At 61.3% G+C, this 41,378-nt stretch carries 33 protein-coding genes, 2 tRNA genes and 1 pseudogene; 17 read left to right on the top strand and 19 right to left on the bottom strand.

Translation table 11 applies throughout. From position 1 onward, the window contains the following. Positions 1 to 2,081: beta strand repeat-containing protein (locus AC0ZT5_RS33920; protein ID WP_488500001.1), on the bottom strand; the 2,081-nt coding region annotated here is incomplete at its 3' end. A gap of 319 nt (positions 2,082 to 2,400) precedes the next feature. Here AC0ZT5_RS33920 and AC0ZT5_RS33915 point away from each other — a divergent pair. Further along, a complete protein-coding gene (locus AC0ZT5_RS33915) occupies positions 2,401 to 3,540 on the top strand; it encodes a helix-turn-helix transcriptional regulator (protein ID WP_488500000.1) in 1,140 nt (379 codons plus the stop codon). Positions 3,541 to 3,679: 139 nt separating this feature from the next. Here the strand turns inward: AC0ZT5_RS33915 and AC0ZT5_RS33910 are convergent, their stop codons facing one another. The 3 genes from AC0ZT5_RS33910 to AC0ZT5_RS33900 all read right to left on the bottom strand — a co-directional run bounded on the left by AC0ZT5_RS33910 (position 3,680) and on the right by AC0ZT5_RS33900 (position 7,900). Beyond that, a complete protein-coding gene (locus tag AC0ZT5_RS33910; protein ID WP_488499999.1) occupies positions 3,680 to 4,906 on the bottom strand; it encodes a glycosyltransferase family 2 protein in 1,227 nt (408 codons plus the stop codon). Next, positions 4,900 to 5,466 carry a polysaccharide biosynthesis C-terminal domain-containing protein gene (locus AC0ZT5_RS33905; protein WP_488499998.1) on the bottom strand — a complete coding sequence of 189 codons (567 nt, stop codon included), beginning with the start codon at positions 5,464 to 5,466 and terminating at the stop codon, positions 4,900 to 4,902. Before AC0ZT5_RS33905 ends, AC0ZT5_RS33910 begins: the two co-directional genes overlap by 7 nt. A gap of 577 nt (positions 5,467 to 6,043) precedes the next feature. Then, positions 6,044 to 7,900 (bottom strand): hypothetical protein, encoded by a 1,857-nt coding sequence (locus AC0ZT5_RS33900; protein WP_488499997.1) that lies wholly within the window; start codon positions 7,898 to 7,900, stop codon positions 6,044 to 6,046. A gap of 633 nt (positions 7,901 to 8,533) precedes the next feature. On the opposite strand from AC0ZT5_RS33900, the gene AC0ZT5_RS33895 reads away from it, so the two are divergent. Together AC0ZT5_RS33895 and AC0ZT5_RS33890 are read left to right on the top strand one after the other, a co-directional pair. Further along, a complete protein-coding gene (locus AC0ZT5_RS33895; RefSeq protein ID WP_488499996.1) occupies positions 8,534 to 8,938 on the top strand; it encodes a hypothetical protein in 405 nt (134 codons plus the stop codon). Positions 8,939 to 9,018: 80 nt separating this feature from the next. After that, complete coding sequence (locus tag AC0ZT5_RS33890) at positions 9,019 to 9,255, top strand: hypothetical protein (RefSeq protein WP_488499995.1); 237 nt, start codon at positions 9,019 to 9,021, stop codon at positions 9,253 to 9,255. A gap of 38 nt (positions 9,256 to 9,293) precedes the next feature. On the opposite strand, the gene AC0ZT5_RS33885 is transcribed toward AC0ZT5_RS33890, so the two are convergent. After that, positions 9,294 to 9,370, bottom strand: a tRNA-Asp gene (locus AC0ZT5_RS33885). A 217-nt stretch (positions 9,371 to 9,587) separates the two neighbouring features. On the opposite strand from AC0ZT5_RS33885, the gene AC0ZT5_RS33880 reads away from it, so the two are divergent. Continuing rightward, positions 9,588 to 9,663 (top strand) — tRNA-Val (locus AC0ZT5_RS33880). A 127-nt stretch (positions 9,664 to 9,790) separates the two neighbouring features. On the opposite strand, the gene AC0ZT5_RS33875 is transcribed toward AC0ZT5_RS33880, so the two are convergent. The 10 genes and pseudogenes from AC0ZT5_RS33875 to AC0ZT5_RS33830 form a co-directional block, all read right to left on the bottom strand. Then, positions 9,791 to 12,067, bottom strand: coding sequence for a beta strand repeat-containing protein (locus AC0ZT5_RS33875; RefSeq protein WP_488499994.1), 2,277 nt, complete (start codon positions 12,065 to 12,067; stop codon positions 9,791 to 9,793). A gap of 200 nt (positions 12,068 to 12,267) precedes the next feature. Further along, positions 12,268 to 12,384, bottom strand: a pseudogene (locus AC0ZT5_RS33870) (SDR family oxidoreductase); the annotation flags it as partial. Between the two features lie 280 nt (positions 12,385 to 12,664). Continuing rightward, complete coding sequence (locus AC0ZT5_RS33865) at positions 12,665 to 15,655, bottom strand: beta strand repeat-containing protein (protein ID WP_488499993.1); 2,991 nt, start codon at positions 15,653 to 15,655, stop codon at positions 12,665 to 12,667. A gap of 200 nt (positions 15,656 to 15,855) precedes the next feature. After that, on the bottom strand, positions 15,856 to 16,626 hold the full coding sequence (locus tag AC0ZT5_RS33860; protein ID WP_488499992.1) for an SDR family oxidoreductase: 771 nt from the start codon (positions 16,624 to 16,626) through the stop codon (positions 15,856 to 15,858). Between the two features lie 13 nt (positions 16,627 to 16,639). Next, complete coding sequence (locus AC0ZT5_RS33855; protein WP_488499991.1) at positions 16,640 to 17,635, bottom strand: ABC transporter permease; 996 nt, start codon at positions 17,633 to 17,635, stop codon at positions 16,640 to 16,642. A 125-nt stretch (positions 17,636 to 17,760) separates the two neighbouring features. Then, positions 17,761 to 18,801: a sugar ABC transporter substrate-binding protein gene (locus tag AC0ZT5_RS33850; protein ID WP_477287907.1), complete on the bottom strand. Its 1,041-nt coding sequence runs from the start codon at positions 18,799 to 18,801 to the stop codon at positions 17,761 to 17,763. Positions 18,802 to 18,840: 39 nt separating this feature from the next. Further along, positions 18,841 to 19,605, bottom strand: coding sequence for an ATP-binding cassette domain-containing protein (locus tag AC0ZT5_RS33845; protein WP_488499990.1), 765 nt, complete (start codon positions 19,603 to 19,605; stop codon positions 18,841 to 18,843). Next, positions 19,602 to 20,768 (bottom strand): ROK family transcriptional regulator, encoded by a 1,167-nt coding sequence (locus AC0ZT5_RS33840; RefSeq protein WP_488499989.1) that lies wholly within the window; start codon positions 20,766 to 20,768, stop codon positions 19,602 to 19,604. Before AC0ZT5_RS33840 ends, AC0ZT5_RS33845 begins: the two co-directional genes overlap by 4 nt. Before the next feature lie 250 nt (positions 20,769 to 21,018). Then, entirely contained in the window at positions 21,019 to 22,323 is a 1,305-nt protein-coding gene (locus AC0ZT5_RS33835) for a M23 family metallopeptidase (protein WP_488499988.1), read from the bottom strand. Positions 22,324 to 22,468: 145 nt separating this feature from the next. Then, the gene (locus AC0ZT5_RS33830) at positions 22,469 to 22,936 is read right to left on the bottom strand and encodes a peroxiredoxin (RefSeq protein WP_488499987.1); all 468 of its coding nucleotides are present in this window, start codon (positions 22,934 to 22,936) and stop codon (positions 22,469 to 22,471) included. A gap of 95 nt (positions 22,937 to 23,031) precedes the next feature. On the opposite strand from AC0ZT5_RS33830, the gene AC0ZT5_RS33825 reads away from it, so the two are divergent. Next, a complete protein-coding gene (locus AC0ZT5_RS33825) occupies positions 23,032 to 26,430 on the top strand; it encodes a hypothetical protein (RefSeq protein ID WP_488499986.1) in 3,399 nt (1,132 codons plus the stop codon). Between the two features lie 6 nt (positions 26,431 to 26,436). Here the strand turns inward: AC0ZT5_RS33825 and tyrS are convergent, their stop codons facing one another. Continuing rightward, positions 26,437 to 27,690 carry a tyrosine--tRNA ligase gene (gene tyrS, locus AC0ZT5_RS33820; protein WP_488499985.1) on the bottom strand — a complete coding sequence of 418 codons (1,254 nt, stop codon included), beginning with the start codon at positions 27,688 to 27,690 and terminating at the stop codon, positions 26,437 to 26,439. 314 nt (positions 27,691 to 28,004) lie between these two features. Here tyrS and AC0ZT5_RS33815 point away from each other — a divergent pair, with 314 nt between their 5' ends. The 4 genes from AC0ZT5_RS33815 (at position 28,005) to AC0ZT5_RS33800 (ending at position 31,633) form a co-directional block, all read left to right on the top strand. Then, the gene (locus AC0ZT5_RS33815; protein WP_488499984.1) at positions 28,005 to 28,739 is read left to right on the top strand and encodes a glycosyltransferase family 2 protein; all 735 of its coding nucleotides are present in this window, start codon (positions 28,005 to 28,007) and stop codon (positions 28,737 to 28,739) included. Then, positions 28,732 to 29,064, top strand: coding sequence for a lipid-A-disaccharide synthase N-terminal domain-containing protein (locus AC0ZT5_RS33810; protein WP_095085369.1), 333 nt, complete (start codon positions 28,732 to 28,734; stop codon positions 29,062 to 29,064). The genes AC0ZT5_RS33815 and AC0ZT5_RS33810 overlap by 8 nt, the downstream gene beginning before the upstream one ends. Positions 29,065 to 29,122: 58 nt before the next feature. Beyond that, positions 29,123 to 30,772: an ArnT family glycosyltransferase gene (locus AC0ZT5_RS33805; protein WP_488499983.1), complete on the top strand. Its 1,650-nt coding sequence runs from the start codon at positions 29,123 to 29,125 to the stop codon at positions 30,770 to 30,772. A gap of 183 nt (positions 30,773 to 30,955) precedes the next feature. Continuing rightward, positions 30,956 to 31,633, top strand: coding sequence for a phosphatase PAP2 family protein (locus AC0ZT5_RS33800; protein WP_488499982.1), 678 nt, complete (start codon positions 30,956 to 30,958; stop codon positions 31,631 to 31,633). A gap of 28 nt (positions 31,634 to 31,661) precedes the next feature. On the opposite strand, the gene AC0ZT5_RS33795 is transcribed toward AC0ZT5_RS33800, so the two are convergent. Together AC0ZT5_RS33795 and AC0ZT5_RS33790 are read right to left on the bottom strand one after the other, a co-directional pair. Beyond that, positions 31,662 to 32,312, bottom strand: a complete 651-nt coding sequence (locus tag AC0ZT5_RS33795; RefSeq protein WP_488499981.1) for an FMN-binding negative transcriptional regulator — start codon at positions 32,310 to 32,312, stop codon at positions 31,662 to 31,664. A 37-nt stretch (positions 32,313 to 32,349) separates the two neighbouring features. Further along, on the bottom strand, positions 32,350 to 33,024 hold the full coding sequence (locus AC0ZT5_RS33790) for an alpha/beta hydrolase (protein ID WP_013532163.1): 675 nt from the start codon (positions 33,022 to 33,024) through the stop codon (positions 32,350 to 32,352). Positions 33,025 to 33,263: 239 nt separating this feature from the next. Here AC0ZT5_RS33790 and AC0ZT5_RS33785 point away from each other — a divergent pair, with 239 nt between their 5' ends. From AC0ZT5_RS33785 to sufA, 7 genes are all read left to right on the top strand, one after another. Next, positions 33,264 to 34,427 carry a cysteine desulfurase family protein gene (locus tag AC0ZT5_RS33785; protein ID WP_488499980.1) on the top strand — a complete coding sequence of 388 codons (1,164 nt, stop codon included), beginning with the start codon at positions 33,264 to 33,266 and terminating at the stop codon, positions 34,425 to 34,427. Positions 34,428 to 34,615: 188 nt separating this feature from the next. After that, entirely contained in the window at positions 34,616 to 36,133 is a 1,518-nt protein-coding gene (sufB, locus tag AC0ZT5_RS33780) for a Fe-S cluster assembly protein SufB (RefSeq protein WP_013532161.1), read from the top strand. Between the two features lie 27 nt (positions 36,134 to 36,160). Next, entirely contained in the window at positions 36,161 to 36,916 is a 756-nt protein-coding gene (gene sufC / locus AC0ZT5_RS33775; RefSeq protein WP_095085379.1) for a Fe-S cluster assembly ATPase SufC, read from the top strand. Positions 36,917 to 36,941: 25 nt separating this feature from the next. Beyond that, the gene (sufD, locus tag AC0ZT5_RS33770) at positions 36,942 to 38,210 is read left to right on the top strand and encodes a Fe-S cluster assembly protein SufD (RefSeq protein WP_488499979.1); all 1,269 of its coding nucleotides are present in this window, start codon (positions 36,942 to 36,944) and stop codon (positions 38,208 to 38,210) included. Between the two features lie 105 nt (positions 38,211 to 38,315). After that, positions 38,316 to 39,557, top strand: a complete 1,242-nt coding sequence (locus AC0ZT5_RS33765; RefSeq protein WP_488499978.1) for a cysteine desulfurase — start codon at positions 38,316 to 38,318, stop codon at positions 39,555 to 39,557. A 5-nt stretch (positions 39,558 to 39,562) separates the two neighbouring features. Then, a complete protein-coding gene (locus AC0ZT5_RS33760; protein WP_488499977.1) occupies positions 39,563 to 39,955 on the top strand; it encodes an SUF system Fe-S cluster assembly protein in 393 nt (130 codons plus the stop codon). Positions 39,956 to 40,064: 109 nt separating this feature from the next. Continuing rightward, positions 40,065 to 40,445, top strand: a complete 381-nt coding sequence (gene sufA / locus AC0ZT5_RS33755) for a Fe-S cluster assembly scaffold SufA (protein ID WP_488499976.1) — start codon at positions 40,065 to 40,067, stop codon at positions 40,443 to 40,445. 36 nt (positions 40,446 to 40,481) lie between these two features. Here sufA and AC0ZT5_RS33750 read toward each other — a convergent pair whose 3' ends face one another. Next, complete coding sequence (locus tag AC0ZT5_RS33750; RefSeq protein WP_488499975.1) at positions 40,482 to 40,979, bottom strand: GFA family protein; 498 nt, start codon at positions 40,977 to 40,979, stop codon at positions 40,482 to 40,484. Between the two features lie 92 nt (positions 40,980 to 41,071). Here AC0ZT5_RS33750 and AC0ZT5_RS33745 point away from each other — a divergent pair. Next, the coding region (locus tag AC0ZT5_RS33745; RefSeq protein ID WP_488499974.1) for a TfoX/Sxy family protein at positions 41,072 to 41,378 on the top strand (307 nt) is incomplete at its 3' end.

The raw sequence follows: 41,378 nt of genomic DNA, 5'->3' as shown, positions 1-41,378 counted from the left end.
TCACTGACGATGTCGCCGGCATTATCGACGTAGTACGAGTCGCTGCCCTGTGCGCCGGTCATGGTATCGGCACCGATGCCGCCATCCAGAATATTGGCAACATCGTTGCCGTAGAGCTGGTCCGTATGGCTCGATCCGGTCAGGTTTTCGATGAGGGTATAGCTGTCGCCGTTGGCGTCGCCGGTATTGACCTTGTGATTTGAGAGGTTCGCAATGACGCCTGCGGCAGCGCTTGCATAAGAGGCCGTATCCGAACCGTCGCCACCATTCAGATTGTCCTCGCCGCCTCCGCCGATCAGCACGTCGTTGCCGAGGTCGCCACTAATGGTATCGGCGTGGGACGACCCGGTAATCGTATTGGCAAGGCCATTGCCAACGATGGCGATTTGGTCAGTGGAATCTGCCCAGTTGGTGAAAGTTGCGTTCGAAAGGCTGAAATTCGACGCTGTCGCATCGAGGTCTATGTGAAGACCGTCGGTGAAGCCCGACCCTATATATGTGCCTCCCAGGGCGGCTGACTGATCGAGCAGATGCAACGTCGTTCCGCCGAAGCTGACGGTGCCGGCATTCGCCAATGCCTGTACCGACGCGCTGTTTCCCGACAGCCCGCCGAGAGCGAAAGTGGCCCCTGCGGAAATGGCCAGTCCGGATGAATCGGCAATCGAACCCGACCCAGACAGCGCCAATGTTCCCGCCGTTATTGTGGTCTGGCCCGTGTAGGTGTTCAGGCCTGACAGAACTTGGGTTCCCGCGCCGCTTTTTATCAGGTTGAGCTCGCCAAATACCGCCGAGCCGTTCGAGATCACGCCTGCAAACTCCCTCACGTCGTCAAGGCTTATACTCGTCGTCAAGGTGGCCGAGGTAACCGTATCGGCCCGGACTTCGCCGCTGCCGGTCAGTCCGGCGATGGTCTGGTCGAAAGTGCTAATATTAAGCGTCGCGCCAGCTTTTACGTCGACGACACTGGTGGCGCTGAAGGCATGGTCGGCTCCCGCCCGCAATGTTCCGATCGCGACAGTAGTCGTGCCGGAGTAAGTATTGGCGCCTGACAATGTCAGGGTCCCGGTGCCGATCTTGTTTAACCCTGTATGGCTCAAGCTATTCGCGAAAACGCCCGAGAAGATGGAGCTGCCGGCCTCATAGACGTTCGCGACAACGTCGGAAAGGCCGTTGTTGGTGATCAAGCCCGCCCCGGTCAGATGGTTCAGTTCCAGATCGAAGCCACTGGCGTCGAGAACCGCTCCGGCCGCGATATTGGTGTTGGCCAGCCCGTTGGTGAAGGACGCGAACGCCTTGCCCGCTCTCAGCGTGCCGCCGTCAATGGCAAGCGAGCCCGCATCATTGGCGGTGATGCTGCTTGAGCCAAAATAAATCGTTCCCTTATCCGTCGCGCTGCCAAAATGCACGGTGGTCCCGGCGCCGCCGAGCGCCGCGAAGGTACCGGTCAACGAAAGTGACGTGCCCGTCTGTGCCCTGATTGATGTTGAAACGCTGGCGAGTTCGATCAGATCGTTGGCAAGCGTCGCGCCGCCTGTGGACCGGAATATGCTGTCGCCGGCGAACGTGATGTCTCCCGTTCCGAACGCGGCGGCGCCAAACGAAACCATGCCTTGATTGATCTGCGTTCCGCCCGACCAGTTGTTGGTCGCATCAGACAGCTTCACGGTGCCGACGCCGGATTTGGTTAGGAGCCCTGTTCCGGTAATCTGCGCCTGGACGTCGAGGGTCGTGTTGCCTCCTGTCGTCGCGATCGACGTTGCCGCATTGAGCTGCAGCGTCAGCGACGACGCCAGAGCGCTTGCCTGTGGATTGCCGGTCGACGTTACGCTGATGAGCGCACCGCCCGCCTTGTTCATGATGAGCGTGCCGTTTTCGAGGCTGTAATTCTCGATGTCGGAACTCGCCAGATTCAAGGTGCCGACCGTGAATGGACCTTGAACCGCCAGGTCAATGTGATGCGTGAGGCTGGCACCGGCGAGACTGCTGAAATCGGCTGTAGCACCGATTGCGTCGGGCACGCCGCCGGTCCAATTTGAAGCGGTGAACCACGCGCCACCTGCAAGACTATTCCAAACCGACATGCTGACCCCCGTCAAAACAGATTCTCAATTGAAGCAGACGTTTTTTCCTGAGTCCTTGCGCCTGGACGCAGTCCTGGAATCCGACGCTACTCAGGGCCAGGGCGCCTTGAATTGACGCGCTCTGGAACCTGCCTTGTGCCGCCCACTAGGCCTGGCGTGTCGCAATGTCGTCACCCGAAAGAATGAGGTCTCAGAAATCCTTCGGCTTGCGTTGAGCTTTCCAGGGCCATGCTGGTATAGGCTGGGCGTGCGGTATCCCTGACTGACAAAAAGGGAAGGCTCTGTTGGGCAGGGGCGAATGTACAGGCTGAGCAACGAGTTGCTTTCGTCGATCATCGGCGACATTTACGATAGCGCACTCAATTCGGAGTTCTGGACCGTCGTCATGGTCCGGCTCACGGAGGCCGTGGACGCCGCCTATTCAACCATCGCGCTGGCTGATCCCGGCGATCAGTATGGCCGTTTCGCGGCCCAATCGCCCTGGGATGCGGAGCAAATGCGGGTTCTGCAGCAGGACTACGGCTTCGAGGACATTCCTGGTCTGAAGGCCGTGGTCGTCGGCGACATCGACACACCGTTATCGACATTGTCGAGCATGACTGAAGCCGAACTTCAGCAGTCACCTTTCTACCGGAACTGGGCTGGCCCACAGGGATTGCGCGAAGGCTGCATCACCAAATTCGTGCACACATCGGATCGGATCGGCCTCGTGAGCTTCACGACACGCGCGAGCAGGGGTGCCGTCACTGCGGAGGAGCAGCGCTTTATGGCGCTGCTTTCTCCTCATTTGCGCCGCGCTTCGCTGATCGGCGACCTGCTCGATCAGGCGCGCGTGACCGCCAGTCTCTATCGCGCGACGCTCGACAATCTTGCAACCGCCGTCGTTCTTACCAGCGCGGATGGCGCGATCCTTTATGCGAACGGCCGTGCCGAGGCGATGCTCTCGACGCAGCAGCCCATCTTTTCCAGAAACGGCATCCTCCAGGCACAAAATCCGATAACGGGCCGCGCCCTGCTGGAAGCGATATCGGGAGCCGCTCATGCCGATGCCTCGCTTGGCGCGCGCGGCATCGGCTTGCCCTTATCCGCGGCCAGCCAGCCCCCAGCGGTTGCCTATGTGTTGCCACTGACCGAGGGGACCGCGCGCGCGGCTTTCCGTCCCGCATGCGCCGCCGTCTTCATCTCGACGACAACCTCGGCCGCGCCGCCCTCAGAGGCGGTGCTGACGACACTGTTCGATCTCACGCCGGCGGAAGTGCGGGTTTTGCTGGCCGTCGGTGGCGGACTGACCACGCAGAAGAGTGCGCTGTCGCTCGGGGTCGGTGAGAACACGATCAAGACCCACCTTGGCCGCATCTATGCCAAGACCAACACGACGCGGCAGGCGGACCTCGTCAAGCTAGTCTCCGATATTGGTGTGCCGCTCAGTCCGGGTGCCGTCCCCTTGGACATCGCATGACGGTTGGCGATAACGCGCCCGCCGCTGCCTCGGGGGCGGGCGCCGCCTTCATCGGTGCTCTGCCAGCCAAGGGGTAATGATCACCTTGGCGGCCGGATCGCCGATGCCGCCAACCAAGCTGAGTTCAAGACTTTGAGCCCTATGATTTTTTCGAACGCAAGCTTGTGGAGATCCTGCGCAAGGGACTGGTGATGCGCCAGCTTGTGGACTGATACAAAGCCGCGATTTGCATTCGGCATGCTTGCAGCGCCTGTTCGATCTCGTCCTTCTCGTTTTTTGTATCCGAAGCGGCGCTCCGTAGCTCGGCGTTGCGTTGGTGAGCCAGATCGAGCTCGGTGCGCAGCCTCGAGATTTCCGGCTGCAACGCAGCTTCCTTGTCGAGCGCATCCGAAGCGGCCCTCTGTAGCGCGGCATTGCCTTGCTGAGCCAACTGCAGCTCATTGTGCAGCCGCGAGATTTCAGACCGCAGCGTCGCCTTCTCGGCCTCGGCGCTTGCCAGCATCGGGCGGGTCGTTTGGACGTCCTCCCAGGCAAGCCGTGCCACCAGATCGCCGACCGCACGGCGCGTCTTTTCGCTCCAGGCCGCGGGGTCGACGCGCATCAGGCGCGCATACTCATATTGTTCGTTGCTGCCGTTTGGTATCCAGACGCGCAAGGCTGAAGGCCACCAGCCTGCTCCGTCCGCGATATCAAGAAACGTGGCCAGTTGCGTCGCCTGAGAGTAACGCGAATTCTTCCATTTGGCGCTGAAATGCAGGACGGTTGGGGCGCGGCAATAGGTGAGGGGATTGCGCGGGTTCTCGCGCATGATTCGCCGCCACAATTGCCAATCCCCGGCCGATGCGACGTTTTCCGGCCAGACATCGCGCAACGGTAGGCAATCAGCCCGATACAAGAAGCAACTGGCAGGTATCGTGTTGCCGACCTCGGTGAACACCCTGAATTCGTCGGCCAGCTCCAGATTGGTCAGGAAGGGTGCCGCGATGCCATCGGTGGAAACCCACAGCGCCTGACTGTACGCAATAGCAGCCCCACCTTTGAGGCCATCCGCCAGGATTTCAAGATGATCCGGAAACAGCAGGTCGTCGTCGGCCGCAAAGCCAATCAGGTCGCCGCGGGCCTCGCGCAGCGCGATATTGCGGTTGGCGTAGCCATAGCTCGGCGCCTTGGGCAGATCGAAGAAGCGGATGCGGGCGTCCTGAAAAGCTTCGACCACCTCGGCCGTGCCGGGCGCGCAGCCGTCGCCGACGACCAGGAGCTCAAGGTCCTCGACGGTCTGATCCAGCACCGACTGGATGGCCAGACCGATGACGTCGACGCGCGAATGCGTCGGCATCAGGATGGAAAAGCGAGGCTTGCTCACCATCCCTTCGCGCTGCCGAAATCATATGGGATGAGATCGGTGTCGATGGGCAGCCGGTACTTGTCGGGATTTGAGTGATCGTACTGGATCGTTGGAAAATTGATGACCACCACTTCGGACGTTCCGATGTTTCGGTCGGCATGCCAGACAAACTTCGGAATATTGACCAGGCGTGGACGGCTGCCGGAGAGGTAAACCTTCGAAATCTTGCCATATGTGCTGGATTCGGGGCGAGGGTCATAAAGCACCAGTTCCAACTCGCCGCTGATCACAAAATAGCGGTCCTCATGCAGCTTGTGCAGGCCCCAGCCCTTCACCAGTCCGGGGCGAATTGTGAAGATGTAGGAGAAGACCAGCGGGTCGGCGTGCCAGCCCCAGCGCGGGTCGTAGACCTCCGTGACGCTGCCGCGGTCATCATTGTGCCGGATGCTGTCGAAAAACGACATTCCGTCTACCAGGGGCGCAATGCTGTGCCGCTGCTCGTCGAGGGTCCGTTGATCCCGCTGAGCCGCGGCAAGAGTGGATTCGAGAATAGTTGGGCGGATCCCGGAATGATCGCTCATGAACAAAGTCCCCGTTATTTTGACCGAGTCGGATCGACCCTAACTCTCACAATTTTCGCAGGATGTCCTGACCGGGCGACCAGCTTCGCGTCGCGACGACGACTTTTTTCGGGCGCAAATGCAAAGTTCTGGGCGCGTGGGGCGGCTAGACTTGCCGTCTGCCTGGATCGGAATCTGGATCGGGCGTCGTCTGCGCCGGTATTTCGAGTAGCCAGCCAGGCCTGCGCCGTGTGGACGGGCTGCAAGAAACCGAGGGTGCCACCCGCGAAGGAACACAACATCCGGGAGGAGGCACCCTGCAAGCCGAGGCGCCACCTTAAAAACTCAGACCGGATAACGATCCAAGCTGCTCTTTCGAGAAAGCATTTTGACAATCAATGTCGACATTTCTCCGAGGCCAAGGGCTTGATACCCTTAGGAGAAATGGCGCGAGTGACGGGGCTCGAACCCGCGACCTCCGGCGTGACAGGCCAGTGAAAAAGCCAATCCGATCAATCTGGTTTCGACAGTCTCGGCCTTCCGAATTCGTTCAGAATGACATCAAGTTGAAATTCGTACGGTGTAGCTGTAGCCGGCTTCATGGCCTTATCAGATCGATTACCCGTTCGAACGCCATCTTGTTCCTGACAGCAGCCCTGAAGGGAATGAACAAAAAACTCAGAAATAGGAACAAGACTGGGGCAAGCACCGTAAGCTGCTCCGTAAACTTGCTGCTCTCGAATTTTGTGGGGTTGAGACGCCGTTCGTTCTTTGCCAGTGATGTGGCAGTGCCAACGAACCGCAGCTTGCCATGGTCGTTGGCAAGGCCTTGAAATGTGCCGATAGCTCTAAACTGGTCAGTCGGTCTTACTTCTTGCGCCTTTCCGTCCACATCAATCGACAAGTTACCTTTGGCTTCAATGAGCGTGGCCACGCCGCCCGGAATGTCGTTCATCGCTGCGTCGTCAATGCCATCTAGGCCGATCCAACCGCTTTCGCCGGAAATGTTCAATTCACTATCCTGTCTCGACAGCAATCCATTTGGTCTTGCGGAGATGGTCACTCTCACACCTACGGACAGAGCTGAGCCAGGCATCTTAAGCATGCCAGTTTGAAACGCCCTGCCTCCGGATAAGATATTACATTCGACCTTCCCTCCTGGCATCGGCGGTGGAGGGACAAAATTGACATGATAGGGTCTGCCGTCAATCTCCACATGAAGTTTTCGCTGAGCGAGCTCAACGATGTTCGCCTCGTCATCTTGCGATTCCAGGAAAGATCTTCCTGCGTAGAAAGAAAGTACGGCTGCGCTGCTACCATATATAAGGTTAGCGCTGCCCCCGATAAATTGCCAAAGATCTTTTGTGCCGGGCTGTTTCCCAACCTCCATTCCAAACGGAGCCGCGGGACCTGTTTCAAGCGATAACTTGGCGGGACCCTTGTCGGTGTCGAAAACCCAGAAATCGGAGGCACCGCCGTCGAAGGAAACTGACAAACGTTTAACGTCACTTACACGGTAGCCTGGTTTGTCGGCTCTGATGCCCGATACCCAGTCACTATCTAGGCACCCCGACAAAATATCGATCTTCAGATCGAACTTCGTTTCAGGGTTGGTAACATGCCAAGCGGCGCTTATTCCTCCGTTTGGATTGTGCCAGTTTACAAGCGGTACATCGAAATTTGTTGGGAACAAACCAAAGGGTGTATCGTCCTTGTTGATCTTTGATGGATTTGTGGCGAAAGCGCCGTTTAAGGGTGCGTCGAGGTAGGCGTCAATTTGGACGGGTAGAGGTCGATAAAAGAAATCAGCAGCATAGAAGACGATGGCGTTTAAGAAGATTCCTAGAGTGACAATCTCAAGTGGTATGAGGACATATTGCAACGCTCTGCTTGGCGGCAGATATTCGATAGTCCATTCTGCGACCTGCGTTATAGATACAATGGCGCACGATATTATAAAGGCTCCAAAAAGATTGGAGAACAACGATTCAACTATTACATACTGGTCGTAGAAGCCGAACCATTGGTAGAGGATAAAATCGTTAATTGTCAGCGCAACGAATCCGGCAACCGATCCGCGTCCAAGCATCTGCAGAGGAGCGCTCGTTCTAAGTGTTCCCGCAGCTATGAAGAATCCGATTGCTAACAGGTTGGGCTGATAGGCCTCGCCCAGCCATTGAGCCAACGTCACAAAAGGCACCACCGTATTGCCATATGCCGCTTCATAAATGGATGCGGAATCCCCATTGAGTACGCTCATTAGAAGAATCTGTAAGCGAGGACCAGGTGCCAAAAGAAGAGTGATAGCTGTACAATATGCTAAGATGACGGCGGCACTTCGAAACGGCCCAAAATTGCGTGGAATGTACGCAAGATTACTGTTCTTCATAAGATCGCTCGATTTCAAATGGTGGCGCAATATTTCAATGATGACTTCGGCTGAAGGAGCCGTCAAGGAATAGTCCTGCCCCGCTGCCGGAGGCGACCTGCGGTATGCAAGCACCTATGTCGCGTTCGCGTTCAGCTTGGGAACCTAGCCTTTTCGACTGGATTCCGAAGGCGTCAGTGTAATACTGGGCAAATGGTGTGTGTTCCTGCCCCATCGCCAGCGGTTCTGCGATGGTGTCGATCGAAGAGGTGACGATAACAATTTTCAGTAAATGGTATTGTGGATAGAATAGTTAGCTACCACTTATCGGTTGTCAGGCCTCTGTAGGAACCGCCTTCGAAAAGCGGACACCCGAAGGACACCCTGATAGCCCGTACTGGGCACGAAGCGAAATCGGTTGGCACTACCAGCCGAAGAATCGCGGCGTCACCCCAGGTTCGGACGGGCGCCGGTAGATGTGGTTCGAAACACAAAAGCCGGTCCGATGCTGCCATGAAGGCCGGGTATAAGTTCTTCGATGGTGCGCTAACCTCAGTCCTCAAACGGATTGCGGCGCCGTGGTCCAGAAAGGGCTTTCCTATGTGGAAACGCACCAATCTGACCATAGTAGTCAAGATTGACGTGTCGCTTTGCCTCTGGGCGATCGCCATGATCATCAAGACGCTGATGTAAGTCAGGGAAAAAGCGTTGAGAGCGATCTTGGCGCTTTTTCTTTTTTGTGCGCTCATTCAACGCGAACTGAAAATAGCCTCTTTAGCGCAGCCAATCCGCCCTGGCGATTGCCCGAGTGTAGGCTCGCTCGACCGCGAGCGCGGCGTCATCCTTGGTCGCGACGGTTCCCCGCGCACCACCTACAGAGCAAGACCAGAACCATGTGCCCGCAGATGGGCCATGCTGCTCTTTCATGATCCGCCCAACGCTCCTGCTCTGGAAATCGCCGCAGAAGTCATAGGGCACAACCTTTCCGCCGATGACGGTTCGATCCCACTGCAGCCACACGCGAGCGCCGCGGTCAACCAAGTGCTGGAAGGCACCCTCCTTTGTCTCGAATGTCTCCAGGATCGTGCTGCTATCCACGACCTGCCAGCCGCGCTGATAGACTAACCGGACTATGAGCCGTTCGCTACCCACGGAACCGCTCGGTAAACCACGTGATCTTCGGGGAAGGGGAGAAGCGCCGGCTGATGGACATGCGACGTTCCGGCGCGGTCGAGGCCAACGCCGGCGGCGCTTCTGTCGAGGCGAATTCCGCCAAGATGGGGAATTCGATCGACGAGAACAAGGCGCTGCAGAAGACCTACATGCCGGTCAATCTGGCCGCCGTTCGTTCCGCCGATGCCAGCCGTCGCAAGGGCAGAAAGCTGTTCGGCCAGGAGCGGAATGAATGCAAAAGTTCAAACTCTCCGGAAAAAGAGAGTTGAAACTTTTCAAGGGGCGGTAGCTAACCCCTTGAAATAAATGGCGCGAGTGACGGGGCTCGAACCCGCGACCTCCGGCGTGACAGGCCGGCACTCTAACCAACTGAGCTACACCCGCGCATTGACGAGCACGTGTCAGCCGTGTTCGTCGTTGGGGCGCTGGATAAGGGGTTCGCCACCGGGTGTCAAGCGTGGCAAGACAGCATAACAGCAAACAGGAGAAGGTTTTTTGACAGCCGGCGTTTTGTTGGCAAAACCGGTCTCCAACCAGGGCGCCCCCAGCTCATTTGACCTTGCGAAGCCGACCTCGACAGCTTAAAGGTCCCGCCCGGAGCGGGCGATTAGCTCAGTTGGTAGAGCGCTTCGTTTACACCGAAGATGTCGGCGGTTCGAGCCCGTCATCGCCCACCAGATTTCTTGAATCAAAAGGCCCTGTGGCGCCATCACTCCCCTGGAGCCAGCAACCGCATAGCCGTCGCTGGCGCCGGGAGCCCGTCACACAGTCCTGACGTGGCGGGCCCCGTCTGGCGTTGCCTCCTCACACCACGACGAAATCGGCGTTGGTCAGCGCCAGATTGGCGGCCAGCGTGGCGAAATGGGTGGAGCCGCCAGCGGCACTGCCATTGCTGTCATAATAGAGCCAGCCGGTGTCGGTCTCGTAGATGATGTGATCGGTGCCGTCGCCGGCAAGGCCGGTGGTGTTCTTGATGAACTGGTCGGCCGTCAGCGTGCCGTTTCCGCCAAGCGCCGCGAAAATGGCGTTGTCGACCTGGATGGTGTCCTCGGCGACCGAGAAGTCGGTGATGCGGTCGACATTGGTCGAGGCATTGAGCGCCGTGGTGAAGACAAAGGTATCGTTGCCGGTGCTGCCGGACAGCGTGTCGTTACCGAGCAGCCCGTTGATGACATTCGCGCCCGAATTGCCGGTGATGACATTGGCGATCGAATTGCCGGTGCCGTTGATGTTGCCGGTGCTTCGCAGCGCCAGGTTCTCCAGTTCCTGACCGGAAAGATTGAAGCTGACATAGGCCTGCACATTGTCGGTGCCCTGGCCGTTGAGCTCGATCACTTTATCACCGGCATTGTCGACGTAGTAGGTGTCGTTGCCGGTGCTGCCGCTCATCGTGTCGGCGCCGGCAAGGCCGTCGATGACGTTGTTGCCCGAATTGCCGGTGATGATGTTGGCGATCGAATTGCCGGTGCCATTGATGGAAGCCCCGCTGCGCAGCGCCAGATTCTCCAGCTCCTGCCCGGAGAGATTGAAGCTGACATAGGCCTGGACATTGTCGATGCCCTGGCCGTTGAGCTCGATGACCTGATCGCCGGCATTGTCGACATAGTAGGTGTCGTTTTCGCCGCCTCCACGCATGATGTCGGCGCCTGTGCCGCCATCCAGAAGATCGGCTCCCCGGCCGCCATTCAACGTGTCGTTTCCGCTTTCGCCGTAAATTGAGTCATTGCCGTAACTCAGGTCGCTTGAACCATCACGCTCATCGCCCCAGAGCGTGTCGTTGCCGTCGTGGCCCATCAGAACATCGTTGCCGCCACGGCCACGCAACTGATTGTCAGCCGCGTTGCCATAAAGCCCGTCGTTGAACGCGGTTCCACGCGCGTTGTTCACGCCTACCAACGTGTCGTAGCCGATGAAGAGGTTGCTCTCGTCCATGTCGTGGGCAAAGCCGCCTTGCAGGTCGACCAGAACCGCGCCGCCCGCTCCGTTGTAGTTGACCCGGCCTCCCTCCGTGCCGGCCAGGAACCTTACAACATCGTTCCCGGCGCCGAGATAGAAATCCATGTAGCCGCCGAATGTGTTGGTATAGGAGGCATCGACGATGAACGTGTCGCCAAAGGCGGTGTCGTCGATGGCATGAATGCCGGATACGCGATCGACACCACCTTGCCCATCTGCGATGGCAAAACCGATGGCATTCGATCCGGCCGCAAGGCCAGCGCGAGCCTGTGCCGTGAGGTTGGCCACGATGGCAGTCGTCGCGCCGGCATAGAGGAGTTCGACATAGTCGATGTCCGTGTTTCCGGAGGTCTGTGCAATGATCCTGTCATTGCCCTGGTCCCCCGACACGGTGGCGGCAACCGCCGTCAAGGTGTCGTTGCCGTTGCCGCCGCTCAAGAAATCGAAATCGTCCACGGTCGCCGACACGCCGCCATTGATAGTATCGGCGCCGTCGTCACCCGCGAGATAGTTGCTGCCGGTTGTGCCGGTGATGGTGTCGGCGAACTGGGTGCCTTCGGCATCCTCGATGCCGGTCAGCGTATCCGTGAAGCCCCAGCCGTCAGTTACAACGCCGGTCGCCAAATTGATCGTGGCACCATGTGTGATGATGCCGCCGCCGTCGACGTCAACTCCATAGTCAAGGCCGCCGTCCCTGTAGGAAACCATATCTTCGCCGGCGCCGCCAATGATGGTATCGGTGCCGCTTCCCGCGAATACCGTGCCGCCGTTTGATCCCAGATGGATGATGTCGTTGCCTGCCCGGGCAAACACCCAAAAGCCGTCATTTCGCATCGTGATGTTGTCTGCGAAGCGGCTGGCGTTCACCGCTTCGACACTGTTGAGCGTGTCGGTGTTGCCGAGGCCGTCGGAGACGACACCAGACTGCATGTTGATGGTCAAACCGCTAGTGTAGGTCTCGTAGAAAACGACATCGATGCCGTCCCCTCCATTCACCTGGTCACTGCCGCCAACCGCCATGCGAATGTAGTCGTCACCGGCCAATGCGTTGATTGTGTCGTTGCCGATCAGGTCTTGAATGTCGGGATTGATATCGTTGCCGACGGTTCCATTGATGACTGCCATTTGGTCCTCCCGCTGTATGGTATTCCCCAAGGGCAACTGTATCCGAAGGTTGCATTAGAGTCATCTCATGCAAAGAACGTAGGGTCACCTTGTTCAACGCCGGCGAAGTGCCTCGCAATTCGAGTTCAACAGTATTGTTGGACAGCCGCGAAGTTTTTCGAGGAAGCTTTACGGCTTCGAAGCGCCGCAGGGCGCAGCGATCACGGCGGCAGGAGCCGGAAGTCGTTGCCCTCGGGCAGCAGCTGGCCGCCGTCGACGACAATGGTCGTACCGGTGATGTAGCTGGCATCGTCGGAGGCGAGGAACAGGAACGGGTTAAGCCGTCATCGCCCACCAGGTTTCTTCAATGAAAGCGTGAGGCGCCGGCGCTTCCCCTAGAGCAATTCCAGGAAAAGTGTGAAACGGTTTTCCCGGGAAAAGCGCCCTGCGCTTTCCCTAGGGAATTGCGTCAAAACAAAGAGTCAGAGCGGTTCGCCGTTTCCGTGAAACGGTGAACTGCTCTGGAGCCAGCAACCGCACAACCCCGCTGGGAACGGGAGCCCGTCACACAGTCCTGATGTGGCAGGCCCCATGTGGCGGGCTGTTTTCGTTGCCTCCCTACACCACGACGAAATCGGCGTTGGTGAGCGCGAGGTTGGCGGCCACCGTGGCGAAATGGATTGAGCCGCCAGCCGCACTGCCGTTGCTGTCATAGGTGAGCCAGCCGGTGTCGGTCTCGTAGATAATGTGATCGTTGCCATCACCGGCAAGGCCGGTGGTGTTCTTGACGAACTGGTCAGCCGTCAGCGTGCCGTTGCCGCCAAGCGCTGCAAAGATCGCATTGTCGACCTGGATAGTGTCGTCGGCGACCGAGAAGTCGGTGATGGTATCGACATTGGTCAAGGCGTCGAGCGCTGTATGGAAATGGAAAATGTCGCTGCCAGTTCCGCCGATCAGTGTATCGTTGCCCAGGTGGCCGTCGAGGATGTCGTTGCCCGCGCCGGCAGTCAGGGTGTTGTCATGCTCGCCGCCATATATCTGATCCGCAAACTGCGTACCGGTGACATTGCGGATAGTGGCTACGGTATCCGTATTCCCAAACGAATCCGTTGCGGTATCGGCTGCCAACCCCAGTTGCGAGCCAACTCCCCAGAGATTGACGAGGATACCATGTATGGCGCCGCTGTTGACGTCGGTACTGTAGTCGACCGTGTCAAGGCCGGAATTGCCATTGATCGTGTCATTTCCACGTCCACCGATCAGCCTGTCGTCGCCTGAATTGCCGTTGATGATATCATTTCCGTCTCCGCCAATGAGCGTGTCGTTCCCGTCCCTGCCGCTTATTGTATCGTTGCCGCCTCCACCGATGAGAACGTTCACGAAACCATCGCCGGTCAATGTGTCGCCACCACTGCCGCCGGTGACATTCTCGATGTTGCGAATAGTATCTTCCGCGATCCCGCCGATCGTGACTTGAGCGTCAACGGACTTGGTTAGACTTACAGCAACAGCAGAGGTTTGGTTGCTGTAGTCGGCCGTATCGAGACCATCTCCGCCATCCATGACATCATGACCGAGGCCTCCTCTGAAGATGTCGTTGCCGCCGAGGCCCAAAAGCGTATTTACACCATTGTTGCCAGTGATGATATTGGCAAGGGAGTTGCCGGTGCCGTCGATGTTCGCCGATCCAGTCAGCGTCAGGTTTTCCAGGTCCTGGCCTGAGAGATCGAAGGAAATCGCGCTGTTGACCGTGTCAGTGCCCTGACCACTGGCCTCGATCACGTGATCGCCGGCATTGTCGACATAGTAGGTGTCGTTGCCGGTGCTGCCACTCATCGTATCGGCGCCGCCCATTCCGTTGATGATGTTGTTGCCACTGTTGCCGGTGATGCTGTTTGCCAGGCTATTGCCTGTGGCGTTGATCGAGGCACCACCGCGCAGCGCGACGTTCTCGATATTGCCCTTGAAGTGGTTGCCATCGCCAAGGTTGATCGAGACATAGCCATTGACGACATCGGGGCCGTCGGCGCCGGCGGTGCTCTCGTCGACGAGATCGCCGGCATTGTCGACATAGTAGGTGTCGTTGCCGATGCCGCCCTGCATCGTGTCGGCACCACCCTTGCCATCCAGTGTGTCGTTGCCTTCAAGGCCGATCAGCGTGTTGACGCCAGCGTTGCCATTGAGAACGTTGGCGAGGGCATTGCCAGTTCCGTTGATGTTTGCCGCGGTGATCAGCGTCAGGTTTTCCAGGTCCTGGCCTGAGAGATCGAAGGAAATCGCGCTGTTGACCGTGTCAGTGCCCTGACCACTGGCCTCGATCACGTGATCGCCGGCATTGTCGACATAGTAGGTGTCGTTGCCGGTGCTGCCACTCATCGTATCGGCGCCGCCCATTCCGTTGATGATGTTGTTGCCACTGTTGCCGGTGATGATGTTTGCCAGGCTATTGCCTGTGGCGTTGATCGAGGCCCCACTGCGCAGCGCGACGTTCTCGATATTGCCCTTGAAGTGGTTGCCATCGCCAAGGTTGATCGAGACATAGCCATTGACGACATCGGTGCCGTTGGCACCGGCGGTGCTCTCGTCGACGAGATCGCCGGCATTGTCGACATAGTAGGTGTCGTTGCCGATGCCGCCCTGCATCGTGTCGGCACCTTCCTTGCCGTCCAGCGTGTCGTTGCCGCCAAGGCCAATCAGGATGTTGACACCCGAATTGCCGGTCAGCGCATTGGCCAGGCTGTTGCCTGTGGCGTTGATCGAAGCCGCACTGCGCAGTGCGACGTTCTCGATATTGCCCTTGAAGTGGTTGCCATCGCTGAGGTTGATCGAGATATAGCCATTGACGATATCGGTGCCGTTGGCGCCGGCCGTGCTCTCATCGACGATATCGCCGGCATTGTCGACGAAGTAGGTGTCGTTGCCGGCCCCGCCTTGCATGGTGTCGGCACCAGCCTTGCCGTCCAGCGTGTCATTGCCCTCGTCGCCGGCAAGATAGTTGCTGCCGCTTGTGCCGGTGATGATGTCGGCGAACTGGGTGCCTTCAGCATACTCGATGCTGGTCAGGGTATCCGTGAAGCCCCAGCCGTCAATTACAACGCCGGTCGTCAAATTGATCGTCGCACCATGGGTGATGATGCCGCCACCATCGACGTCATTTCCATAGTCAAAACCGTCGTCCCTGTAGGAGACCAAATCGTTGCCGGCGCCGCCAATGATGGTGTCGGCGCCGCTTCCCGGCAGTATCATACCGCCGTTTGATCCCAGATGGATGATGTCGTTGCCCGCCCGGGCATACGCCCAAAAGCCGTCATTTCGCATCGTGATGTTGTCTGCGAAGAAGCTGGCGTTCACCGCCTCGACACTGTTGAGCGTATCGGTGTTGCCCAAGCCGTCGGTGACGACACCAGTCTGCATGTTGATGGTCAGGCCGTTTGTGTAAGCCTCGTAGACAATGTCATCCTCCCCGTCCCCTCCATTCACCTGGTCATTGCCGCCAATCGCCATGAAAATTAAGTCGTCACCGGCCAATGCGTTGATGGTGTCGTTGCCGACCAGGTCCTGAACGCCGGGATTGATATCGTTGCCGACGGTTCCGTTGATGACAGCCATTTGGTCCTCCCGTTGTTTGGCATTTCCCCAACGGAAACTGTATCCTACGGTTGCATTAGAGTCATCTGATATAAAGACGTAGGGTCATCCTGTTCGGCACCAGCGAAGTGCCTCGCAATTCGAGTTCAACAGTATTGTTGGACAGCCGCGAAGTTTTCCCAGGAAGCACTACCGCTTCGGAGCGCCGCGGGGCGCAGCGATCAAGGCGGCAGGAGCCGGAAGTCGTTGCCCTCGGGCAGCAATTGTCCGCCATCGACAACAATGGTCGTTCCGGTGATGTAGCTGGCGTCGTCGGAGGCGAGGAACAGGAAAGCATTGGCGACGTCGCGCGGGCTGCCAAGCCGGCCGAGTGGAATGGAGTCTTCCATGTTCTTGATATAGGCCGCGCCACGATGCAACTCGATCGCCTCGGTGAGGATGTTGCCGGGCTCGACGCCGTTGACGGTGATGCCGTAGCCGGAGAATTCGAGTGCCGCGGCACGGATGAAGCCGTTGATGCCGGCCTTGCTGGCTGAATAGTGGCCGTGGCCGGGGCTGGTCACGTGCGGGCCGGTAATGGAGGAGGTGTAGAGCATGCGCCCGTAGTGCTGCGCCTTCATCGGCACCAGGGCGGCGCGGGTGGCATTGAAGGTGCCGCGCAGATTGACCGCCATGACGCGGTCCCAGTCGTCCGCGCTGGTGTTCTCGATCAGCTGCCAGGGATAGATGCCGGCATTCTGCACGACGATGTCGAGGCGGCCGTGGTGTTCGAGCGCCAGCGCCACCGCGGCCTCGGCCTCGGTCATCAAAGAAATGTCGGTGCCGATGAAGGGGACGCCCAGTTCGGCCGCCGTCGCTTGCCCGGCTTCGAGCTCGGTATCGGCGAGCACCAGCTTTGCGCCTTCTTCGGCGAAACGCCGCGCGATGCCCTTGCCGATGCCGCGGGCGCTGCCGACAATCAGCGCCACCTTGCCTTCTAGTCGTGCGGTCATGCGAGCCGTCCTCTCATGCGAGTCTTTGGCGAATGGTTTGCTTGAAAGCGTCGAGCAGCACGGCGGCCAGCACCAGCAGGCCATGGATCACCTGGGTGTAGTTGGCGGGCAGGCCCATCAGGTTGATCGCCGTGTTGATGGCCGAGAGCAGCAGCACGCCGGCATAGACGCCGGGCAGGGTGCCGACACCGCCCTTCAGGCTGACGCCCCCGATGACGACCGCGGCGAAGGCGTTGAACAAAAGGCCGACGCCGAGATTGGCGGTGGCGCCTGATGTGCGGATCGCCAGCAACCAGCCGGCGAGGCCGGCAATGGCGCCGGCCAGCACGAAAGCAATGACCAGATTGCGGTTCACCCGGATGCCGGCGCGGAAGGTCGCGGTCTCGTTGCCGCCGATCATCACGAGATGCCGACCGAACGGCGTCTTGGCCATGATCAGCGAGAAGACGACGAAACAGGCAATCGCGATCCAGGCGGTGAGAGGCAGGCCGACGAGGCGCTGGATGCCGAACCAGCGGATGGCCGGCGCAAGGTCCTGCGCCGAGCGGCCACCCGAAATGACCAGCACAAGGCCGCGCACCCAGATGTAGGACGCCAGCGTGATGATGAAGGCGCTCATCTTCACCCGCACCACCAGATAGCCGTTGAAGGCGCCGATGAGACCGCCGACCGCAACCGCCAGCAGCAGCGACACCGGCACCATCAGCCATTCCGGGTGCAGTCGCACGCCAAGGCCGATGCCTGACGAGCAGAACAGGATGCCGACCGCCATGGCGCTGAGCGCCGCCACGGATTCGACCGACAGGTCCATGTGGCCGGCGATGATGACCAGCGCCAGGCCGATCGACATGACGCCGAGAACGCTCGACGCCTCGACGATGTTGGCGAAGATGCCGAGCTGGAAATAGTTCGGGATGAATATGGAAAACACCACCAGCACGAACAGCAGCATGAACCAGACGAGGTTGTCGAGGACGAACTCCAGGGCATGGCGCGTGCGGGGGTTCATGAACTGATCCGGCTGGCGCATGACCCCGAAATCAAGTCGATTTTCGGGAGGATCATGCACGGTTGGAATTTGCGGAGGATTGGCTCCGGGCCGAGGTAGGCCCGGAGCACTTTCAAGCGACGTGCTTATTCGACCGACTTGACGGTGTCCGATGGCGGCTTCTGGTTGCCCCAGAAGGCCGGGTTATCGACGTTTTCCTTGGTGATGGCGGCACCGGGGATCTTGATGTTGGGGCCCCAGGCTTCCTTGGTCACGGTCGATTTCAAGCCGAGCACGTCATATTCGCCGGGCTTGATCTCTTGCTTCTTGACGACCTTGTCCATGAACATGGCTACGGCCGCGGCCTGCGCGTAGAGCGGCTGCTCGACTTCGACATTGAGCCAGCCCTTGCGGATCAGGTCGAGGCCGACCGGAGCGCCGTTCGAGCTCATCAGCATGACGTCGCCCGGCTTCTTGCCGGCAGCCTCGAGCGAGGCGACGGCAGCCACCGACAGGTGCGCGGCATGGCTGAAGATCAGGTCGATATCGGGGTTTGCAAGTATCTGGTCGTTGACGATGGTCCCGGCTGCGTCCGCCGCCCATTGCATGGCCGGAAGCGAGATGATCTTGACGTCCGGAAACGCCTTCATCTTCTCCTCAAAGCCTTTCTGGATGTCGAGCGTGTAGGGATCGCCGGGGTCGCCGAGCACCTGCAGGACCTTGCCCTTCACCGCGCCGTTCTTGGCTTTCAGCAGCTTCTCAGCCTGGTCCGCGGCGACGTAGCCGATCTCGACCGTTCCGGCGACCGAGGTGAAGTCGGAGGGCGTCGAGGTGATCTGGCGGTCGAACTCGACCACCGGGATGCCGGCCGCGCGCGCCGCCTCGATGGACGGTTTCAGCGCATTGAAATCGACGGCGGCGAGGATGATCGCCGCCGGCTTCAGCGCGATGACGTCATTCATCTGCGATTGCTGCGCGTCGGTCTTGTTGTCGGCGTTCAACGTCTTCACCTCGTAGCCGACCTGCTTCAGGAACAGCTCCAGCGCGCTCACCGAGCCGGTCTGGAACTCGTCGAGCAATGTCGGCACCATGTAGTAGACAGTACCTTTGGACTGGGCGAATGCCGGCATAAGCGTGGCAAAGGCCAGTGCCAGGATACCGAAGACAGCAAGAAGTATTCGCTTCATGTGGTTCGCTCCTGTTGAGCCGGACCCCTCTTTTGTCCCTCAGCCTGCCGGTCCGGCACCGGCAAGCGTCTCCCCGGTGATCATGTTGATCACCGCATCGGGACTTGTTTTGTTGCGTGCAACATCGCCCGCCACGACGCCCTGGCGGATCACCACGATCCGGTCGGCGACCTGGAAGGCCTGCTGCATGATATGGGTGATGATGACGACGCCGATGCCCTGGCTCGCCACCTGGCGGATCATGTCGAGACCGCGCCGCGTCTGCTCGACGCCGAGGGCGGCGAACGGTTCATCGAGCAGCACCAGCTTGCCGCCCCAATGCACGAACCGGTTGAGCTCGATGGCCTGCCGCTGGCCGCCGGAGAGATGCTCGACATTGGCGCGCAGCGAGGAAATGCGCGTGCCGGCGCTGGCCAGTGCCTTTTCGACGACGGCCTCCATGGCGCGCTCGTCGAGCACGGGGATGCCAAGAACCTTCCTGATGATCTCGCGGCCCATGAAAAAGTTGGCGACCACGTCGACATTGGTGCACAGCGACAGGTCCTGGTAGACGGTTTCGATGCCCGCCGCCTTGGCTTCGGCGGGCGACCTGGCAAGGAACTCCTTGCCCTCGAACAGCATGCGCCCCGAGGTCGGCTCCAGCCCGCCGGCGATGATCTTGACCAGTGTCGATTTGCCGGCGCCGTTGTCGCCCAGCAGCGCCACGACCTCGCCCTTGCCGATCGAGAAGCTGATCCCCTTCAGCGCTTCGATCGCGCCATAGTTCTTGGTGACGTTGTCGAGCACCAGCAGGGGTTCGCTCATGCCGCAATCCCTCCGGTTTTCAGAAGATCGCGCCCGCGTTCGCGTTCAGCCGTGAAGATCTGGCCGAAACGCGGCGACAGCACCCCGGAAACCGCAAGGGCGGCTGCGCCGCGCAGCACCGAATGCTGCCCGCCCCGCGCGACCATGACGCGCGGCGTCGTGCGGTCCTTTCGCGCCGAGACGGAGTTGTGCAGGCCTTCGGTTGAACCAGCCAGCCGTTCGAGCAGGTCGGTGGAGGCCAGCCCGCCGAGGATGATGGTCTCGGGGTCGAACAGGTTCTCGATGGTGGCGACGGCGTTGCGAAAGATCGGGGCGACTTCCGCCACCCAATCGGCCTCGCTGCCATTCCAGCGCCGGAGCGCCTCGAGCGAGAGGTATCTTTCGAGACAGCCGCTGTTGCCGCAGGGGCAAGCCTCGCCACCTGGAACGACGGGAATGTGTCCGACCTCGCCGGCATTTCCCCAGGCGCCGCGCAACACGCTGCCGTCATGAACCATGACGCCGCCCAGGCCAACGCCGAAATAAAGATAATAGTATTCGGAAAATTGCGCGCCGAGGCCGTAGAGGCGCTCGCCCATGGCGGCCGCCGCCATGTCGGTTTCAAAGAAGGCCGGCAGTCCGGTCGAAGTCGCCAACCGCTCACGCAGCGCCACATCCTTCCAGCCGGTCATGGTGGTGGGGCCGACAAAGCTCATGGACTCGACGCCGAACGGGCCGGGCAGGGCGAGGCCGACCCCGAGGACGCGCCCTCCCGCCCGCAATCTGGTCAATTCAACCACCATTGCTCCGATCAGGTCGAAGGCGTGGTCGGGCGTCGCGTTCGGGGCTTCGCGGTACGTGCTCTCGATCACGTCGCCGCTCAGATTGATCAAGGCGGCACTGATGCCGAACGGGGTGATGTGGATACCGACTGCATAGCCGCCCTCGGGATTGATGCGCAGGGTCGCCGGGGGCAGGCCGCGGCCCTTCGGCTCTTCGCGCAGCGAAAGGATGTAGCCCTGCTCTTCGAGTTCGCGAACGATGGTCGACACGGTCTGGACGGTGAGCCCGACGCGCCTGGCGATCTCGCCGCGGGCGATTGGTCCCTGCAGGCGGATGGACTCAAGCACGATGCGCCGGTTGTACGGCCGCCCGAACTCCTGATTGGTCCCTCGCAGTGCCATGACGTGCGCCCCTTAGGAGAGCTCAGCTTCGCACCGCTTATTTATTCAGTCAAATGGAATTCAAAAATAAATTCGTGCATCCGGCCCTTCGGGACGAGGGCTTGACCAGTGGATGATTTCAGGGGCGCGAAACCATCGTCCGGTAGTCAGGCGGCATGGATGGCGTTGCCTCGGCTCGCCGGGTTGCTCGCGAAGCGGGGCAGATAGGAGTTCGGAGGTATTGGGCCAATCAGCTCAGGGCCTGCGCGGCTCAGAGATACTGGGCGACCTTCTTGCCGATCGTGAGGAAGCGCAGCGGATCGATGGCTTCGCCATTGTGGCGGACTTCGTAGTGCAGGTGCGGGCCGGTCGAGCGGCCGCTGCTGCCGGTCTTGCCGATGACGGCGCCGACATCCAGTTTCTCGCCCACGGTCACGTCGATTTCGCTGAGATGCCCATAGCGCGTCGCAAAACCATTGCCGTGGTCGACCTCGACCATGCGGCCATAGCCACCGTTCCAGCCTGCCTTGGTGACGACGCCGGGCGCGGTGACCTTTGCGGCCATGCCGATCGGCGCCCTGAAATCCATTCCGGAATGCAGCGCCGCGGTGCCGAGGATCGGGTCGGTGCGCACGCCGAACGGGCTGGTGACGGAATGGCCCGGAGCTGGGTTTGTCAGCGGCAGCTGGCGCGCTTCCTTCTTGAGATGGTCGAGCGTGTCCAGCGCCTCGTCCAGTTCCTTGACCTTGCTGTCGAACATCATCGAACTGTCGAGCGGGATCAGCGGTCCGCCGACGTCGCTCTCGTTCTTGCCGAAATCGCTGTCTACCGGCAGGCCCGCCGCTTCAAGTGCCTGCGTGATCGCGTCGGCGCTCTTGTAGGCGTTGTCGGCGAGCGTGCTGATGCGGGTCAGTTGATCGCTCTCGATGGATTTCAGCGACTGGTTGATCGACACGAACAGTCGGTCGGCACGATCGGCGGCTGAATCGTTGGGCAGCGGATCGGAGCGGGTCGACCACAACGAGAATGGCCGGGTGTCGCCGGCGCCGAGATCGGCGCCCAGGCTGGCGACCGCGTAGGCCTGCGCCGGCGGCTTGATGCTGCCGGTCACCTCGGCGCGTTTGTCCGGCTTGCCGGCCGCCACCGGATCCTCGGCAGGCGCCGCTCCGACTTCGCTCTCTGCGCGTTCGAGCAGCGGGCCGAGGCGGCCATGACGCTGGCTGAGCTGGCTCTGGCGTTCAAGCAGTTCGCTGACCTTGGTTTCCATCAGCTGCTGGTCGAGCAGCTGGCGGCTGGTGATGCGGTCGACCTGGGCGCGAAGCGCCGAAATGCGATCTTCATAGGCCTGCTGCATGCGTGCCTGCCGCGCCGTGGTGGCGCCGATCAGGTCGTCGCGCAGCACAAGATAGGAGGTGGCCAGCAGGTAGCCGATGGCGATGGCCGCCAGCGCCGAGCCGACAAAGGCCGCGAGCCAGGGGCGGATCGTGAAGTGCCTGATCTGATCGCCCCGGGCGATGATGATCGTGTGGGGCTCTTTGCGCCTGCCGAAGACTGCTGACTGACCGGTTGCCTTCACGGGACCAAGCTTTCGTTTACGACACCACGACAGCTTGACTACACATTATTAAGGTTAACAAAGCTTTGCGCTGCGGACTTTTCAGTAACGATTGCCCGTCAGGCGGGCATGGGGTTGCGGGCAGTCGGCCGTGCCGACGAAGATCTCAAAGCGCGCGGACAGCCGCGAGCACCTCTTCGGCATGGCCCTTGACCCGGACCTTGCGCCAGACCCTGGCAATCCGTCCGTCGCGGCCGATCAGGAACGTCGCCCGCTCGACCCCCATGTATTTGCGGCCATACATCGATTTTTCGACCCACACATGGTAGGCCTCGATCACCTTGCGCTCCTCGTCGGCGGCGAGGTCGATGGTGAGGCTGTATTTCGATTTGAACTTGTCGTGCTTTTTGACGTTATCAGGCGACAGGCCGATCACCACCGCGCCGGCCTTCTCGAATTCGGGCTTCAGTTGCGAAAAGCTGATTGCCTCTTGCGTGCAGCTTGTTGTGTCGTCCTGCGGATAGAAATAGAGCACAATGGGCTTGCCGGAGGTTGCGGCAAGGCTGAGCGATCCGCCGCCGTCCCGCGGCAGGTCGAATTGCGGCGCGATATCGCCTACGTCTAGGTCAGCCATACCGATGCCCTTGTTTGTGGTTACGCGCCAAGCCACACCGATATAGTGTCGAGCGGGGATTCGTCCACGATCGAGTTCGTACAACGGAAAATTGCGTGGATCAGGAGCAACCGCAGCACGAGAAGATCCGGTTCAGGCGGCATGAGATCACCGACCTGGGGGCCTTTCCCTCCGCGTGCCGCGTGCCGCCGCTGGGTCAGGCGCGGATCGGACGCGGCTTTCGCATCCTGGCAAGGGTGTTCGCCGGTTTCGCCTGCCTCGTCCTGTTGGCGGCGGTCGCTGTCTATCTGGTCGGTGCGTCCGGCGTTGGCTCCGAGCGGCTTCGGGCGGAAGCGGAAACTGCCATCGAGAAATTGGCCGGCGTCGATGTCGATGTTTCGGTGGGGCCGGCGCGCATCACCCTTGATGGATCGAGCTTCATTGCGTTGCAGGTCAGCGACGTCAGCCTGAAGACCGCCGACGGCAAGCCGATGGCCGATGCGGGCCGCGTGCGCTTCGGCGTGCGCCTGATACCGCTGCTGCGCGGGGAAGTGCGGCTGACCAGCGCCAGGATATCCGATGCGCACATCGTCGTGGCGGCGATGCCGTCCGGCGGAGATTGGGCAGCAAGCCTGCGCAATCAGGATGGCCTCGTCGATCCGGAGAAACTGACGGCTGCGGTGTTCGCCAACGTTCACAGCGCGCTCGACGCCGTGCGGGAAGATTCGATGCGCCAGATCGATCTTCGCAATGTCGAATTCGTACTGCCCGAAACCGCAACGATAAAGCGGGTCAAAGTCACCGACGCCGCCGTCGTGCAGTCGGGACCGGGCGGCATGCAGTTTTCGTCGCAGGCCGATGTCGACGGCAGGGCGGTTACCATTGCCGCTTCCGCCACCCGCGATATCGCGGCACACCGCGTGACGGCGCTGGACGCGAGCATCAATCTGGCGGATCCCAGTGTTGTCACGGGCGTCTCCGACACCACAGCCGCTGCTGGAAAGCTGGGTGCGGTGGCGCTGAAGCTGACCGGATCGGAAGGGTCTGGCACGAATGCATCGCGGCTGACGGCCGCTCTGTCATCGACTGGTTCCATCCTCGATCTCGGCACACGCGGGCTGCTGCCGGCGGACGTCGACGTCAACGCCACGCTGGTTGCGGGCAGCAACAAGGTCCAGGTGGACAGATTGCTGCTGAAGATCGGCCGGTCGACATTCGATTTCGCCGGTTCGATCGGGCCGAAGCCGGCAACCGGAGCGGCCGGCGAGGAACCGGCCTATCGCTATGACCTGACGAGCGACGGTTCCTCGCTGGCGCCTTCGGACTCGCCCGAGCCAGCGCTCACCTTCCTCGCCCGGATTGCCGGTGTCTACAACACGGTGAGCCACAGGCTGGTCGCCGAGCAGATCGCGCTTCGCTCCGCCTCCTCCGGCGAGGTGCTGGGCACCGCCGCTGTGGAGTTCGTCGACGGCAAGGCGCCGGGAATCAACTTGGCGTTCAACGTCCACAACATGCAGGTCTCTCACGTCAAGCAGCTTTGGCCATGGTTTTCGGCACGCAACGCCCGGCTGTGGGTGCTGGCCAATCTGTTTGGCGGCCGCGTCGTCGACGCCAACCTCCAGTTCCACGTCGTCCCGAACCGTCTCGGCAACGGCGTGCCGCTGTCCGCCGACGAGGTGTTCGGTCGCTTCCAGATCGAGGGATCGCGTTTTGACACGGCCGGCCGCATTCCGCCGATACGCGACGCCGTCGGCGTTGTTGGTTTCCATGGCAATGATGTCGACGTCTCCCTGTCCTCGGGCACCGTCTACATGCCCAGCGGCCGCACCGTCGCGGCCAGCAATGGCACGCTGACGGTCAAGGCCGCCAACCACCCGCCAGTCATCGGTGCGCTCGACATCGATGTCGAGGGCGACGCCTCCGCCGTTGCCGAACTCGCTTCCTACGAGCCGATCAACGCCATGCGCCATGTCGGCCTTTTGCCGGAAGATCTGTCGGGCAGCGTCACCGGCCATGTCAGGGCTGACATTCCGTTGCAGTCCGGCGTCGACTCCTCGAAGCTCGATTGGCTGGTGTCGCTCGACTACAGCGGCATGTCATTGGCCAAGCCGTTCGAGGGGCAGACCGTGACGGATGCCGACGGTTCGATCACCGTCGACCCTGAAAAGGCGGTGATCTCGGCCAAGGCATCGCTGAACGGCATTCCGGCCGAACTCGACCTGATCGAGCCACTCCGGGATGACGGGCCGCCGCCCAGCCGCAAGGTGGCCCTGGTGCTCGACGACAAGATCCGTGCCGCCGCAATGCCCGGCTTGACGCCGCTGCTTGGCGGAACGGTGAAGGTCGCGATCGACAAGAGCGGCAGCGGCGACCAGAACGTCTCGGCCGATCTGACCAACGCCAGGCTGGACATCCCCTGGGCCGGCTGGAGCAAGGGGGCGGGGGTTCCCGCCAAAGCCACATTCGTCATGTCCAAGTCCGGCGACACAACGACGCTGTCCGACTTCGATCTCGACGGAAAGACCTTCTCCATCGAAGGCGACATCGTGCTGGTCAATGGCGCCCTGTCTTCCGCGAAGTTCAGCAAGGTGACCTTGAACCGGGGCGACGATGTCGCCGTGTCGGTGAAGCGGTCCGGCAAGGGCTATGCGGTCGACATATCAGGCAACGCGCTGGATGCCCGCTCGCTGATCAAGCAGTTCACCTCGGACGTCGACACGGCAACCAAGACCACCGGCTCCGATGCCATTTCCGTCAGCGCCGATGTCGATCAGCTGACCGGTTTCCACGACGAGCAATTGTCCAACCTGAAGCTCGACTACAGCGCTGCCGGTTCGCGCGTGAACGGGCTGAAGGTCAGCGCCACGGCAAGTTCGGGCGCCGCCATAACCATCAGCAACACGACCGGCGGCGGCCAGCGCACACTCAACATGCAGTCCGCGGACGCTGGCGCGATCCTTCGGTTCCTCAACATTTACGAGCATATGGAAGGCGGAGCGATCACGCTGGCGCTGGCGGGGCCGAGCGACGGATCGCTGAGGGGCAAGGTCGATACCAGCAACTTCTTCGTGGTCAATGAGCCGAAACTGGCTTCCATCGTCTCGACCACGCCGGCCGGCGACAGCCGCAGCCTCAACCAGGCGGTCAAGGGCAACCTGGACACCTCGCGGGTCAAGTTCGAACGCGGCTACGCCGAGATCGACAAGGGCGGCGGCTATCTGAAACTGGCCAATGGCGTGCTGCGCGGCCCCCGCATCGGCACCACGTTCCAGGGCACCCTCTACGACCAGGACAACAACATGGACATGACCGGCACGTTCATGCCGGTCTATGGCCTCAATCGCATCTTCGGCGAATTGCCCATCGTAGGCGCGCTTCTCGGCAATGGCCGCGACCGCGGCCTGATTGGCGTCACCTATCGCCTCAAGGGCAATGCCAACAAGCCGGTGCTGGATATCAACCCGCTGTCGGTGATCGCACCCGGCATCTTCAGGTCTATCTTTGAATATCGGTGACCGATCTCAAGCTGGCCGAACCAAAATATGCTTTTTCCTGCCGAGTGAAAGCTTTACGATCTTTTCCGGACTCAAATCCTGAAGCGTCACCAGCCGGCGCTCGTCGCTGACGGGCTGGTCGTTCAACCGCACCGCACCGCCCTGCACGTGCCGCCGCGCCTCGCCGTTCGACGCCGCCAGTCCGGCTGTCACCAGCAACGACAGGACGCCGACGCCGGCTTCGAGCGCTGCCTTGTCCACCTCGACGCTCGGCAGCGATTCGGCGAGCGCGCCCTCCTCAAACGTCTTGCGCGCCGTCTCGCTGGCTTGTTCCGCGACCGCACGACCATGCAGCAAGGCCGTGATCTCGGTGGCGAGGACCTTCTTGGCCTCATTGATCTCGGATCCGCCGAGCTGCTCGAGCCGCGCGACCTCGTCCAGCGGCAACGTCGTGTAGAGTTTCAGGAAGCGGCCGACGTCTGCATCCTCGGTGTTGCGCCAGTACTGCCAGAACTCGTAGGTGCTCAGCATCTCCGCATCGAGCCAGACCGCGCCCGACGCCGACTTGCCCATCTTGGCGCCTGATGAGGTGGTGAGCAACGGCGTGGTCAGCGCATACAGCTGCGCGTCCTCCATGCGGCGGCCGAGATCGATACCGTTGATGATGTTGCCCCACTGGTCGGAGCCGCCCATCTGCAAGCGGCAGCCGAGGCGCTTGTAGAGCTCGACGAAATCATAGGCCTGCAGGATCATGTAGTTGAATTCGAGGAACGACAGCGACTGCTCGCGATCGAGCCGCAGCTTGACGGAATCGAAGGCCAGCATGCGGTTGACCGAAAAGTGACGGCCGACGTCGCGCAGGAAATTGACGTAGTTGATCTCCATCAGCCAGTCGGCGTTATTGATCATGACCGCGTCGTTCGGCCCGCTGCCGAATTTGAGGTACGGCATGAAGTTGCGGCGGATGCCGGCGAGGTTGTCGTCGATGTCCTGCGGGGTCAGCAGCTTGCGTGCCTCGTCCTTGAAGGACGGGTCGCCGATCATCGAGGTGCCGCCACCCATCAGCGCGATCGGCCGGTGACCGGTCTGCTGCAGCCAGTGCAGCATCATGATCTGGATAAGCGAACCGGCATGCAGGCTTTTGGCGGTCGCGTCGAAGCCGATATAGGCCGTCACCGTCTCCGTGGCGAAGAGATTGTCGAGGCCGGCATCATCCGAAGTCTGGTGGATGAAACCGCGCTCGCTCATCGTGCGCAGGAAATCGGATTTGAAGGCAGGCATTTTGTGTTTCCCGAAAGCGTCCGGCCAATCTGGCCCGGGCGTGGCGTGCATGAACGCGCGCGTTTAGCACCCAAGCGCGATCAGCAAAAGTGGAATCCGGTTTTGCGTTCGATCGCGCGCCAGGCAGAGATCCGCGATCAGCAAAAGTGGAATCCGGTTTTGCGACCCGCGCGGATGACGCCCGCTATGCTTGCTTCATCGTTTCGGCTGGCGTAATGAGGCGCCGCGCCAAAGGTTCTTGCAGTCCACGACCTCGAGCGGCACCGCACGGCATCCACAAAATGCCATATCCGACGACAGAGCCCCGACGCGACATGCCGGACGCATTGATATCCATCGTCATTCCTTGCAGGAACGAGGCGGCAAATCTGCCGCTGTTGATCGACGAGATCGAGGCCACCATGGCCGGGCGCGACTTTGAACTGATCATCGTCAACGACGGCTCGACCGACGACACCGCTTCGGTGCTCGCAGCGCAGGCAGCACTTCGCCCGTTTCCGGTACGGGAATTGCGCCACCGGAAATCCGCTGGCCAGAGCCTTTCGGTGCGCTCGGGCGCCTGGGCGGCGCGTGGCAGCATCGTCGCCACGATCGACGGCGACGGCCAGAACGACCCTCAATACATTCCGGTGCTGATCGATGCGCTTCGGCAGGCCGGCCCCGATTTCGGCGCCGCACAGGGGCAGCGTCTCAAGCGCCGTGACAGCAAGGTCAAGCAACTGGCGTCACGTTTCGCCAACTGGCTGAGAAATGCCATCCTGCATGACGAGACGCGCGACACCGGCTGCGGCCTGAAGGCGGTCCATACCGATATCCTGCGCAGATTGCCGTTCTTCGACGGCACCCATCGCTTCGTTCCGGCCCTGGTCATCCAGGAGGGCTATCGCGTCGTGCATTGCGATGTCGTCGATCGCTCGCGCCGGCACGGCAAGTCGAATTACGGCATTTTCGATCGCGGCCTGCAGGGGGTTCTCGATCTCGCCGGTGTCTGGTGGCTGCGCCGCCGGCGCCGCAGAATGCCTAAAGTAGAGGAAATCAGCCGTGGTTAACGTGCTTCAGGAATTGGTGACCTGGCTTCACCAGGTTTTCATCAAGCAGTTCGATGCGTGGATCCTGCTCGGCTTCGTGGCGCAGTTCTTCTTCACCATGCGGTTCGTCGTGCAGTGGCTGGCCTCGGAAAAGGCCAAGCGCAGCGTGGTGCCGGTCGCCTTCTGGTTCTTTTCCCTGTTCGGCGGCGGCCTGCTTCTGATCTATGCCATCCAGCGTCAGGATCCGGTGTTCATCGCCGGACAGTCCATGGGCCTGTTCATCTACATCCGCAATCTCTGGCTGATCGCCAACGAGCGCAAGACCGCGATGAGCAAGGTCGATTGAACGGCGATCGATTGAGCAGCGTGGCATATCAATCAAAATTCGTCACAGAGGCCGGGACATGGCGGTGAACAGGAATTACATCCTTCTCTTCCTGTTCAGCCTGGTGATGACGGTTTCGGGACTGGTGTCGCTGCCGCCGATCGACCGCGACGAGTCGCGCTTCGTCCAGGCCACCAAGCAGATGGCCGAGAGCGGCGACTATATCGACATCCGCTTTCAGGACGCCTCGCGCTACCAGAAGCCGATCGGCATCTACTGGCTGCAATCGGCCGCCGTGGCGCTGAGCGGCGAGGGCGCTGCCGCTCCGATCTGGGTTTATCGCCTGGTCTCGGCGCTTGGCATTGCGATTGCCGTTGTCGGCATCGCCTGGACCGGCACCAATCTGTTCGGGGCCAATGCCGGTATCGCCGCCGGCCTGGTCATGGCGGCGATCTTCGCCACCGCTTTCGAAGGCCGCGACGCCAAGACCGACGCGATGCTGCTGGCCTGTTGCGTGGCGGCGCAAGGCGCGCTGGCGCAGATGTATCTGGCGTCGCGCCGGAACCAACCTGTCGGCGGCCATCTCTGGTGGATCTTCTGGATCGCGCAGGGTGCTGCGATCCTCATCAAGGGCCCGATTGCGCCGCTGCTGTCGGCACTCACCATCGCGGTGCTGTTCGCCTTCGAGCGTGACGGGCGCTGGCTGTCGAAGCTCAAGGTGGGGCGAGGCCTGGCGCTCGTCGTGCTGATCGTGCTGCCCTGGCTTGCGCTGATCACCTGGAAGAGCGGCGGCGCCTTCTTGCAGCAAGCGGTCGGCAAGGACATGATCGGCAAGGTCGCCTCGGGCGAGGAATCGCACGGCCTGCCGCCCGGCTTCTACATGCTGACCTATTCGCTGTTCATGTGGCCCTTCGGCCTGATCGCGGTCGGCGCCGGGCTCCAGGCCCTCAACCGCCTGCGCGATGACCCCCGGCTGCGCTTCTGCCTCGCCTGGTACATTCCGTTCTGGCTGGTGTTCGAACTGATCCCGACCAAGCTGCCGCACTATGTCCTGCCGGCCTATCCCGGCATGGCATTGCTGATCGGCTGGCTGCTGACATTGTCGCCGCAGGATGCGAACGCGCCGCTCCGGCGCTGGCAGGACTGGTTGTGGTGGTCGACGGCGTTTGGTCTTGGCGTCGTGAGCCTCGGCCTGGCGGCGGTCTGCGTCGGAGCGCCGATCTACCTCACAGGCACGTTCTCATGGTGGAGCATTCCGGCCGCCGCGGCCGCGCTCGGCGCGGGCTACTTCGCCTTTTCGCGGCAGCTGCAAGTGCCGCTCCGCCGCATCGGCGCTGTCGCGGTCTGTGCTGGCATCACCTATGCGCTGCTGTTCGGCGTCATAGCGCCATCGCTGAAGCCGATCTGGCTGAGCCCGGCCATCGAGGCGGCGGTGCGCGCCAACAAGCCCTGCGACACCACCGTGCTGGCCTCGTCGCGATTTCAGGAACCGAGCCTGGTGTTCCTGGTCGGCACGAAAACGGTGCTGACCAATGTCGAGGGCGTCGCCAGGCATCTGTTTGCCGATCCGGCCTGCGCGCTGGCGCTGGCACCGGTCGAGGACGAGCAGAAACTGACTGGCCTGCTGGCGGCACAGGGCAAATCGGTGAACCGCGTTGCCCTGATCGACGGCCTCAACTATTCATCGGGAGACAAACTGTCGCTCGGCCTCTATCGTGTGGCGCCATGACGGCTCGTCGATGACAGGGTCGAATTTCCTATGCTGGTGAAATCGCGCCCTTCCGTTTCCGGTATGCTCCTTGGGGTGGGGCGCCGATCCCTCGACAATTTTCGCGATACGATGCAGATCGCTAGAAGGCGTTTCGCCGCTCGTCCCGCCAGGTACCCGAACGTAGTGTGGCCGGTCTGGGGCGTGGTCTGGGTCTTGCTGACGGCGGCAGCGTTTGTTCGCCTCGATACCCCGGCAGGGATGCTTCATGGCCAGTGGTCGCCAGGGTTCGTCCATCTGGCCGACTTTTTCACGCAGTTCGGCCTGGGCGGCTGGTATCTCATTCCATCGGCGCTTTTGCTTGTCGCCGCGAACCTGACGGACTGGCGAAGCCTTTCAAGGCGCTCGCTGATGCTGGTCTACAATTGGACCTGCCTGGCCTTTCTGGTGCTGAGCGCCGCCGGCCTGTCCGGCCTGTCCGTCAATGTGCTGAAATACGCGATCGGTCGGGCTCGCCCGCTCTATTTCGATGATTTTGGCGTGCTGGCCTTGCATCCGTTTGCCTTCGATGCGCGGTTCGCCGGCTTCCCGTCCGGCCATGCCACGACCATGGGCGCCGTGTTCGGGGTCGCTCTGCTGCTGTTTCCCCGGCGCTGGTACATCGCCTTGGCGATAACCGCCTGCATTGCCTCGACGCGCGTCTTCGTCGGCGCGCACTATCCCAGCGACACCGTCGCCGGCTTCGGCCTCGGCTGCGCCTTCGCGCTGGCGTGCGGGCTTGTCTTTGCCCGGCTCGGCTTCATCTTTCGCCCGATGCCGTCGGGGTTGCCGGTCCGCAAGAAGACGTTTTGGCTGATCGGCCCGACAAGCAAGGCTGGCTGAGCACCAGGGTTTGGGCCGAAGCTGAGGCCTAGTTGCTGTCCAGCCCGCCGTAGGACCTGACTAGGCGGGCCATGTCGGGCGACTGGTGGTCTTCGTTCTCAAGCCCTTGCGCAACGCCGGCGCGATCGGCGACCGGCCGGTTCTGGCTGACCTTCCACTTGCCGTGGATTTCTGCGATCTCGATTTCCAGCCCGATGATGCCCTTGATCTGCGACTGGATGAAGGGCGCCGGCGCATCGGTCACCGCCCAGGGCGCGTCGCGGGTGCCTTCCTGGGACGTGGTCAGATCGGCGATCTGCTGCGCCAGCCAGGCCTGGTCGTCCATCACCTTGACGGTGCCGCGCACCTGCACGATGGCATAATTCCAGGTTGGCACCACCTTGCCGGTCTCACGCTTGGTCTCGTACCAGGACGGCGTCACATAGGCATCGGTGCCCTGGAAGACGATCAGCACGGGTGATGCCGGATTGTCGGCCAACAGCTGCCATTGCGGATTGGCCTTGGCCAGATGGGCGCGCAGCCTGCCGTTCGGCGGCACGTCTGCGTCGAGCAGGAACGGGATGGCGTTGGCGACAGGCCCCTCGGCTCCGTTGCAAATCAACAGGCCGAGCGGATGCGCCCGGATCAGCCCGTGCAGGATTTCCGGCCGTGTTTCCCTGAAATGAGGAGGCTCGTACATCGCTGCCCGCTTCCTTTGCCTATCTCGGCCGCTTCGCCTATCTCAGCCGCTTGGGGCGCGGATCCGACAATTCGCCGGCCAGCCGGCGGTCGAGATAGTCGGCACATTCCTCGAGCAGCAGGTCGGCATCGTTGGAGAAGAAATGGTTGGCGCCGGGCAAGGTCTTTTGCGTGATGGTGATGCCCTTCTGCGTGTGCAGCTTGTCGACCAGGCCTTGCACATCCTTCGGCGGCGCCACCTTGTCGGCATCGCCATGGATGATCAGCCCCGATGACGGGCAGGGCGCCAGGAACGAGAAATCATAGGTGTTGGGCTGCGGCGCGATCGAGATGAAGCCTTCGATCTCCGGCCGGCGCATCAACAACTGCATGCCGATCCACGAACCGAAGGAGTAACCGGCGACCCAGCAGCTCTTGGAATCCGGATGCAGCGACTGCACCCAGTCGAGTGCCGCCGCCGCGTCCGACAACTCGCCGGTGCCGTGGTCGAACTCGCCCTGGCTGCGGCCGATGCCGCGGAAATTGAAGCGAAGCGTGGTGAAATCCCGCTTCTGGAACATGTAGAAGAGGTCGTAGACGATCTTGTTGTTCATCGTGCCGCCGAATTGCGGGTGCGGGTGCAGAACGATGGCAATCGGCGCGCTCTTTTCCTTGGAAGGCTGGTAGCGTCCCTCCAGGCGGCCGGCAGGACCGGTAAAAATGACCTCAGGCATGAAATACTCCACTTGGTATACGAATGCGCGGCGCCCGGAACGTGTCTTCCTCTGGCCTTGACGCAGGGCGAGCGTCTTCTTAGAAGCTAGTTTAGAATTGTTCAAAACTGAGTGGCCAGACGTCGAGCCGGGCCACCCGCGCCGCAAGCCGCGTAAATAGGACGGCTCGCCTTGGAATTTCAAGGAAATAACGCGATACGACATCGGAATGGCTTCTGACGGGAACCAAACGGACGAAAATGGCCGGAATGCGCGCCTATCTCGACTATAATGCCAGTGCTCCGCTGCTTGCGGCGGCGCGCGAGGCTATGGTCGCCGCACTTGATGTCGCCGCCAACCCGTCGTCGGTCCATGCCGAAGGGCGCGCCGCACGGCGCCTGATCGAGACCGCAAGGCGAGATGTCGCAGCGCTGGTCAACGCCAGGCCTGAGCATGTCGTGTTCACCTCTGGCGCGACGGAAGCTGCCTCGACGCTGCTGACATCAGACTGGCAGATGGGGCGTGGCAGCGTGCGCATGAGCCGTCTTTACGTGTCCGAGGCCGATCATCCCTGCCTGTTGAATGGCGGGCGCTTCCCCGCAGCGCAGGTGACGCGGATCGGCGTCGACGCCGACGGCGTCGCCGATCTCGGCGCGTTGGCGGCAGCACTCGCTCATCATGACAAGGCCGAGGGCGTGCCGCTGGTCGCCATCCATGCCGCCAACAACGAGACCGGCGTCATCCAGCCGATCGATCGTATCGCCGAGATCGTCAAGGCTGCGGGCGGCGTTCTCGTCGTCGACGCGGTCCAGGCCGCGGGACGCGTTTCGATCGATCTATCAGCGGGTTACGCCGATTATCTGATTTTGTCGTCGCACAAGATTGGTGGTCCCAAGGGCGTTGGCGCCATCGTCGCCGCCTCGGATCTGATGATGCCGAAGCCGCTGATCAATGGCGGTGGCCAGGAAAAGGGCCATCGCGGCGGCACCGAGAACCTCGCTGCCATTGCCGGTTTTGGCGCCGCGGCGCGCGAGGCTCTCGCCGGACTGCAGGCCATGGACGCGGTGCGTCATCGCCGCGACGAGATCGAGGCCATGGTGAAAATGCTGGTGCCGGACGCGGAAATCTTTGGAACCGGCGCGCCGAGGCTTGCCAACACGACATTCTTCGCTATTGCGGGGATCAAGGCTGAAACCGCGCAGATCGCCTTCGATCTCGCCGGTGTGGCGCTGTCGGCCGGCTCCGCGTGTTCTTCGGGCAAAGTCGGGCCGAGCCATGTGTTGAAAGCCATGGGATACGGCGACAGCCTTGGCGCCTTGCGCGTGTCGATCGGTGCCGCGACCGGCGCCGAGGACATGGAACTGTTTCGCACCGCGCTCGCGGCAATCGCCGTGCGTCGGGCGAATAGCGAAAAGGCCGCATGAGCAGCGGCCGGAAATAGACAGGCCTTCGGCCTGGTAGAGCCGTGCGTTTCATATTGGCCGGGTGAATTTCCGGTCGAAACGCACTATATAAAACTTACGCTGCCTCGAATGCCCTTTGGCGTTCATTTTGGCGGTGCCATAGTTTGAAAACTGTCGGGCCTTGACCCCGGCGTGGATGGAGAACGCATATGCCTGCTGTGCAGGACACGATCGATCGGGTCCGAAAGATCGACGTCGACCAATACAAATACGGATTCCAGACCGAAATCGCGATGGACAAGGCCCCCAAGGGCCTGAGCGAAGACATCATCCGTTTCATTTCGGCCAAGAAGGACGAACCGTCCTGGATGCTGGAATGGCGCCTGGAAGCCTATCGCCGCTGGCTGACGCTCGACGAGCCGACCTGGGCGCGCGTTCACTACCCGAAGATCGATTTCCAGGACATCTACTTCTACGCGGCGCCAAAGAGCACGCCCGGCCCGACGTCGCTGAGCGATGTCGATCCCGAACTGCTGAAGGTCTACGAAAAGCTGGGTATCCCGCTGAGGGAGCAGGAAATCCTCGCCGGCGTGCAGAAGACCGATGCCTCGGAACTCGAGGAAGTCAGCGACAATGTCTATAAATCGGGCCGCGTCGCTGTCGATGCCGTGTTCGATTCCGTCTCCGTCGTCACCACCTTCAAGAAGGAACTGGCGCAGGCCGGCGTCATTTTCTGCTCGATTTCGGAGGCCATCCGCGAGCATCCGGAACTGGTGAAGAAGTATCTCGGCTCGGTCGTGCCGACCTCCGACAACTACTACGCCACGCTGAATTCCGCCGTGTTCACCGACGGCTCGTTTGTCTTCGTGCCCAAGGGCGTGCGCTGTCCGATGGAGCTGTCGACCTATTTCCGCATGAACGAGAAGAACACCGGCCAGTTCGAGCGCACGCTGATCATCGCCGAGGAGGGGGCTTACGTCTCCTATCTCGAAGGCTGCACGGCGCCGCAACGCGACGAGAACCAGCTTCATGCCGCTGTCGTCGAACTGGTGGCGCTCGACGATGCCGAGATCAAATATTCGACGGTGCAGAACTGGTACCCCGGCGACGCCGAGGGCAAGGGCGGCATCTACAATTTCGTCACCAAGCGCGGCGACTGTCGCGGCGACCGTTCGAAGATTTCGTGGACGCAGGTCGAAACCGGCTCGGCCATCACCTGGAAGTACCCGAGCTGCATCCTGCGCGGCGACGATTCCAGCGGCGAGTTCTATTCGATCGCCGTGTCGAACGGCTACCAGCAGGTCGACAGCGGTACCAAGATGATCCATCTCGGCAAGAACACGTCGAGCCGCATCATCTCCAAGGGCATCGCCGCCGGCTTCTCGCAGAACACCTATCGCGGCCAGGTCTCGGCGCACCGCAAGGCGACCAATGCCCGCAACTTCACCAACTGCGATTCATTGCTGATCGGCGACCAGTGCGGCGCCCACACCGTGCCCTACATGGAAGCCAAGAATTCGACGGCGCAGTTCGAGCACGAAGCGACGACGTCGAAGATTTCCGAGGACCAGAAATTCTACGTCATGCAGCGCGGCATTCCCGAAGAGGAAGCGATCGCGCTGATCGTCAACGGCTTCGTCAAGGACGTCATCCAGCAACTGCCGATGGAATTCGCTGTCGAGGCGCAGAAGCTGATCGGGATCAGCCTTGAGGGTTCGGTCGGCTGACCGGACAAGATATTCAGGAAACAAAGAATGCTTGAAATCAGAAATCTGCACGCCCGCATCGTCGATGACGGCACTGAAATCATCCGTGGCCTGAACCTGACGGTGAAAGCCGGCGAGGTCGCCGCGATCATGGGGCCGAATGGCTCGGGCAAGTCGACGCTGTCCTATATTCTCGCCGGTCGCGAGGACTATGAGGTGACCGAGGGCGACATCCTCTACAACGGCCAGTCGATCCTCGAAATGGATCCGGCCGAGCGCGCCACGTCAGGCATCTTCCTCGCCTTCCAGTATCCGATGGAGATACCGGGCGTCGCGACCATGGAATTCCTGAAGGTGGCGATGAACGAGCAGCGCAAGGCGCGTGGCGAAGAGCCGCTGAAGATCCCGGAATTCCTGAAGCGGGTGAAGGAAGCCGCCGCCTCGCTCAGCATGGACATGGCGATGCTAAAGCGGCCGCTCAATGTCGGCTTCTCCGGTGGCGAGAAGAAGCGCGCCGAGATCCTGCAGATGAAGCTGCTGGAGCCGAAACTCTGCGTGCTCGACGAGACCGATTCCGGCCTCGACATCGATGCGCTGAAGATCGTTTCCGACGGCGTCAACGCGTTGCGTGCGCCCGACCGTGCGTTCCTCGTCATCACCCACTACCAGCGCCTGCTCGAACACATCGTGCCCGACTCGGTGCATGTGCTCTACAGGGGCCAGGTGATCAAGTCCGGCGATAAGTCGCTGGCGCTCGACCTGGAAGCCAATGGCTATGCCGGCGTGATCGGCGAAGCCGCGTGAGATGCCAGAAGGCAAGGTCAAACTCATGAATATGCACACTCAGCCCCAGCGGACACCGGCCGAAACAGCGTTGATCGACGCGTTCGGCGACAGGCTGTCGCTGCTGCCGGGCGACGGCGCGGTGATGCTGAAGCGCGACGACGCCATCGAAGCGATCAAGCACGGCCTGCCGACACGGCGCATCGAATCCTGGCACTACACCGATCTGCGTCGGCTGTTGAACGCAGTGCCGGACTTCGATCCGGCCGCGATGGTCAAGGCTGTTGCACCCATCGTTGAAGGCTCCACCGTGCTGGCGATCCTGAACGGCAAGTCCGATGCGAAGACGCCAGCCGTCGAAGGCGTCACCATGCAGCGCCTGTCGGAAAAACTGACCGACGGCAGCGCAGCGCCGGGGCTCGACCCCTATGGCAGCGATGACGCTATCGGCGCGCTGAACACCGCTTTCGTCGCCGACGGTTATTTTGTCGACATCGCCGATGGCGCCGAGCTGGAAAAGCCGATCGAATTGCAGAACCTGCAGGCCGGCGGCCAGACGCATGTGCGCCTCATGGTGCACGTCGGCGCTGGCGCCAAGGCTGTTATCGTAGAACGTCAGGCCGGCGAGGGTGCTGCTCTGGTGAGCTCGGTCAGCCAGCTTGTGCTCGGCGAGGGCGCCGAGGTGACGTGGCTGACCGTCCAGGAGCAGCCGGAGACGGCAACGCATCTGGCGCAGTTCAAGGCCCATATCGGCAAGAACGCGAAGCTGACGCTGTTCGTCATGAACGCCGGCGGCAGGCTGGTGCGCCAGGAGGTCATGGTCAGGACGACCGGCGAAGGCGCCGACTTCCAGCTGCGCGGCATCAATCTTCTGGCCGGCGACACCCATACCGACGTGACCATGGTGCTCGACCACGCCGTGCCGCATACGGCCTCGACGGAAGTGATCCGCAACGTAGTGACGGGCAAGGCGCGCGGCGTTTTCCAGGGCCGCATCAACGTCCACCAATATGCGCAGAAGACCAACGCCAAGATGGCCTGCAACACGCTGCTGTTGTCGGACGATGGCGAGTTCTCGACCAAGCCGGAGCTTGAAATCTTCGCCGACGACGTCGTCTGCGGGCATGGCGCGACGGTCACCGAAATCGACCACGACCATCTGTTCTACCTGATGGCGCGCGGCGTCGACGAGAAGACCGCTCGCGGCCTGCTGGTCAAAGCTTTCGTCGCCGAGGTGATCGAGGAACTGGACGACGAGACGATCGTCGACGCGCTCGAAGCGAAGCTCGACGACTGGTTTGTGACACACGGGTAAGCTCCCACCCTTCTCCCCTTCTGGGAGAAGGTGGATTGGCGCGAAGCGCCAAGACGGATGAGGGGTGCTGGAAGCAACGCGGCCTAGAGCGGCAAGGACTTCGAAATGGACCAGAAAGTCGAAAACATCCCCTACGACGTCGAGGCGATCCGCCGCGACTTCCCGATCCTGTCGCGCGAGGTCTACGGCAAGCCGCTGGTCTATCTCGACAATGGCGCCTCGGCGCAGAAGCCGCAGGTGGTGCTCGACACCATCCAGCATGCCTATTCCCAGGAATACGCGAACGTCCACCGCGGCCTGCATTTCCTGTCCAACGCGGCGACCGACGCTTACGAGAAGGCGCGCGAGACGGTGCGTCGTTTTCTCAACGCACCGGGCACCGACAACATCGTCTTTACTTCGAACACGACGTCGGCGATCAACACGGTCGCCTATGGCTATGGCATGCCCAACATCGGCGAGGGCGACGAGATCGTGCTGTCGATCATGGAGCATCATTCCAACATCGTGCCGTGGCATTTCATCCGCGAGCGGCAGGGCGCCAAACTGGTCTGGGTGCCGGTCGACGATCTCGGAGTTTTCCACATCGAGGAGTTCGAGAAGCGGCTGACTGATCGCACCAAGCTGGTCGCCATCACCCAGATGTCGAATGCGCTGGGCACGGTGACGCCGATCAAGGAGATCGTGCGCATTGCGCATTCGCGCGGAATTCCCGTCCTCGTCGACGGCAGCCAGAGTGCCGTGCACATGGCCGTAGACGTGCAGGATCTCGACTGCGATTTCTTCGTCTTCACCGGCCACAAGGTCTACGGTCCGTCGGGCATCGGCGTGCTCTATGGCAAGAAGGACATTCTCCTCGGCATGCGCCCGTTCATGGGCGGCGGCGAGATGATCGAGGAGGTGACGGAGGACATCGTCACCTACAACGAGCCGCCGCACCGCTTCGAGGCCGGCACACCGCCGATCGTCCAGGCGATCGGGCTGGGCGCCGCCCTCGACTATATGGAAAAGGTCGGCCGTGAGCGCATCGCCGCCCACGAGGAAGACCTCAAGACCTATGCGCATGAGCGGCTGCGCGCCATCAACTCGCTGCGCATCTTCGGCGATGCGCCCGGCAAGGGCGCCATCATCTCGTTCGAACTGCAGGGCATTCACGCTCATGACGTGTCGATGGTGATAGACAGGCAAGGCGTTGCGGTGCGCGCCGGCACGCATTGCGCCCAGCCGCTGTTGAAACGCTTTGGCGTAACCTCCACATGCAGGGCATCGTTCGGCATGTATAATACCAGGGCCGAAGTCGACGCTTTGGCCGAGGCGCTTGAAAAAGCGCGCAAGTTTTTTGGGTGACGACCATGGATGATGTGAGCATCGCTGCCGAAACCACGCCGGAAGCCGCAACCAACAGCGTGGTGTCTGCCTCGACCATTCCCGCCGACGAACTGGCGCGGCTGACCGACGACATCGTCTCGGCGCTGAAGACCGTCTATGACCCGGAAATCCCGGCCGACATCTACGAGCTTGGCCTCGTCTACAAGATCGACATCGAGGACGATCGCTCGGTCAAGATCGACATGACGCTGACCGCGCCGGGCTGCCCGGTCGCCGGCGAAATGCCCGGCTGGGTGGAAAACGCCGTCGGCGCCGTCGAGGGTGTGTCCGGCGTCGAGGTCAACATGACCTTCGACCCGCCCTGGTCGCCCGACCGCATGTCGGAAGAGGCGCAGGTCGCGGTGGGTTGGTACTAGCGTCGAGCCTCACAAGGGTGGCGCACTTGCGCCAGTAGTAAAACTTCACCATTTTAGGTGAGGAATCGTTCGGCAGGCCTTGAACCTGCACGGAATGGAGAAAGAAAAGATGGGACGCTTTGCCGTCATCACGATGACCGAGAAGGCCGCTGATCGGGTGCGCGAGATCGTCGCCACCCGCGACGGCGCGCATGGCCTCCGCCTCGGCATCAAGAAGGGCGGCTGCGCCGGCATGGAATACACGGTCGATCTGGTGACCGAACCCAACACCAAGGACGACCATATCGAGCGTGATGGCGCCCATGTCTATGTGGCGCCCGAGGCTGCCCTTTTCCTGTTCGGCACCGAGATGGATTTCGAGCAGACGACCCTGCGCACCGGCTTCACCTTCCGCAACCCGAACCAGAGTTCGGCCTGCGGCTGCGGTGAATCGGTTGAGTTGAAACCGGCTGATCTGAAGGCTCTCGCGGAAGCACGCGCCTCGGCCTGAGGCTTTCCCTTCTCCCCGTAAACGGGGCGAAGAGTCTCACTCCACCCACATGCCCGTTCGCTTGTGCCAGTCGGCGATGGATTCCTCCGGATAGGCGTCGAACGTCCTGTCGCCCTTGCCGATTACGGGTTCGACCCAGTTGGCCTTGTACTTCAGCATCAGATGCACCCGGCTTGGCGGCTCCGGCAGATCGGTGTCAATCGCCGAGGCGAAGGGATGCACGAGCTCCGGCCATGTCGGATCGTAGAGCCACAGTGCCGACCCGCATTTGCGACAGAAATTGCGCTCGCCGGTCGATATTTCGCACCGCGGATGCTCGTCGTCCTCGATCTCGGCCCGGTAAACGCCGAGGTTCCTCTTGCCCCTGATATTCAGCGTCTCGTTGACCGCGCCGAGATTGATGGCGAAGCCGCCGCCGCCTTGCTGCTTGCGGCAGATCGAGCAGTAGCACAGCATGAACGGCGCCGGCGTGTGGCTCTCGACTTCGAAACGAACGGCATTGCAGCGGCAGGAGCCTTTCAGCAAAAGCGGCATGATGGGGAAACTCCGACGGATGGCTCTCAACCTGTCAGTATGATTTTGGTTGCAGCGATGACAATGCTAAATGCTGATGACATGATCGCGGCATGGACAATGAACGCATCGCCGAACTGTTCGAGGGCCTTGGCCCGGTCAGCATCCGCAAACTGTTCGGCGGCAAGGGCATCTATTTCGACGGTGTCATAGTCGCCATCGTGCTGCGCGGCGAGCTGATGCTGAAAGCCGACGCGCAAAGCGCGCCCGACTTCGAAGCCGCCGGATGCCGGCAGTGGACCTATACCGGCTCTCGGCACGGCAAGCTGGTCTCCATGCCCTATTGGAGCATTCCCGACAGCGCTTTTGACGATCCCGACGAGATGACGCTCTGGGCACGCCGCGCCTATGAGGCAGGAC

Source organism: Mesorhizobium sp. CNPSo 4670, assembly GCF_057784235.1.
This window is presented reverse-complemented; position numbering and strand designations above follow the sequence as displayed.

What these genes read in the sequence shown, in the direction of transcription:
- AC0ZT5_RS33910 (WP_488499999.1), bottom strand. Translation starts at nt 4,906, where the DNA reads ATGGTGAGCAAGCCTCGCTTTTCCATCCTGATGCCGACGCATTCGCGC.
- AC0ZT5_RS33905 (WP_488499998.1), bottom strand. Translation starts at nt 5,466, where the DNA reads ATGAGCGATCATTCCGGGATCCGCCCAACTATTCTCGAATCCACTCTT.
- AC0ZT5_RS33890 (WP_488499995.1), top strand. Translation starts at nt 9,019, where the DNA reads ATGGACATGCGACGTTCCGGCGCGGTCGAGGCCAACGCCGGCGGCGCT.
- AC0ZT5_RS33875 (WP_488499994.1), bottom strand. Translation starts at nt 12,067, where the DNA reads ATGGCAGTCATCAATGGAACCGTCGGCAACGATATCAATCCCGACATT.
- AC0ZT5_RS33865 (WP_488499993.1), bottom strand. Translation starts at nt 15,655, where the DNA reads ATGGCTGTCATCAACGGAACCGTCGGCAACGATATCAATCCCGGCGTT.
- AC0ZT5_RS33860 (WP_488499992.1), bottom strand. Translation starts at nt 16,626, where the DNA reads ATGACCGCACGACTAGAAGGCAAGGTGGCGCTGATTGTCGGCAGCGCC.
- AC0ZT5_RS33855 (WP_488499991.1), bottom strand. Translation starts at nt 17,635, where the DNA reads ATGAACCCCCGCACGCGCCATGCCCTGGAGTTCGTCCTCGACAACCTC.
- AC0ZT5_RS33850 (WP_477287907.1), bottom strand. Translation starts at nt 18,801, where the DNA reads ATGAAGCGAATACTTCTTGCTGTCTTCGGTATCCTGGCACTGGCCTTT.
- AC0ZT5_RS33845 (WP_488499990.1), bottom strand. Translation starts at nt 19,605, where the DNA reads ATGAGCGAACCCCTGCTGGTGCTCGACAACGTCACCAAGAACTATGGC.
- AC0ZT5_RS33840 (WP_488499989.1), bottom strand. Translation starts at nt 20,768, where the DNA reads ATGGCACTGCGAGGGACCAATCAGGAGTTCGGGCGGCCGTACAACCGG.
- AC0ZT5_RS33830 (WP_488499987.1), bottom strand. Translation starts at nt 22,936, where the DNA reads ATGGCTGACCTAGACGTAGGCGATATCGCGCCGCAATTCGACCTGCCG.
- tyrS (WP_488499985.1), bottom strand. Translation starts at nt 27,690, where the DNA reads ATGCCTGCCTTCAAATCCGATTTCCTGCGCACGATGAGCGAGCGCGGT.
- AC0ZT5_RS33815 (WP_488499984.1), top strand. Translation starts at nt 28,005, where the DNA reads ATGCCGGACGCATTGATATCCATCGTCATTCCTTGCAGGAACGAGGCG.
- AC0ZT5_RS33805 (WP_488499983.1), top strand. Translation starts at nt 29,123, where the DNA reads ATGGCGGTGAACAGGAATTACATCCTTCTCTTCCTGTTCAGCCTGGTG.
- AC0ZT5_RS33795 (WP_488499981.1), bottom strand. Translation starts at nt 32,312, where the DNA reads ATGTACGAGCCTCCTCATTTCAGGGAAACACGGCCGGAAATCCTGCAC.
- AC0ZT5_RS33790 (WP_013532163.1), bottom strand. Translation starts at nt 33,024, where the DNA reads ATGCCTGAGGTCATTTTTACCGGTCCTGCCGGCCGCCTGGAGGGACGC.
- AC0ZT5_RS33785 (WP_488499980.1), top strand. Translation starts at nt 33,264, where the DNA reads ATGGCCGGAATGCGCGCCTATCTCGACTATAATGCCAGTGCTCCGCTG.
- sufB (WP_013532161.1), top strand. Translation starts at nt 34,616, where the DNA reads ATGCCTGCTGTGCAGGACACGATCGATCGGGTCCGAAAGATCGACGTC.
- sufC (WP_095085379.1), top strand. Translation starts at nt 36,161, where the DNA reads ATGCTTGAAATCAGAAATCTGCACGCCCGCATCGTCGATGACGGCACT.
- sufD (WP_488499979.1), top strand. Translation starts at nt 36,942, where the DNA reads ATGAATATGCACACTCAGCCCCAGCGGACACCGGCCGAAACAGCGTTG.
- AC0ZT5_RS33765 (WP_488499978.1), top strand. Translation starts at nt 38,316, where the DNA reads ATGGACCAGAAAGTCGAAAACATCCCCTACGACGTCGAGGCGATCCGC.
- AC0ZT5_RS33760 (WP_488499977.1), top strand. Translation starts at nt 39,563, where the DNA reads ATGGATGATGTGAGCATCGCTGCCGAAACCACGCCGGAAGCCGCAACC.
- sufA (WP_488499976.1), top strand. Translation starts at nt 40,065, where the DNA reads ATGGGACGCTTTGCCGTCATCACGATGACCGAGAAGGCCGCTGATCGG.
- AC0ZT5_RS33750 (WP_488499975.1), bottom strand. Translation starts at nt 40,979, where the DNA reads ATGCCGCTTTTGCTGAAAGGCTCCTGCCGCTGCAATGCCGTTCGTTTC.